The sequence below is a fragment of the Vibrio sp. 1727 genome (assembly GCF_033344415.1).
Classification (GTDB): Bacteria; Pseudomonadota; Gammaproteobacteria; order Enterobacterales; family Vibrionaceae; genus Vibrio; species Vibrio alginolyticus.
Genome location: NZ_JAWPOT010000021.1, coordinates 57672 through 106797, shown reverse-complemented (window position 1 = coordinate 106797; position 49126 = coordinate 57672). Strand labels below are relative to the sequence as shown.

The window sequence follows — 49126 nt, the reverse complement described above, 5'->3', positions numbered from 1 at the left end:
AAACTCGGTATGTTGTTTAAGAACTGATCAACATGGGGCTACCATGTCTTCTCACCGAATTAAGCAACAAAGCCCATGTTGCTCACCATTACTTGTGCGCTCGTGCTTGGCGGCTGTAGCTCACCTAACCCGTACGGAGATGCATACGGCTCATCCGACACTCGCAAAGTTCAGCAGGTTTACTACGGCACAGTAGAAAAAGTAGAACCCGTAACCATTGATGCCTCTACCCAATCCAATGCCATTGGCACCATCGCTGGTGCTGCCGTGGGCGGGATCTTAGGCTCAAAAGTTGGGGGCGGTTCTGGCTCGGATATCGCTGCCATTGGTGGTGGTCTATTGGGTGGCTATGCAGGCAGCAAAGCGGCTGAAGCAACCGCGAAAAGAAATGGCGTGAATCTGACCATTCGTTTAGAGGACGGAAAGATTATCTCTATTGTTCAAGAAGCAAATCCAAACATGATTTTCCAACCAGGCCAAGCGGTCCAAATCAATGTTTCTGGTAATGACGCCAGAGTCGTTCCTCGTTAATTCGGACGAACCAAACCTTTGGCCTGCTTTAATTCAAACACCTAACCCGCGCAAGCTTACATCACTGGCTTGTTAACTTGCGCGTTTCTTTTCGTATCAAACTTGATCGTCGTCAATGGAACATCAATCTCCCACACCTTTCGATGTTCAAATGACATCAAGTTGCTAGCATGAGCCCATTCCAGATAACTTTGGGCTTGTTATGACTCCGACTGTTGACCACGTACTCCTTAATATCGCGCTAAACCTCAGCTCAAATCGCTCTCACGAGCAGCAATATCAAAATCTCATTGATGGGGTCGCGCAAGTATTCCCATGTGATGCGAGCTGCCTGTTTATCTTCGATGAGGATGGGTTTCTAACTCCTGTCGCGGTAAAAGGCTTATCCAGCTCGGTCTTAGGTCGTCGCTATTTCCCCAAAGCGCACCCTCGCTTAGATGCCATTATTCATAGCCGAGAACCGGTGCGTTTCGATGCCGATTGTTCACTGCCGGATCCTTTTGACGGCACACTATTAACCGAAGACCAGTGCATTGATGTTCATGATTGCATGGGCTTTAGCTTGTATGTCCAAGGCCAACTTGTTGGTGCACTAACGATGGATGCCCTAACGGTGGGCGCGTTTGATGACATCGATCCTGTCGCTATCGAAACCTTTGCAGCTTTGACCGCTGCGACATTGCGTAACATTGCGCAATTAAAAGCACTCAAAACACAAAACCAGAAGCAAAAAAGTGTCACTCAAACCCTTATCCAGCAAGCCCGTTCTCAACATGGCGAAATGGTGGGTTTGAGTCCGCAGATCAACCAGTTACGAAACAACATTGCGACCGTTTCTCAATCAGATTACGCGGTACTTATCTTAGGAGAAACCGGAACTGGTAAAGAACTGGTCGCGCACTCGGTACACGCGCAATCTCATCGTAGCGATAAGCCGATGATTTACGTCAACTGTGCGGCCCTGCCTGAAGGTCTGGCTGAGAGTGAACTATTTGGCCATGTCAAAGGCGCATTTACAGGTGCTAATAGCCACCGTGCCGGTAAGTTTGAACTGGCAGACGGTGGAACGATTTTCCTTGATGAAGTGGGCGAACTGCCTATGATTTTGCAAGCAAAATTGCTGCGCGTAATTCAGCAAGGCGAGCTGCAACGTGTGGGTAGCGATCAGCATTTGATGGTCAATGTGCGCATCATCGCCGCGACCAATCGACAACTAGAAAAAGAGGTCGAATCTGGCACGTTTCGAGCAGACCTTTTCCACCGTTTGAACGTGTTCCCAATCCAAGTCCCCCCACTGCGTGCCCGTGACGGGGATATTCCCGTTTTAGCAGGATATTTGTTGGAAAAAGTACGCCAACAATTCAATGCTCCCAATCTGCACGTTCACCCTAAAGTGTTGACTCAATTGGAATTTTTACCTTGGTACGGAAACGTGCGCGAGCTCGAACACACTTTAACTCGCGCGGCTTTACACGCCATTCAACAAGGCGCAAGCACGATCATGCTTAACCATTTCGACACCTCATTGGCTCTCGATGATGTAAAAAACACATCGCATTATCTGCCTAAAGAAAGCCAACCAATGCGAGAGCTAATAGAAAGTTATCAGCGTGATTTAATTGAACATGCTTTGAGCCAAACTGGTGGCGTTTGGGCAAAAGCAGCGGAGTTTTTACAAATGGATCGCGGGAACTTATATCGGATGGGTAAAAAGCTCGGGATCAATAAATAACCAACCACAAGAAGCCGATGTAATTAAGACATCACCCCCGTTGTCTTAATTACATCAATCATTCGCCTAAAAACAATAAAATCCTATATAAATCAACAAAATAAAAATTGGCACACATTCTGCTCTCTAGCGGTCAACATCACGACTATTAAAACAATCACTGGAGAACCCAATATGTTCTGTATTCAATGTGAACAGACAATTCAAACCCCTGCTGTTAAAGGTTGTTCTTTTGCACAAGGTATGTGTGGTAAAACTTCTGAAGTATCTGACCTGCAAGACGTGTTGGTTTACACACTGCAAGGGGTTTCTTTTTGGGCATCAAAAGCACTTGAATTCAACATCATTAACGATGAAATCAACCAATGGGCACCAAAAGCATTTTTCTCTACATTGACGAACGTAAACTTTGACCCTGAACGTGTCCTAGAGCTAACTTCTCAAGCAGCAACGTACAAAGCATTGCTAAAAGAGCAAGTGATATCGGCAGCAACGCTTACTGATACCGAAGTTGCAGACATCCCTGTTGTTGCTCACTTTGAGCTACCAAATAGCGCAGAAGCGATCTTAGCTTTTGCTCCTCAAGTTGCCGTTAACCGTGGTAAAGACCAAGTACATGAAGATGTGATTGGCCTGCGTCTACTTTGCCTATACGGCCTTAAAGGTGCAGCCGCGTACATGGAGCACGCACGTGTTCTTGAGCAAACCAACAACGATATCTATGCCGAATACCATGAAATCATGGCGTGGTTGGGCACAGACCCTGAAGATCTCGGCGAACTACTTGATTGCTCAATGCGCATCGGCCTGATGAACTACAAAGTGATGGAAATGCTCGACCAAGGTGAAACAATGACCTTCGGCCATCCAGAACCAACCTCGGTGAACGTCAAGCCAGTAAAAGGCAAATGTATTCTTGTTTCTGGGCATGATTTGCATGACCTAGAAAAAATCCTGCAACAGACTGAAGGCAAAGGCATTAACGTTTATACCAACGGTGAAATGCTGCCTGCACACGGCTACCCTGAGCTGAAGAAATACTCTCATCTTGTCGGTAACTACGGCAGCGCATGGCAAAACCAGCAGAAAGAATTCGCCAACTTCCCTGGTGCAATCGTAATGACGTCAAACTGCTTGTTGAATCCAAATGTGGGTCAATACGCAGACCGTTTATTCACTCGTAGTATTGTTGGCTGGCCTGGTGTGGCTCACATCGAAGGCGATGATTTTAGCCAAGTGATTGAATGTGCTCTAGCGCAAGACGGTTTCCAACACGATGAAATCGAACACCACATCACGGTTGGTTTTGGTCGCAATGCACTGATGAACGCCGCCCCTGCGGTTATCGACCAAGTGAAGCAAGGCAACATCAAACACTTCTTCCTAGTCGGCGGTTGTGATGGTGATAAAGCGGAACGTAGCTACTACACCGATTTTACGGCTGAAGCACCAGAAGACACGCTAATCCTGACCTTGGCGTGTGGTAAGTTCCGCTTCAACAAGAATACGTTTGGCGATATCAACGGCATTCCTCGCCTATTGGATGTGGGCCAATGTAACGATGCTTACTCTGCAATCCAGCTTGCACTTGCACTGGCGAAAGAGTTTGACTGTGACATCAATGAACTGCCACTCACGCTTGTGCTTTCTTGGTTCGAGCAAAAAGCGATCGTTATCTTGCTAACGCTATTTGCATTGGGCGTGAAAGGCATTTACACAGGCCCTACTGCACCAGCATTCCTAACGCCAAACCTAATCGCCATCATCCAAGAGAAGTTCGATATGCGCAGTATTGGCAATGTTCAGGATGATCTAAAAGCCATCCTAGCAGCTTAATAAACTTGCTTGTTACGCGCCTCCTTACGCGGAGGCGCTATCTATTTCGAACCAAAAATAGCCACAACCAAAGAGATTGTTATGTTTTTTGAATGGCAAGGTAACCAACCCGTCACACTCCGTTGCATCGACAAATACTTCGAAACACACGACACCGTCAGCATCAAATTGGCCGAACTAACCGAATCACTTCTGTTTCAGTTTAAGCCTGGCCAGTTTATTAACTTGGGCGTCGAAATTGATGGAAAAATGGAGTTTCGTGCCTATTCAATCAGCTCGATCAATGAAGACGATCACCTTCAACTCACCATCAAACGAGTATCTGGCGGTAAAGTATCGAACTACATCGTTGACTCGCTGCTGCTCGGTGATACTGTTCAAGCATTACCACCAGCAGGCGAATTTAACTGTATCGACCATCCACCCGTGTTACGTGATGGCGAAACAAAAGCCTTGCTTATCAGTGCAGGTTGCGGCGTCACGCCCGTATTTTCGATGGCAAAGCACTGGCTGAGTAATCAAGATGAAAACGACAACGATGTGGACATCGCATTTCTTCATATTGCACGCAGCCCAGAAGAGACGATTTACTACGATCAGCTAGAAACGTTAGACGCTGTGTATCCCAACTTCAATTTAAAGTTGTTGCTGAAAAACCGCGAAGGAACATCGCATCCACAAGGTCGTTTGAATGCCGACTGGATTAAAGAGCTTGTTCCTGATTTCAAGCAACGCACCGTTTACCTGTGTGGTCCAAGCCAGTTTATGCAAGATGTTCACGGCTATTTGAATGATCTTGGTTTTGACATGACGAACTTCTACCAAGAGAGTTTTACGCCAGCGACTGGCGCAGAATCATCGGTCTCCGATGAGACGGTTAACGTTTCTGTTCCTGATTTTGCTCAAAGCATCGATGCGCAAAAAGGTCAGGTACTGGCCGATGTGCTCGAAGGCGCAGGTTTACCATTAATCGTCGCTTGTCGAAGCGGGATTTGTGGCTCGTGTAAATGCAAGGTTCGTAAAGGCAACGTCTCTTCCACCAGCCTAGAAACATTGACGCCAGAAGAAATTGAACAAGGCTATGTGCTCGCCTGCTCATCAACCATCGAAGCGGATCTTGAAGTGCAGATCGGTTAATGCTGCTGGTGTCGATCTTTTATTGTTTCCCGTCATTCCGGCGAGCCTAGGCGAGATCAGGAACCTAATATCAGCGTGTTAGGAATAACTCATTCTGATAATAGACTCTGAATCACACTCGCGTCTCGCTATTCAGATTGACGGGGTATCGCGGAAATGCCAGCCGTACTCAAACGGCTGGTATTATAGATAGGTACAACTTTCGTTTCGTCGTCATTGCTTCTCGCTAAACAACAACACTTTCAATGCTGCTTCGCTGTCTACGTCCATAAACTCTGGCGGGTTATCCAGACGCTCACGGAATGTCAACTCTGGCGCCTCTTCTTTCATGCTTTCAATCAAGAAGTCGCTTGTCACAGATGGCGAGTTCACACATGCCATCACTTGACCACCGTCTGCCAACAAATCCGGCAACCGACGTAAAATCTTTTTGTAATCTTTAGTCAGCGCAAAGCTGCCTTTCTGGAATGAAGGCGGATCGATGATAATCAAGTCATACTGACCAGATTTCTTAATCTTACCCCATGATTTAAAGATATCATGCCCCATAAAGCTTACCTGGTTGATGTTATGACCATTTAGCTTGTGGTTTTCACGGCCTTTAGACAACGACGCTTTCGCCATGTCGACGTTAATCACTTTATCTGCACCACCCGCAATGGCAGCGACAGAAAAGCCACACGTGTAAGCAAACAAGTTGAGCACGTTTTTATGCTTCGCATTTTCCCGTACCCAATCACGACCGTAGCGCATGTCCAAAAACAGACCGAAGTTTTGGTTGCGGCCAATATCCAATTGGTATTTCAAACCGCTTTCTTCAACGACAGGGCGAGCATCTAATTCACCGACAAGCACTTCTGAAGGCGCACCATCGGCATAACGGTGCTGAATAACCATAGTACGACCTTGCTTGTCTGCCCACAGTGGTGATTGTACCAACGCATTGAGGCCGCTTTTCAGCTCAGCGAGAAACACGTCGTCGACTTCTTTAAACAAGTTGATGATCAACTGACCTTGTAACCAGTCACAGGTGATTTGCTCTAGGCCCTCAAAACGACGACCACGACCATGAAACAGTCGACGAATTTCATTCGGAGCTTGCGCTAGCTCGGTTTCTAGATGCTGAAAAAACAGCGGAAGTTGTGATGCTTGCATCGAGTTCTCTTATTAGTTTTCTTTGTGACGGTTATTTGATCGTAGGCCAGTTCAGTTCCCAGGGGGAAAGCCAAGTATCCAAACCCTGAGAGACGATTTCACTGTGCCATTTGTTACCAAGCACTTTGTATTCTCGTGGATCGCAAACAAAGCGATATTGCTCATCTCGGTATTGGAAGCAAAGTGAAAATGCATGCAGATAACCGCGATCAGCCTCATTGCCTGCATTGTAAATCGGGTCGCCAACAATACCTGAGCCAACCGATTTTAATGCCACGCGGATTTGATGCGTTTTACCAGTGTGCGGCTTACATAAAAATAAACGCTCTCCGGGCTCTGCCGCAAGAGAGAAAAACTGGGTAACGGCTGGGTTATTTTTGCTGTTGACCAGCTTCCATGATGAACGGCGCGAACGCTCCATATCACCAACGACCAAACCTTGTTTCTTTTTCGGCTTTTTAGAGCCAATCGCCAGATAGAACTTTTCCACTTGGCGGTCAGCAAAAGCTTGCGATAACGCACTGCCCGCTTTGGCGTTGCGTCCGAGGAGCAGAATACCCGATGTCATTTTATCCAAGCGATGGATAAGATAGAGATGCTCATCACCACTCTGCTTAGCCACTTCTTGCAGCAGCATTGTGTCGCCATCGTCTTTATGAACAGAGACGTTAGGATGCTTATTGATGATCAGAAAATCGGGATGGGTATGTAGAATATCGAACATAAAAAACTGGCTCCACGTTTGGAGCCAGCAGTATACATAAGTTATCGGACAAAGCTATCGAGGCTTGCCCCCAAGGTCTTTGCTAAAGCTTCTTCGAGAAAATGCCAGCAAGACCAATGATTGCGATACCCAGCAGCATGATTTCACCTTTGCCACTGTCAAAGCCAGACTTAATCCCCATGAAGGCAACAATAGCAATCGCAACAGGAATCAGGTATTTAACTAGGTTGTACCACAATCCAAATAGCGGGAAGGATACTTCGCCGTCATTAGTGATCTCTTTTTCTAGCTCAGCACGGCTTAGGCGCCATCCAGCAAAGATACAAACCAACATACCACCAACCGCTAGGAAGATTTTGTCCGTTAGCAAGTCAAAGATATCAAAGGCACCGGTACCAAACAGCGTTGGTCCCATTCCACCCAACGATAGTGACGCAAAAATACATAATGCCGCCATAACTGCGCTTGCAGACAGAACTGCGTTAGAGCGCTTCATGCCTTTCTCGTCGATTAGGTAAGACACGACAACTTCCAATAGTGATACTGAAGAAGTTAATGCCGCCACCGTCAAACCGATGAAAAATAGCAACGCGAATAGCAACCCAATCACACCGCCCATTTCAGCAAATAGCTGAGGAACGACAACGAATACAAGACCAGGGCCTGCTGCAGGCTCCATGCCAAAGGCAAACATTGCTGGGAACATAGCAACACCAGCAAGAATCGCGACACCTGTATCCATCGCAGTAACCATACCGGTTGTTTGAACTAGGTTCTCTTTCTTCTTCAGGTAAGAACCGTACGTCATCATACAACCCATACCTAAGCTAAGTGAGAAGAACGCCTGCCCTAGTGCAGCAAGAACTACGTTGCTGTCGACTTTAGAAAAGTCCGGCATGAATAAGAACTCAAGGCCAGCCATTGCACCTGGCAGCATCAAGCCTTTAACAGAAACAACGATTAGGATTAAGAACAGAAGCGGCATCAGAACCTTACCGGCTTTCTCAATACCACCCGAAATCCCTTTCATCACGATCATGACATTAAGGAACAGGTAAACACCCATCCACATCAAAGGTTGAATCGGATCTGAGATGAAACCGCCAAAGCTGTCGCCAATTGCTTCTGGCGCGCTGAGTAGACCACCGCCCACTTTAAAGATGTAGGCCAATGCCCAACCACCAACCACTGGGTAGAAGCCCATGATCAAAAGACCACTGAAGACTCCCATAACGCCAGTGAACGTCCAGCGTCGGTCAGTTGTCTTGAATGCACCTACGGCAGAAAGACCTGTCTTACGACCAATAGCGAACTCTGTCAGCATCACGCTAAAGCCGATAAAAATTACAAAGATAAGATAGATAGCAACGAATGCACCACCGCCGCTCTCACCTGCTGTGTAAGGGAATTTCCATATATTGCCTAAACCGACAGCGGAACCCGCTGCTGCCATTACGAAGCCTAGTTTAGACCCCCACGTATCACGTGGTGCTGCTGTATTAGTTGTAGCCACGCTTTTTCTCCAAAATTAGTTTGTTGTGTATGCATAGAGATAGGCGTCTAAAAAGTTTATGTAAAAATTATTGTACACTTATAAAATAAGCGTTCGACGCACTATGTCTAGAAAGTAAAGCAGCTCCCCTTTAAAATTGGAACCCCAAAAAAGTACATTTATCGCACAAGTGTCGAGTTACGCAGGTTAAATGCTGCTTTTTTGTTCAAAAGTTAAAGAATGACCTTATTTTTCACATTAAAATAACAGAATCAGCTGTTATGAAATTCGTTCCTCATATAAGGTCAATCCCACGTCTAAATGGGAAATCTATTCCCCCAACCCACTTTTATGCTTAATATCCTAGAAGGGCATATTACTCTGAGCGTATATGGACAAGTTTTATCACTTTCTTACTTTAGCTGGCATCGGGCTATATTGGTTACTGGTCGCAGGTGTGACCATTCGTGTCGTTTTAAAGCGCCGTGCAGTGAGCGTGTCTTTAGCTTGGCTAATGATCATTTATATCCTTCCCGTTCTGGGTGTCGCATGTTATTTCCTCTTCGGTGAACTGAACTTAGGCAGAAAACGAGCCGAACGTGCGAAAGAGATGTTTACACCATTCGAGAAGTGGTTCAGTCAGCTTAACGACTGTAACGCGCACAACCCAGAAACGATGGGAAGGCACATCTACCGAATTGATGAACTTTGTAACAACCGCCTTGGTCTTCCCGCATTGAGCGGTAATACATTGTCGCTGCAACAGTCACCTAATGAGATTTTGCATTCCATTATTGAAGACATCGAAAACGCGCAGAGCAGTATTCGAATGGTATTCTACATTTGGCATCCGGGTGGTTTGGCTGACTCTGTCGCTTCTGCGCTTATTCAAGCGGCTAAACGCGGCGTAGATGTCAAGCTATTGCTCGATTCAGCAGGTAGTCCACGTTTTTTCAGAAGTCCTTGGTATCGAATGATGCAGGATGCTGGAATTGAAGTTATTCAAGCGTTAGAAGTGAAGATGTGGCGTATTTTCTTACGTCGTCTTGATCTTCGCCAACATCGCAAGATCATCGTAATTGATGATGAAATTGCTTATACCGGTTCAATGAACCTGGTTGACCCGGCTTACTTCAAGCAAAACAGTGGCGTCGGGCATTGGGTGGACATCATGGTTCGCATTACGGGACCAACGGTAAACGTATTGAGTGCCATCCACTGTTGGGATTGGGAAGTCGAAACTGGCGAACGTCATTTACCAAGACTACCTGAATGCAAGATCGATGAGAGTGAATTCCAACACCCTATTCAGGTTGTGCCTTCTGGCCCAGGTATGCCGGAATATCTGATCTATCAAGTATTAACATTGGCAATAAACCAAGCCAATCGCTCGGTACGAATCACAACACCATATTTCGTGCCCAATGCTGATTTACTCGAAACGTTAAAGATGACAGCACAACGAGGCATTGACGTTGAACTCATTATTCCCCATAAAAATGACTCTATGATGGTGCAATGGGCGTCACGCGCTTTTTATAGTGAGCTCTTGAGTGCAGGGGTCAAGATTTATGAGTTTTATGGTGGTTTGCTGCATACAAAATCTGTCGTAATTGACGACCAATTCTGTTTAGTTGGCACCGTAAACATGGATATGCGCAGCTTGTGGCTGAACTTCGAAGTGACCCTCGCCGTTGATGACGAAGAGTTCACCAAGCAAATGTCTTGGCTACAAGATAGCTATATTAAGCAATCTCACACTGTTGTATTGGAAGAATGGGAGAAAAGGAGCCTATTTTCTCGGTTCTTAGAGCGAGTGTTCTATCTCTTCAATCCACTCCTTTAATACCTCAAATACACCGACTAAAAAACCTCCAGCGCTATATGCATCCTGCTGGAGGTTTGTTCTTTTAGCTCCCTATCTACACGATACCTCTCGACATCATTACCTGTTCATCTTGGCTGTTATTGGCTGATAGTTGACTTTTCCCTTGCATAACCTACGTCGTCCATGTTTTAAATATTTCAAACCGCAATATTTAAGACAGGGAACTTTTATGTCAGAGGGAAAAAAAACCAAACTCATTACCGCTGGCCGCGATAAAAAGTGGACAAATGGTGTTGTAAACCCACCCGTTCAACGCGCTTCAACTGTGGTATTCAATACCGTTGCAGAAAAGAACCAAGCCACCATTAATCGTGCAAACAAAACGTTGTTTTATGGTCGCCGAGGCACCAACACGCACTTTGCTTTCCAAGACGCAATGGTTGAGATTGAAGGTGGAGCTGGTTGCGCGCTTTACCCTTGTGGAACGGCAGCAATTTCAAACGCCATCCTCTCTTTCGTTGAAACTGGCGATCACATTCTAATGGTGGACACTTGTTACGAACCAACTCGTGACTTTTGTAACACCATCATGAAAAAGATGGGCATCGAAACAACCTATTATGACCCAATGATCGGTGAAGGTATCCGAGACTTGATTCAGCCGAATACCAAAGTCCTTTTCTTGGAATCTCCTGGTTCAATAACCATGGAAGTCCAAGATGTACCTACATTAGCGCGCATTGCCCACGAGCAAGATATCATTGTGATGCTTGACAACACATGGGGAGCTGGCGTGAACTTCTCTCCTTTCGAGCATGGCGTAGACATTTCCATTCAAGCGGCGACTAAGTATATCGTTGGACATTCAGATGTCATGCTAGGTACTGCTGTGGCTTCTGAAAAGTATTGGGATCAGCTTCGTGAACAAAGCTACCTGATGGGTCAGTGCGTTTCTCCTGACGACGCATACCTAGGTCTTCGAGGTATTCGCACGTTGGATGTTCGCCTAAGACAGCACGCAGAAAGCAGTTTAAAAGTCGCTCAGTGGCTCGCTTCTCGCCCAGAAGTTGATCATGTCCGCCATCCAGCTTTAGAAACAAGCCCTGGCCATGAGTTTTTCAAACGAGACTTCACAGGGGGAAACGGCTTGTTTTCATTTGTTCTCAAAACGTCTTATCCAAAAGCGACGACGGCTCTGCTTGATGGCATGAAACACTTCAGTATGGGTTACTCTTGGGGCGGTTATGAAAGCCTCATTCTAGCTAACGAACCTAAGAGCTTTAACAGTCTGAGAACCGTAGCTCACCCACACTTTGAAGGTACTTTGGTTCGTATTCATATTGGCTTAGAAGACGTAAATGACTTGATCGCTGATTTAGAGGCTGGTTTTGCGCGTTATAATGCCTTAATGCTTGAAAAAGAAGTCTCCCTATAACAATGATTGAATCGCCCTGCATTGCGGGGCGTTTTTATAACTCCCTGACTTAATTAGAATTAACTAACATTCACCAGAACTATTAATTAATGTTAATCATTTGTGTTGTTTTTCAATTGAGCAGTCACAGAATGAAATAATGTGCCACAAATAGGCTTTCCAAATTTAGAGTTTCTCTCCTACTTTTTATCATTCATAAGAGGTCATACCACAAGGAGATAGTTTTGAAACTCAAATTTATAGCGCTAATGCTTTTTACCTTAGTTACCGTCCCAATAACCTCCGTATACGCTGCAACAGGTTATACCCAAACCAAGTATCCGATTGTTCTGGTTCACGGTTTGTTTGGTTTTGATACCCTGGCAGGCGTTGATTACTTTTTCGGAATACCACATTCCTTAACAAAAGATGGCGCTACGGTTTATGTTGCACAGGTATCCGCGACCAATAGCAGCGAAGTTCGAGGGGAGCAACTGCTTGCTCAAGTCAAAACCTTACTTGCAGCAACAGGCGCAGAGAAAGTCAATCTCATTGGTCACAGTCATGGTGGTCCAACAACGCGCTATGTTGCCTCTGTCCGTCCTGACCTAGTCGCATCAGTTACGAGTATAGGAGGCGTTAATAAAGGGTCTAAAGTGGCAGATCTAGTTCGTGGCACCGTATCCGAGGGTTCGGGTAGTGAGCAGCTCGCGGTAAAACTGGCGCAAGGCTTAACTACTCTTATTAATCTTCTATCAGGTGGTTCTGATCTCGACCAAGACCCTTTAGCCTCACTAGCAGCATTAACCACGGAAGGATCATTAGCGTTTAACCAACACTACCCGGAGGGAGTCCCTACCAGTGAGTGTGGTAATGGTGACTTGCTGGCTTCAAATGGCGTTTATTACTACTCATGGACCGGATCATCCACTTTTACAAACGTTTTCGATCCGACCGACGCTGCCATGATGGTACTTGGCTTAGCCTTTGATGGGCCAAATGATGGCTTAGTTGGTGCGTGCAGCACACATTTGGGCAAAGTCATACGTGATGATTATCAAATGAACCATTTGGATGAAATTAACGGCCTACTCGGTATTCATCATCTTTTTGAAACCGATCCAGTCACGCTTTATCGCCAACATGCAAATCGTCTCAAACTTCAAGGTTTATAAGAGGTCATCACAATGAAGAAAGTCGCTCTCACCACTTTTATCCTGCTCTCGATATTTGGCGTGGGAGCGCTTTCTCTGTTGCAAAGCGACAAACAACAAGAGATAACCTCTAACCATTCGCAATCTCAGCAAGATATAGCCGCCGATGTCTCTTCTCCAAAAGATTTCTTCGAATATTCTCTTAGCCGGCTGGGCGAAGAAGATCTCGATACGATCAAAGCGGAAGTCAATGATGACACTTTAGCAAAGCAAACTCTGAATATTGATGCCACACTTTTTCAAGCCTACCTTTCCTACAAGCAAGCACTCACTGCATTAGAGCCTTTTGAGCACAACCACCTAACGCTTGAACAGTTAACCATGCTGAATGAAGCAATACTGAACTTACAGCTTCAATACTTTAACGAGGTGCAGATAACCCAATTGTTTGACGAAGAAAACCGACTTCGCCAACTTGCTTTAGAAAAGCTGACGATTAAAACACAGGCATCGGATATCGAGAGTCAAGCACACCTTCTCAATCAAGCGCTATCAGAACAACCGGATTACATACGAGAAAGTGAACGCAATAACGCATTAGCAGAGCAGCTCGAGCAAGCTTCTCAGCTTGATTCACAAGACAAGTACATCGCCCGTGTTGCTCTGGTAGGAGATGCCGGAGCGCAGAGGCTGCAAAAGCTTGATGAGCAAAGAGCATCATTTGAGACTCAACTCGCCACTTACTTAAAGCAGCGTCAAAATATTCTGAATAGGGATTTTCTAGGGCAAGACGAAAAACAGGCAGAAATCATTGCTTTAAGAAAACAAAGCTTCGATGCCACTCAATGGCGTCGAATCGAAGCTTTGGAACGTATTCATGATAGCCAGAACTAACAACATTAGCTTAATCGCCAAACGTTACTTATTCTGCTTTTTAGGACATCCCACGATATGGTCATCCACCATGCCGACGGCTTGCATGAAAGCATAACAGATGGTTTCACCGACAAACTTGAAGCCTTTCTTTTTTAGAAATTTACTCATGGCTTTGGATTGCTCTGTCGAAGCTGGTACGTCACTCATATGTTGCCATTGATTGACGATTGGTTCACCGTCCACGAACTGCCACAACGCGTCTGATAAACTCCCGTATTCAGCAATTAACGCTTTGGCCGCTTTGGCATTACTGAATACCGAGTTAATCTTTCCGCGATGTCTCACAACATCGAAGTTTTCCACGATGTATTCAGCGCGTTCTTCATTTCTTTGTTCCAACGCATCTAGATCGTAATTCTCGAACGCTTCTCTGTAACCTTCGCGCTTTTTAAGGATGGTGATCCAACTAAGACCAGCTTGCGCACCTTCCAAAGTAATAAATTCAAACAGGACTTGGTCGTCATATACTGGCACGCCCCATTCGGAATCATGATATTCGCGCTCTAATGGGTGATTCATCGCCCACGCACACGTTTTTTGTTCTGTCATTATTCTGCCTTAAAAAGCGCCTCTAACTGATGAGCTAGAGGCGCAATACTTTTCATCTTTATATCAGTAGCACTAAGCCTGTTTCGGTACTGCCACTTTATGGAACAAACGATACAACACTGGCACGACAATCAGTGTCAGGACTGTCGCAAAACCCAAACCAAACATAATCGTAACCGCCATTGGTTTGAAGAAGATATCTGGCAACAGTGGGATCATACCAAGGATCGTCGTGATAGCAGCCATACAAACGGGACGGACGCGACTTACCGCAGCATCAACGACCGCGTCATAAGCCTCTTTACCGGACTTCATTTCAATTTCAATTTGGTCCAGTAATACGATGCCATTTTTGAGCACCATTCCCGATAAGCTTAAGAAGCCGAGCAATGCCATAAAACCAAACGGCGTGTTGAGTGCCAACAAACCGGTGGTGACACCAATTAACGCCAGTGGCACGGTAAGCCAAACAATGAGTGGCTCTTTGATAGAGTTAAATAGGAATACAGTGATCAAGAACATGAACAAGTACCCCATTGGCATAGTAGTAAACAGTGACTCTTGAGCATCACCAGAAGATTCGTATTCACCACCCCACTCTAGTGAATAGCCAGGAGGCATTTGAATCGCTTCGATTTGGGGCTGTAAACGTTTTTGCAACGTCGATGCGGTTTCTTCACCTAGAATATCAGGGTCTGCCATCACAGTGAGCATACGCTTACGGTTCTTACGTACGATGATAGGATCCTCCCAACGCATGTCGTAACCCATTGTGACTTGTTGAAGTGGGATAAACTCACTCTGTGCTGGACTCCATATTTTCATGCCTTCGATGTTACGAATATCAATGCGCTCATCTTCTGGTAAACGAGCCACGATAGGCATGAGCGTCGTGCCGTCTCGGTATAAGCCTATCGTCATTCCAGAGAATGACATGGACAAGAAATCATCGACGTCCGATTTGGTAATGCCATAGCGACGTGCCTGACTCTCGTTAAACTGAGGTTCAAGAACTTGGGTTCGTTCACGCCAATCATGCCTGATATTTGTTGCCTGAGGATCGGCGTACATGATGTCCTTGACCTGAGCGGCTATCGTACGAAGGACGGTTGGATCAGAGCCAATAATGCGCGCTTCAATTTTTGCACCACCACCAGGGCCTAACTCAATCTGTTTGAGCTTGTAATTGATTTCTGGATAGTTGGCTTTTAAATACTCTCGAAACTTCGCCATTAATGGTTTCAACGCTTCGTAATTTTCCATACGAGTGGTTATCTCACCATAAGCCGCATAACTTTTCTCTGGCGCGTACGTTAACATGAAGCGCTGTAAGCCTTTACCCGCGGTCGTCGTGATATGGTCAACATGCTCTTGCTTAGCTAACCAACTTTCTAACTCTTTAAGCGTTGTGTTGGTTGCTCGAATATCAGTTCCTTCTGGCATCCATACATCTAACTGAAAAATCGGCGTTGTCGAAGATGGGAAAAACGCTTGCTTCACAAAGGTGAACCCGTAAACACTTGCCGCTAATCCCACAATCAGCACCACAACGGTAAACCAAGCACGACGCATACAAAACTGAAGAAACTTTTTATAAATAACGAAAATAACCCCGTTATATGGATCATTTTCTTCCCCTTCACCTTGTTTAATCTTCTGGCCTTTAAAGAAGATGTCAGCAAAGAATGGTGTCAACGAGATAGCGGTAAACCAGCTCAACATTAAAGAGATCAGCAGAACCGTAAATAAAGTGCCACAGTATTCGCCCGTCGAGTCTTCAGACAGTCCAATTGGCGCAAATGCAGTTACCGCAATCACAGTTGCCCCAAGTAATGGCCACTTTGTTTGGGTAACAATGTCGGTCGCTGCTTGGAGTCGAGTTCGCCCTTTTTGAGTACCAATCAAAATCCCCTCAACCACAACGATTGCATTGTCCACCAGCATACCTAACGCGATAACCAAGGCACCTAATGAAATCCGCTGCAAATCTATCGCGAGATACTTCATGAAAATGAACGTACCCAATACCGTCAGCAGCAAGATTAAACCGATAAGTAGCCCCGAACGTAGCCCCATAAAGAACAGAAGTACGATAATAACGATACCGACTGCTTGAGCTAAGCTCACAACAAAACCGCTAACCGATTTATCCACCTCTTTAGGCTGACTGTAAATTTCCGAGATTTCGATACCGACAGGTTGTTGGTACTTTAGCTCGGCAAGGCGATGATCAAACGCTTTTCCGACTTCAACCACATTGACGCCTTCAGCAAAAGAAACGCCGACGTTTAGTGCAAGACTTCCGTTAAAATTAATAATATTACTCGGTACTTCTACATACCCGCGTTTTATTTCCGCCACATCTTTCAAGAAAATGAGCCCCTGAGCGCCCGACTCAGTAATCAACAAATCACCCAGCTCCTCCACACTCTGGAACTCGCCAGTCGGCTGAATTCTGATGTACTCGTCACCAATTCTGATCGCTCCTGCGTCAGAAACCACGTTTTGCGTCGAAAGAAGATTAAACACGGTATCCGGAGCAAGACCTATACTGCTCAGCTTTTTCATCGATACTTCGATGAAAACTTGTTCTTGCTGTTGCCCGGATACCGAAACTTTACTCACGCCATCAACCAGTTCGAGCTCTCGGCGTAAGTAATCGACGTAATCCAGTAGCTCTTTATAGCTATAACCGTCGCCAGTCACCGCTAACAAAATCCCGTAAACATCACCAAAATCATCGATCACTTGAGGTTCATTCACACCTGGAGGCAACGTCCCTTTAAGGTCGTTCACTTTACGGCGCAACTCATCCCAAATTTGTGGTAGATCATCAGGGCCATAATTGTTCTTCATCGTGACCGTGATTTGAGATAATCCCCGGCTAGAAATCGAATTTACTTCATCAACATAAGTAAGCTGCTGAATCGCTTTTTCGATTGGGTACGTCACTTCTTCTTCGACTTGTTGCGGTGTCGCACCAGGGTAAGAGGTCACTACCATCGCATCTTTAATAGTAAAAGCAGGGTCCTCAAGACGCCCTAAACCAAAGAATGCGGCGATACCACCAATCAAAAATATCAGTGCGACCATCCAACTGATGACGCGATTTCGGATGAAGTACGCAGCAATACCGGTCACATCATCATCACTTTGAGGCACTGATTTATTAAGATCGCTCATAGACCGACCTCCTGCGTAGCCATTTCCTGTATCACTTCCACTTTCATGCCATCCCTTAATCGAGAAACACCGGCAATCACGACTTTGTCTTTGAGCATGAGACCATCAAGGATTTGAATGGACGTTTTAGATGCCTTACCTGCTCGCACCTGTTTGCGCGATACCGTATTGTCGTCATTCAGTACCCAAACAAATTTGTTTTCGCGCCCCAGCTCGTCACCATCCGCATTAAAAATGGCTTCGATAGGGACATTAATTCCTAGGTTGAGATCAAGCCCAACATTCTCGTCTTTAGACGTTACTTCAACAGCCATCCCATCTAGGATGTACTCTTCTTCCGGCATAGGAAGCGACAGTGTGACAGTAAACGTACCTGTTGTTGGATCGGGCTCCGTCGTAAACTCTTTTACCGTCGCGTTGTATTCGTTACCGCTGGGCACGCGCACCAATGCTTTGATCGCGGTGAGCCTCTCTTCCGTTGGCGGTTGGTTCACATAGAGGCGGTCTGGAAGCTGAATCAACACTTCGACTCGCTCCAAGCTGTGAATATTAACGATATGCTGTCCGACTTGAACATTTTCGAATTGGTCGATATTAACTCGCGAAATAATCCCATCCACGGGCGCTTTTAAGGCAGTAAATGATAGACGAAGTTTGGCTAACTGAAGCTCTGCTAAGGCGATTTGTCGTTGTGCTGCAATTTCATCAAACTGAGACTTAGCTAATAGGCCTTTATCAACCAAAGGGCGTGAGCGGCGATACTGACTGTCGACAACAGAAAAACGCGCACTCGCATTATCTACATCCAACTCATAGTCAGTGGGATCTAGCGTTGCAATAACATCACCCTTCGTGACTTTGTCGCCCTCTTTTACCATGATGCGGCTGACTTCTCCTGTTACTCTGAAGCTCAAATGAGAGCGATCCGCTGCATTCGCAACCGCAGGGAAGTACAAGTTGTCATCCACCTTGTTTCCCGCTAATGACGTAACTCTAACTCGTGGCGTTTCGAGCTCTTTTTCTGGCGCCTTATCCCCACAGCCAACGAGAAAAAGCGTTGAAAGTAAAGTCGCTAGAGAGATGATTCCTTTCATATTACAACCCTCTTTCCTTAATCCACGCTCTTACCTTAATTCCGGGTTCAATTACACTGACACCCGAGATAATGATTTGGTCGCCATCGTTAAGCCCAGCTAACACTTGATTTTTGTCATTCATCTCAATTGCGGCTTTAGACACAATGCCTTGCTCATCGACACGCCAAACGTACGTTTTGCCGTTCTCTTCTAGCAACGCGGAGTTAGGAATCTTTGTCGCTCCTGCACTTTTGGACAGGAGGTAAGCATTGCCAGACATTCCCGGCAAAAGGCCTATTTCTGCTGGTCGCTCCATGACCATCGTGACTTTGTAACTGCCCGTTTTAGGATCGGCTTCTGTATCGATTTCCTGAAAGGTTAAGTCAAAGGCTCGCTCGGGGAACGCATCAAATATCATTCTGGCAGAGACATCGCTCCCCTGCGTGTAACGATTTAGAAGATAGTCTGGGATTTGGAATATCACTTTGAGGAGTTGGTTGGACTGAATATTCATCACCCCTTCTTTCGCGGCAACATATTCATGGTTTTCTGCTGGAATGTACGAAATAGTGCCATCATATGGCGCGACAAGTTTGGTATATCTTAAGTTTGCCTTTGCTTGATTCCATTGAGCTTTTGCTGAGTTGTGATTCGCTTTTGCCTCATCAAAATCTTGCTCAGATACTACTTGGTCTTTACGTAGCTTTTGGTATCGCTTGTATTGCACATCTGCGAGCAAAAAATTTGCCCGAGCTTGCTGTTCGAGCAGAGAATATTCATCTGGTTTTAATGACGCCAAAACATCACCTTTACTAACGACTTGACCTTCATTCACTTCTATCGTTTGAAGAAGCCCAGGAACTCGAAATGTCAGTACTGCTCTATCGCCAGCTTCCGTCGTGGCAGGAAAATGTCGCTCAAACTGGGCATTGCCAACAGATACTGTAAATAGCTTCGCAGGGCGCGATTCAGGTTCAGGAACAGGAGGAAGTTCTTTACCGCACCCCGACAAGACAGCCGAGATGGCAATAGGAATGAGCAATTTTCTCATTACATTCATCCATAAAAATTGGGGGATTATTTTTAAAGTAGATGAATTTTGAACGAACTTCCAGAGCAGAAAAGATTAATAGTGCTTTAAAATTAGTAATTTGTGATAAAAAAGCAGGCTTTATGCCTGCTTCAGTTAAATCTTCTTTGGATACAAAATGCCTAAAGCTTACTGAATTCTCTGTTCACCCTATATGTATCAGACGTAACATAAGCTTCCATGTTACGAATTTTGCCATCAAGACGGTCAAAATCCCTTTCCAACACACTGAGCAGTTGATCAGGGCTTTGCCCTTTTTGCCAAGGCTTACTTTTGAGCGTATGCTCTTGCTGCGCTCTGATATTTTCAGAATACGTTACTGGTTGCTTTTCTAACATAAACGCCATCGCGATGTACGCTAACAATACCAAAAACGTACCACCTAACAGCGCTGCAGAAATCACTACAATACGAATCAACCAAACTTCTGCACCAAAGTAGTTGGCAATTCCGGCGCAAACACCGGAGATTTTGCCATTTACTGGATCACGATACAGTTCTCGATTATTCATACTTGCGTCTCCATGTTGGTGACTCAGCATCCAAGATGCGCTCCAATGTATCAACTCGGGACTGCATCGCTTCCGCTTTTTCAGATAGTACCTGAAGGCGCTCTAAATCTTGGCTCGACAGTGCACTATCTGTTTTGCGTTTGCTGCGATAGTGTAAGAAGAGCCATAGTGGAGCGACAAAGATTAAAAAGACAATCACTGGTCCTGCTATAAAAAATGCCGACATAAATGGCTCCTTTCTTATTTATCTTTCGATGACATCTGTTCTTTCAGCTTTGCCAACTCTTTTTCAATTTCGTCTTGTGCCTGCAACTCTGCAAACTCTTGTTCTAGCGATTTAGCATTACCAGTTTGAGCATACAGGTCTGCTTCCGCTTCCATTTCATCCACTTTACGTGAGTACTGCTCAAATTTCGCCATCGCTTCATTAGTACGGCTAGTGTGCAGGTGTTTTTGCACATCACGACGGTTAGATGCAGTTTGGTTACGAATTGCTAGTGCTTGCTGTTTTGCGCGCGTTTCAGCAATTTTGCTTTCCAACTTACCAATCTCGCCAGTAAGCTTATCGATCGTTTCTTCCACTAAGGTTTGCTCAGTGTGGAGGCCTTTAATTACTTGCTCTAGCTTTTGCTTTTCAATTAATGCTGCACGAGCTAGATCTTCGCGCTCTTTAACTAATGCTAAGCTCGCTTTTTGGCCCCATTCGCCAATTTGCTCTTCTAACGTTTCAACCTTACGAGCCAACTCTTTCTTGTCTGCAATCGCTTTAGCTGAGTTAGTACGCACTTCAACAAGTGTGTCTTCCATTTCTTGAATGATAAGACGGATCATTTTTTCAGGATCTTCCGCCTTGTCCAGTAATGCACTGATGTTTGAGTTAACGATATCTGCAAATCGAGAAAAAATACCCATAACGGAACTCCTCTTTTTTCCTATTAAAACTCGACAAGGTGGTGATTAACCTTGTGTCTCCCTGAATATATAACAAGTAACGTGCCAACTTATAATTTTCTTTTAAATCAGAGTGTTATTCATTTTGTTGTCGTTACACACTATTGTGCTATGATGTTTTTCACCAACTGTTGGTGAAATTTACCAACTCTATCCCTGAATCATGGCTCGGCTGTTAAATAAGAAGGACTTTATGAAGCAAAACCTGATTGGTGAATCACCTGCTTTTCTCGCTGTACTAGATAAAGTATCACAACTTGCACCCATTGAGCGCCCTGTCCTCATCATTGGTGAACGAGGTACGGGTAAAGAACTCATCGCTCAACGTTTGCATTATTTATCAAGACGTTGGGATAAACCACTACTATCACTCAACTGTGCGACATTAAGCGAAGGGCTAATAGATTCCGAATTGTTTGGACATGAATCCGGCTCCTTCACGGGCTCTAAAGGTAAGCATAAAGGGCGTTTCGAGCGCGCCGAGGGCGGTACTTTGTTTCTTGACGAACTGGCAACCGCACCACTTTTAGTTCAAGAAAAGCTATTACGTGTCATTGAATATGGTGAATATGAACGAGTTGGCGGTCATACCGCTCTCAATGCTGATGTTCGACTTGTTTGTGCAACCAATGCCGACCTACCAAAGTTGGCAGAGCAAGGTGATTTTCGTGCAGATCTGCTCGACAGGCTAGCCTTCGATGTCATTATGTTACCCCCTCTTCGCGAGCGCAAAGAAGACATTCTCTCTTTAGCAGAGCACTACGCGATGAAAATGTGTCGTGAACTGCAACTGGAATACTTTGTCGGTTTTACCCCAAAAGCGCAGCAGTCGCTTATTGAATATGAATGGCCCGGTAACGTCCGCGAACTAAAAAACGTGATTGAACGTGCGATTTACCAACATGGTCTGAATGCTCACCCAATTGATGAACTGGTTTTCAATCCTTTTGAAACGGTTTGGCACAGCGCGCTTGGCCATAGTGCAAAACAAGCAGAACAACAAGAAGAGGAAGCATCAAGCAACACCATCCAATTCCCTCTAGACTATAAACAATGGCAAGAGGAACAAGATATCCATTTACTCAATCGTGCATTGGAAGAAGCCAAGTTTAATCAACGACAAGCAGCCGAGCTACTTGGCTTGAGCTATCACCAATTACGAGGGATGGTTAGAAAATATGGTTTGGTCGGACAAAGCTAACTTGACCGAGAGTACTCAATCAATACACGAGCTCGTGACTGCGCTCTAATTCGCATGCATTTATGGCATAACACCTTACAGTGTATGGATTTTATGTTTGGAGCGAGTTCACAAAGGTGATAAATTAGCGAGATCATTTTCGCTTGTTAGCTTTGAAAGAGTAAGATCAAACGAAACGAGCAAGATCCAATGAACATTTCATATTATGAATGCTTTTATAAGATTATCGCTGAGCCTTATTGGGATTAGCCTACTGACCGCTTGTGGCGATGAAATTGACCACAATGATATTCGCAAAGCTGGCTTTGTGTTTTGCGGACAAGGTAAGCCGACCACGTTTAACCCTCAGCTTATTGATAGCGGTATTACCGCAGAGGCTCTTAGCCCGCAGCTGTACGATACGCTGCTCACGCTCGATCCTAAATCACATCAGCCCGTGGCAAGCATCGCCGAGAGTTGGTCAGTAAATGAATCAGGGACGGAATACACGTTTAAGCTTAAACGTGGTGTTAAATTCCAAACCACGCCTTGGTTCACACCCACTCGCCCATTGAATGCAAAAGATGTGGTATTTAGCTTCAAGCGAATCATCGATGTAGACCATCCTTTTCACCAAGTAGGTGGTGGTTTTTATCCATGGTTTGCAGGGTTAGATTTTCAAAACCTACTCCAAGACGTGGTTGCAATAGATGAGCATACGGTAAGGTTTACGTTATCTCAGCCAAACTTTTCTTTCTTGGCCAATATTGCCACCAGCCATGCGGTTATCTTGTCTGCGGAGTATGGACAGCAATTGGCAGCAAAAGATCATAAAGAAGAAATCGACCAACTTCCTATCGGTACCGGCCCTTATCAATTAAAAGAGTACCAAGTGAACGATTTGATTCGATTAGAGCGTCATTCTAATTACTGGAAGTCACCAGCAAAAATGGAACAAGTGGTGTTCGATATCTCTCACAGAGGCACGGGTACATTAGCTAAACTTTTAAGAAACGAGTGTGACGTACTCTCTTCACCTATTTCGAGCCAAATACCTGTCATTCAAGAAAATGACAACCTTGAGCTGACGGCTACACCAGCTAACAACGTTTCCTTTATTGCGATAAACACAGAAACCACCGCGCTGAGTGATGCTCGAGTTCGCCAAGCTCTTAACTTAGCGATCAACCGTCAAAATATTTTAGATTCGGTTTACTACGGAACTGGCTCCCAAGCTTATACCTTGCTACCACCAAATTCATGGGCTTATCAAAAAGACAGCGTAAAAATTCGTTATGACCGGAATTATGCATTGGCACTACTTCGAGATGCAGGCTACGAAGACGGCCTAGAATTGACCATGTGGGTACCACTTGAACCACGTGCTTTTAACCCAAGCCCTCGCAAGACTGCGGAGTTAATCCAAGCGAATTTTGCCGATATTGGGGTTAAATTAACGCTACTGACCGATGATAGGTTTGAACGTGTGGATTTGGAGAACATCAACGATATCGATTTACTTTTAACAGGTTGGATTGGTGATACCGGGGATCCTGACAACTTTTTCCGCCCTTTATTATCTTGCGAGTCTGACCGCGTTGGCCTTAACGTGTCCATGTGGTGTAACGATGACTTCGATTTCTTGCTCGATTTGGCGTTAGAAACTCAAGAACCGCGTTACCGTTTGAACCTATATCGCCAAGCACAGAACATTTTGAATCAAGAGTTCCCGGTTATTCCTCTGGCGCATGGCGTGCAGTTCCGTGTGCACGACAAATCGCTGACAGGCTTCAAATCAAGCCCTTTCAATGCCCAACCGTTTGATAGAGTTGAGAGAATTCACTGATGTTTTGGTATACCGTTCGACGCTTTAACCTATTTATCATCACTTTGATGATCCTTACATTAGTGGGCTTTTCTCTGCTACGCCTTGACCCTCTCTCGCACTGGGCAAACGTTGATTTTTGGTCTGGTTGGCAAACTTACTTAATCAACCTTTCTCAGCTTGATTTTGGCATAAGTAAAAACGGCAACGCGATTTATGACGAGCTCGCCGTTGTATTCCCAGCCACTTTGGAATTGTGTTTCTTTGCCTTTTTGGTGTCCCTTTTGATCGGTATTCCACTTGGAACCGTGGCTGGGATGAAGCAAGGTAAATGGCTCGATACCAGCATTTCATTCATGTCAATGTCTGGTTATTCCGCCCCAATCTTTTGGGTAGCTCTGCTACTTATCATGGTCTTTTCATTAGAGTACCAACTCTTTCCCGTGGCAGGACGATATGACCTGCTTTACGAAATTGATCATGTAACCGGGTTTGCCATTATCGACGCATTCATGGCGAAAGGCGAATACCGCGCTCACGCACTGCAAAGCGTTATTGAGCATATGGTGCTGCCATGTTTGGTGCTCGCTTTGGCTCCAACCACCCAGGTTGTCGGACTAATGCGTTCCTCGGTAGCGGAAGTGATGAGCCAAAACTACATCCGTGCAGCGAGAATCAAAGGTCTTTCTAACCGCGAAATCGTAACTCAACATGTATTGCGGAATGCGATACCGCCTATCATTCCCAAAGTTGGTGTTCAACTTTCGAGTATGATTACCTTAGCTATCATCACGGAGTCTATTTTTAACTGGCCAGGTATTGGTCGTTGGCTTTTAGATGCGCTAGCAAGCCAAGACTATGCATCTATCCAAGCTGGCGTGATGGTACTTGCGACTTTGGTTCTTACCGCTAACATACTCTCGGATTTGATTGGCGCGATGATTAACCCTTTAGTTCGAAAGGAATGGTATGCTAACAAATAACGTTTATCAGGAAGAGCGCATTCCAACACAGTTTGAGCGTTTTTGGCGAAGCTACCGCGCCAACGGACTAGCCATGTTTGGCTTGTGGTGCTTGGTGTTTATCGTCCTTATTACCATTTTTGCGCCCCTACTTGCACCATTTGACGCCCAAGCACAGTCAGGTGAGTTGCTTGTGCCGCCATCATGGGCCCCAGCAGGAACGGTTGATTACTTTTTGGGGACCGATGACTTAGGTAGAGATATTCTTTCGCGCCTGATTATGGGCTCTCAGCTAACATTTGGCGCTGCTGTCGCCATCACCGCAATTGCTGCCGTTGTAGGCTGTTTAATTGGCGTATTGGCAGGTATGACGAAAGGCTTACTGTCGAGTACTCTCAACCACTTGCTCGATACCGTCATGTCGACCCCGTCGCTCTTATTAGCAATCATTTTTGTGGCATTTCTCGGCTTTGGTGGGTTCAATATTTTACTCGCAATCTGCTTAGCTTTGATTCCGCGTTTTATTCGCTCTGTTTATATCGCAGTCCACACCGAAGTTGAAAAAGACTACATAATGGCAGCACGCCTTGATGGCGCTAATGATTTCTACTTACTGTGGAGTTCAATTCTTCCTAACATTCTGACGGTCATTGCCGCTGAAATCACACTCGCGCTGTCTGCTGCGATTTTAGATATTACGGCACTGGGTTTTCTTGGCCTAGGCGCACAGGCCCCAAGCACCGAGTGGGGAGCAATATTAGGTGATTCTGTCGAGCTTATTTATATTGCACCTTGGACAGTGACCCTACCCGGCCTGACCATCATGTTTACTGTTATTACCCTAAACTTAGTAGGTGAAGGTGTACGTCAAGCGCTTAATGCGGGGATCGAATAATGCCGTTGTTAGATATTCGACATTTGACCATTGAGATCGAAACACCTCAAGGGTTGGTCAAAGCCGTTGACCGAATGAGCCTAACTTTGAACGAAGGCGAAATTCGTGGTCTTGTAGGTGAGTCTGGTTCAGGAAAAAGCTTAGTTGCAAAAGCGATTGTCGGGGTAAGTAAAGATAACTGGCGCATCACCGCAGACCGTATGCGCCTTGGCAATATTGACTTGCTTCAGCTTACACCAAAAGAGCGTCGGCGCGTCATTGCTCGTGATATTGCGATGATTTTCCAAGAACCTTCAACTTGTCTTGACCCTTCAGAGGAAGTCGGGCGTCAATTGATTGAATCCATTCCATCTCGCGCATTTGAAGGGAAATGGTGGGAGCGATTTAAATGGCGTAAAAAACAGGCCATCGCGCTTTTGCATAAAGTGGGTATTAAAGATCACAAGCGTTTAATGGGTAGCTACCCTTATGAACTGACTGATGGTGAGTGTCAAAAGGTCATGATTGCCATGGCGATTGCGACCAAACCTAAATTGCTGATCGCAGATGAACCAACCAACGACTTAGACCCGATTACCCAATCGCAAATTTTGCGTCTGTTGAGCCGCATGAACCAACTTAATAACACAACCATTCTGCTTATCGGCCACGACTTAGCGACCATAACACAGTGGGCAGGGCGTATTACGGTAATGTATTGTGGTCAGTCGGTGGAGTCTGCCGATACCAGTAAAATCATTGCGGCACCCAAGCACCCGTACACCGATGCGTTGCTTAAAGCGATGCCTGACTTTAATGATTGGGTACCACACAAGCAAAAACTCCAATCCCTACCGGGCTCGATTCCGCCATTGCAGCATCTACCTATCGGTTGTCGCCTCGGACCACGTTGCCCATATGCGCAGAAACAATGTGTAGAAATTCCACACACCAGACGAATTAAGAATCATAAATTTAACTGCCACTTTCCATTGAACACGGAGAAAAAGTCATGAGTGCGTTACTTGAAGTCGATAATTTATCGAAGCAATTTGTTACACGCTCCCGTCTGTTCAAACGTCAGGTTAATGAGGCAGTTAAACCGGTAAGCTTTACTTTAGAGCCAGGACAAACTATTGGTTTTATTGGTCAAAACGGGTCAGGAAAATCCACACTAGCTCGTATGCTTGCTGGCGTTGTTGAACCAAGCTCCGGAGAGATTCGTGTGAATGGCGAACGATTGGAGCACAAAGATTACGCGACACGCTGCAAGCTCATCCGCATGATTTTCCAAGATCCAAACACATCGTTAAACCCACGTATCCAGATTGGTCGTATTTTAGAAGGTCCGCTAAAGCGAAATACCAACATGCCGCCAGATGCGCGCATGCAGCGTGTAAAGAACACCCTGCTCCGCGTAGGATTGCTGCCTGAGCACGCCTATTTTTATCCACAAATGCTAGCTGCCGGTCAAAAACAGCGCGTATGTTTGGCTCGTGCACTTATTCTTCAACCTTCCATCATTGTCGCTGATGAGGCGTTAAACGGTTTGGATATGGCAATGCGCTCGCAGATCATTAACTTATTCCTCGAGTTGCAAGAAGAGATGGGATTGTCATTTGTGTACGTGTCTCAGCATATTGGCATTGTTAAGCATATTACTGATAAAGTGATGGTGATGCATGAAGGTGAAGTGGTCGAGTTTGGCGAGACCAACCAAGTACTGACTCATCCCGAGCATCCTATTACTCAACGACTAGTCGAAAGCCACTTTTATAAAGCGCCAAGCCATCAAACAAAATAGCTTATCAAAGATGTAATCGTGCAAATGTAAAGAAGCCTGCTTTAACGCAGGCTTCTTTATTGCATGGGTACTAATCAAAAAACTAACGGCGGCTCGCTTGTTTGCGCAGTTCAAAATCAAACTCGTCAGGAAACAATACGACCCCTTCTTCATTTTGATTTGGGAATACAACAATCGATAGCTCGTCATCCTCTAGACCAGAGGTCCAACGGCTGTGCCACTTGTTTAAAGAGATCGCCTCAGGCTCGCAATCTTCCCAATCACCATTCGCCCATTGCAAAGCGAACTCTTCGTTTGGCCATACTGGTACACAATCATCATCTTCTGTATTTAACATGACACAGCCATGTTCGTCTTTCAGAATCCAAACCTTACGATTCGCCACAATCTCTTTTACGCAGTACTTTAAACGTTGCTCTTCGTTGTAGCGATTAATGGTATCCATCTGCTCTTGGGTCAGTTGCTCAGACATATTCGTCTCCTATTTCCCATAGAAAAATGCCCGCAGCTAAGCGGGCATTTAAAGTATATGCTAGAAAATTAAGCTAGCTCAGTTTGAAGCCAAGGCCAACCTTGCTTCTTACGGCTTAGCGTGTTTTCCATCATTAGCATGCCGTCTTTTTCGTGCTTAACAAGCTTCTCAGCCCACTCACCTTTGTATAGAAGACGAGTTTGAGCAGTCGTGATGTCTGTTAGCATTACAGCAGCGAACGCTAGGTTATCTTTCTCACAACGAGATTCTAGGTCTGCTTCTAGTGCTTCGATCATACCGTCAACTTGCTCAAGAGTTGCAAGTTCAACCTGACCAACCACTACGTCACGACCGTTGAATGGGTAACCTTTAAGGTCTTTCTCAACAAGCTCAGCCGCTGATAGACCTTCGATGTTTGTTTTAGCAATTAGAAGATCTTTAGTGAACGCGTCAACATCTTGTACGTCTGCGATTGCCGCTAGTTCAGCAACGGCATCTTTGTCTTTTTGTGTACAAGTTGGAGAAGCAAAACCTACTGTGTCAGATAGAATTGCTGACATCATTAGCTTAGCAATTTGTGGAGTAATCGCGTGACCTTCAATCTTGAACATGTTGAATAGAACAGTGTTGGTACAACCAACAGGCCAGATCCATGCTTCCATTGGGTTTACTGTCATCACGTCACCTAGACGGTGGTGGTCAACAATACCCGCAATTTCAGCTTCTGCGATATCGTCTGGTGCTTGTGCTAGATCTGAGTAATCTACTAGCCAAACGGTCTCACCCGCAACTGATGTGCGAAGCTCAGGAACTTCAGCGCCAGCAACTTCTAGGATGTGCTGAGTTTCACGGTTGATTTCGCCTTGGCGAATTGGCATAGCTTCAACGCCACGCGCTTTTAGAAGTTCAGTTGCAACGAGTGCACTACAAATACTGTCACTGTCTGGGTTCTTATGACCTACAACTAGAATCATGTTTCTTCCTATTCAAGTCAATTTTATACGCCGCCTAATACAGTTAATTAGGGCGTGTTTGCTCACAAAGGCCGATACTTTACCTGATTTCAGAGAGTTTGACACGAAGAAAAGTTCACAATGCTATTGCGAATAAATCTCATTTACATATAATGATAATTATTCCTATTTGCATTTGAGTAAACGATGAACGCGACCCAATTATTACACTCTGCACAACAGTTGTTTCAGCCTACTCAGTTTCGTTTAGCTTATAAGCGATTGCTGATCCCTATCGTCATGCTCATTTTGCTAGGCAATGAAAATACACGTGACGTAGCCGTACAGACGCTATCCGACTCATTCTGGGCAGTGTCATGCTATGTTGCTGCCACATTGGCTATTTATCATTATCTTTCAAACTTTATGTCGAAAACCAATCGAATTACCGAGCTCTACCATCGCTCGCGTAATCATCAGGTTTTCTTTGCTTCTTTATTGGGTGCTTTGCCTGGCTGTGGTGGCGCTATTGTTGTGACAACGCAATTTATTAGTGGCCGAGTGGGATTTGGTGCGATTGTCGCGGTACTTACTTCAACAATGGGTGACGCTGCCTTTTTACTTCTGGCCGCCAAACCAAGTGTTGGATTAGGCGTGGTTGGATTAGGCATTATCGTGGGTACTCTTTCAGGGTTAGTCGTTAATGCTTTTCATGCTGATAACTTTCTGCGACCAGAACCAAAAGAAGCACCTCAGACACATGCTTGTTGCCAACACCAGACAGACCGACACACGCCTCTTGAACAACGTGCAATCAATCTACAAGGTGCATTTTGGAAATGGCTTATTGTGCCTGCTAGTGTCGTTGCTGTGTTAATGTCTTTCCAAATAGATATTAATCAGTTGCTATCTTTGAAAGCCAACACCATTGAATGGCTGGGCGCTATCTTCGCGGTGATCACAATGTCGTTGTGGGCTATGACAAAAGAGCTCGGCGATTATCAGTCAACGGTCTCTGAAGATGAAAAAATTGTGGACTCGCATCCAATTCAAAAAGCGGCTCAAGACACAAACTTCGTCAGTGCTTGGGTGATCGTCGCTTTTCTGGCGTTTGAACTGACGACCTATTTTTCTGGAATCGACCTCGTAGAAACCTTTTCTCATTGGGGGATATGGATGCCATTAGCTGGCTTAGCCATTGGTATGCTACCTGGTTGTGGTCCGCAAATTTTAGTCACTAGCCTGTACATCTCTGGTGCAGCGCCACTTTCGGCGCAATTGGCAAATGCGATTTCCAATGATGGTGACGCCCTATTCCCCGCCATTGCTATGGCACCGAAAGCTGCTTTGGTCGCGACAATTTATTCGTCCATTCCTGCGTTTATTGTTGGATACGGGTATTACTTTTTATTCGAGTTCTAACGCCCAGAGCATCAAAACGAGAAAGGAGCCGCAATAGGCTCCTTTCTTGATCTCGGTATTGGGCGATTTACTTCACGTTATGCTGTAACGATCGCTTTCGCATTGAGCCCTTTATCAACGCTCACCATTAACAACTGGCAAGGTTCTTGGTTTAGCTTTTCGCCTGTCCAGTAATCATACCAGTCCACCGGTTGATCAGACGTCAGCGTAAATTCCATCGCTCCGTAACTCGCATAATTAAACAAACAATGGAGGTCATTCTTCGTCGTTAGTTTTAAAAACGCGTGATTTAAACTCAAAGCGGTAAACTTTGCAGATTGCTGGTTACGTTGTTGACGTAACATGAGCTTAGACAATGTCGTCTTAGCAAACGGCGTAATCTCAGGGAGTGGGTCGCCAGACAGCAGCAAACCACCACTCGCTAATAACACCGTGCGATGAAATTCATACTCTTCTCTGGATGCAGATTGATTAGCTAATGAAGTGAATGTCGCGCAATCCGGGTCAATTTGCCACAGTTTTCGGTGCTGCCAACTACGGTAAAAGGTTTCTCTGGCTATCTGCTCGAATCGACGACTATGACGCTCTACATCGTCAGAAACACGCATTGCATCCACAAGTCCCAGAGATGGCCACATTGGCGCGTTACAGCCTAACAGCCATGCATCCCCTGCCCCTTTAGCGATCGCTTCCATACCCATGCGGTAGGCTTCTACACCGGTGACACCCGATTGGCTTCGTTTACCTTTTAACGTGCCCCAGTAGTTTGCGTCTAATTTGAATAGCTCAACGCCCCACTCTTGACGCATAACAGAGACCACATGAGTTAGGTGATCTTGCACTTCAGGGTTTGAAGTATCGAGAATGTACCAAGGCGTGCATCGCCAACCACCGTATGTGACATCTTCTGCTTTAAGTAAGCCACCATCCTTGTGGCGAACAAACCAATCTGGATGCTGTTTGAAGATCTCCGACTCAGGTTGAGCAATAAAGGGCGCCATCCAAATCGCCGGCTTTTTACCTTTTGCACGGATACCATGAATGAGCTCTTTCACACCACCAGAAAACTTATCTGATGGGGTTAACCAATCGCCCATAAAGGCTTGATAGCCATCATCCAGAAGTACCCACTCTAGGTCTTCGAGCTTAGCTTGCATACAATCTACGTTCTGCATGATGTTTTGCTCTGTCACTTCTGCGTAGTACGCGTACCACGAACACCAACCAACAGGCGCATCTTGTGTCACACCTTGGCGAACAGGATGATGCTCTGCAATCATCTCGCCATAGGTTTGATAAAGCTCGGACAGTGATTGACCGCAGAGTACCGCCACGGACTCAAGTTGATTACTTTCCCAATCCGCCACTTGAGTCAACTCACCATCAATTGCGGCTGATAAAACCCAATGCCCATCACGCAGTACAACATCAAAATAGCCTGCAAAGCGATGACATGATGTGAAGCCAAATAATGTGTAGCCCGCTGAACCTTCCACCACTAAATAGTTGTAATAACGCTTAGGGGCATCTTTAGGGTAGATTCGATAAGAAGGATTATTGTCTGGGCAGCGACCAATATCAACGGGGTGATTGATCGTTCCCGCCGTTTGCGCCAACATTTGAAAACCATCCCCAATTACGTTGGCCTCGTGCTCGTACAAAAACGGCATTTCGAACAACACTTCACGGTCGGTAAAGGTTTTATTGTGAAGACCAGCAAAAGAAAAATGTAATTGATTACCCTCGACTTCAACTTGGAAGTCATTGTTATTCACAGTGATCTCAGTGTGATTTGCTAATTGAATGCTCTGAGCCATAAAGAGTCTACTCACTTAATTATTATTGTTTAGCTTGGCGCATTATCTCCTGCTTGTCTCACCCAATTCGTTACCATCATCACGAATACCAGTCTCGTTTAACGTTATGAAGTTACTATTGAGACAACGCTCACTGAAATTTTGATAAAAAAATACCAGCCCTGAGGCTGGTATTTGGATTTATGCAAACTGCACTAATTAAGCAACTTCGATCGGACCACCAAATGAAGTGACTGGCGGCACTTTACCTGTGAACTTCTCGAAGTCTACGATACATGTGTTCGCAGAAGTCGCCTGTGCAAGCTCAGAAGAACCGATGTCTTGCGTTAGCGTGTTAGGATCACCGTAGGTACAGATTGCGCCTTCTTTCTCGTTTAGAGGACCGTACCATGCACCTTCTTCGATACGAATAACGCCACGTGGGTAGCTGTCAGTCAAAACAGCACCAGCTAATAGCTGACCACGACCGTTGAATACACGTACCAAATCACCATCTTTGATGCCTTTTGCTTTGGCATCCGCTGGGTTGATGTAAACCGGCTCACGACCTTGTACCGCGTAAGTCGCGCGGAACTCTTCAGACTCACACATCTGAGAGTGCAGACGCTTATCAGGGTGGCAAGACTGCAACCAGAATGGGTATTTATCTGAACCAGGACCACCGTGTGAACGCTCTGATTTTTCGAACCACATTGGGTGCTCTTGACAGTGTTCGTAACCGTAACGGCCGATCTTGCGTGATGTAATCTCGATGAAGCCAGACGGTGTACCTAATGGGTTAAGCTCAGGGTCTTTACGGAAGTCCGCATGACGAACCCAAGGTTTACCTTCACCGAAGTCTAGTACGCTCTTCTCCCAGAACTCGTTGAATTCTGGCATTTCAAACTTACCTTCGTTCGCTTTTTTACAATCGTTGTAAAGGCTTTCGATCCATTCCATCTCGCTCATACCACGAGTGTATTCTTCGCGGCGACCAAAACGCTGAGTGAGTTCACTCATGATTTGGAAGTCAGGCTTAGATTGGAACAATGGATCAACGAGACGATGCATCGCAATCAGACCTTTGTTCGAGTATGAACCGTATACGTCGATGTCGTTACGTTCCCATTGCGTACACGCCGGTAGAACGATATCTGAGAAACGACATGTCGCAGTCCAAGCAAACTCGATCGTTACAACCGTTTGAAGTTTGCGGAACGCTTTCTTCATGCGGTTACGATCTTGATGGTGGTGCCATGGGTTACAACCCGAGATCACCATCATCTTGAAGTCTGGCAGTTTCACTTTACCGCCGTTGTAGTTGATCTCTTTGCCAGGTTCTAGCAGACAGTCGATCCAACGTGCAACTGGGATAGTACGACTGTAGCCGTTAAAGTCGTTGTTGTCCCACTTCGGTTTCATACCTTGGTCAAGGTTACGAGGGAAACCACCAGGGCCCGCGAAACCAGTAGAAGGCACACCGATACTTGAGTAATGGTGACCGTAAGAGATACCACCGCCAGGTAGACCGATTTGACCAACCATTGCAGCAACCACAGCCGCTGCCCAGTATGGCTGCTCACCGTGCTCTTGACGCTGGATACACCAACCCATCAGGATCTGTGTACGACCGCTGACTAGCATGCGTGCGAATTCACGGATCTTGTCCGCTTTCACGCCACAAATCGCTGCTGCCCATTCAGGCGTCTTCTCTACTTTGTCTTTTGTCTTACCTTGAACGTATTGAATGAACTCTTCAAAGCCTAGACAGTAAGTATCAATGAATTTCTTATCGTACAGGTTTTCGTTGTACAACACGTGTGCCACAGCGAGCATGAACGCTACGTCTGTCAGCGGGTTGATGTACAAGTGATCGTTCTCTAAGTAGCGCTGAGTTTTGTTCTTCACTGGGTCTACAGATAGAACGTTGATCTCACCTTTCGCCACTTTTTCTTTTAGTTGTGCAAGGTACTTAAACGACTCATGCGTTTCACAGTTCCAACCTACTTGAAGGTTTTTCACTGGGTCGTTAGCCCAAAGAACGATGTTGTCAGAGTTTTCTAGGATCTCAGACCAAGACGTACCTTGTGCGTACACTTCGGTTGAACCTAGCACGTACGGCATAATGGTTTGACCTGCACCCGTCGAGTAGTCACCTACTTTAGTGATGAAGTTGCCGTGCATACCTACTGCACGTTGCATGTGCGCTGTACAGTTGTTAAATGAACCCGTTTGGTTCCAACCTGTTTGACCTGCATGCAGCGCCCATGGGCCGTAGTCTTTTTGAATACGTTCTAGCTCACGGTAGAACAAGTCTAGCGCTTCATCCCAAGTTACTCGGATGAAACGGTTGTTACCGCGAGTATCTGCGCTGTATTTATGTTTCTTCAACCAATCTAGACGAACCATTGGGTAACGAACACGTGAAGGGCTGTAGATAATACCCTTAATGCCGTTCAACATTTCTGTTGGGTTTTTGTCTAGCTCTAGCGGCTTGATCTCTTGAACTTTACCCGCGTAGATGTGGGCGCGGAACGCGCCCCAATGAGAACCGGTTACTTTCCAAGTACCTGTCGTCTCAACGGCATTTGCAGAGGCGGATGCCAATAAGCTAGGACCAATTACTGACGCTGCACTTGTGGTTGCTACACCTTTAAGAAAACTTCTTCGTGTAATAGCCATTTAAAATTACTCCAATCCGACGCTTATTAATGGTGACCTTCAGCATAATCTGAAGAGTGTTTCTGTAGATACTTCAAGATCAGTGCTTCACTGTCTGTATCTAGGTTAACGAACGCCAACATACCGTCGAACATACCTGGCCAGGTGTTCGCGTCGAAGTGCGCTTCCGCAGGTTGAGTGTGACATACAGAACAATTGGTCTTGTAGGCTTCACGAGATTTTTCCCAAACAGGATTGATGTCGTTCAGCATAGACTCTTTCTTAATCCATACTTTCGCCGCTACTTTTTCCCAAGGAAGGCCTGTTAGCTCATCCACTTTTTTCTCACCAGTCGTCACAATGTTGCTGTCTGTTGCTGCTTCTTTCATCAGAGACGCAGTCGCAATGTTCTTACCGAAGTCTTCTTGAATTACACGACCAAAACCTTTTGCTTTGCGCCAACCGTCAATTTCGATCTCAACAAACTCGCCTTTGTCTTCAAGAACTTTAACGGTCGATGCAGGATTAAGAAGACCAGCTTCTTTACTGCCTTGCGCATCAAAGTAAATTGGTAGGTGACGAACGCTCACGAGTTGCTGACCAACGCCGTAATCCGTGTTAGAAGTCATACCCTCTAGATCACCCACGATACCGCCAATGCTGTCCATGCCTGCTGGTAGGTTGTGCGCAATACCCTTGTGACAGTCAACACAGCTTTGATCTTTCTCAGCGGCTTGCTTCATTTGGATACGAGCCGTAGGAGACATTTGCTCGAAATCCATCGATTCGTAGTTGTGACAGTTTTTACACTCCAGAGATTTGTTTGCCGAGAAACGATCCCATTCGTGTTTAGCAAGTTCGATACGACGCTCTTCGAACACACCCGGTTCGTCGTAGTTGCCAAATACTTGTGCAAATACTTCTTTAGAAGCTTGCATCTTACGAGCGATCTTATCTGTCCAGTTATGTGGAACGTGACAATCAGGGCAGGTAGCACGAACACCAGAGTGGTTTTTCCAGTGCACCGTTTCTTGTAGCTCAACGTACACGTTGTCACGCATTGTGTGACAACTAATACAGAATTCTTCTGTGTTGGTTGCTTCTAGAGCGGTGTTAAAGCCACCCCAAAAGATAACACCAGCAATAAAGCCGCCCATAGTCAGCACACCTAGGCTGATATGTACAGCTGGGCGCGTCATAGTACGCCACAGTTTAATGATTAATGATTTCATTATTTGCTCTCTTAAAATCTTTTCAAAAGTGTGGTTATGAGCTCACTGGCTTACATGCCGTGCGCGCCTGGAGGTCCAAAGAAGAAGACTTGCAACATCCAAACGATGAACCCGTAGCCGCCAACAAAGGCCACACTCAGAATTGGGAAGAGAACAACTGCAATGAAGAGGAACGACTTCCACTCCAGGGAGCGTTTTTCACCACTCTCAATTTTATTAACATCACTCATACATTTGCCTATTTTGTATCTAGTGTTATTGAAAAGCCCGCGTAACCAAGCTTAAGTTTTTTACAATCTCTAATGGAAAATGTTAGACCATACTAATAGTAGGGTTCAATCAAATAAGCGACCTCAGGCCTTGTAATTCAACACTTTTTTGAGCTCATCCAGAGATATGATGGATTGATGTTATTTATTAAAAAACATGAACAGATGTGACAAAATAAGTCTTTTAAGGAGTTGTTAAATAACCAACATTTAAGAAACATCGATCACATTTAAATCGTAATTACCATGCCATAAATCGACTTAAAAACTCCGAAAAAGATAACCGTTTGTAAACAAAATGCTGCGTATTAATGTCGAAAATAGCACTCAAGATTTACTTTAAGAACAGCAAAAAGTGCACGTAGTGGTTCATATAAAGGAGAGGCTTAGATACAATTATTCGCGTACTTTCAAGGAGCGATTATGGATAACGTGGTGGATATAAGCTGGGTCAAACTGGCACTGTTTGGTTTGATTTTATTGGTCCCCTTTTTTATCAATGCCCGCTACAAATTAGGGATAGCAAAAGACACGATAATCAGTGTTATCCGAATGACATTTCAGCTCATATTGATTGGCGTGTATTTAGAATATCTTTTTCAATTAAACAGCTTACTTGTCAATATACTTTGGCTTGCCATCATGCTACTGATTGGTGCCAGCTCAATTGCGGGAAAAGCTCGCTTACCTAAAAAGCCACTTATGCTTCCGCTACTAACGGGCCTTACCTGTGGTCTAATACCACTTCTGATAGCAATTACGGCAGGCTTAGTGCAACCATCCCCTATTTACAATGCGCAGTACATGATCCCACTTGCTGGTATGTTATTGGGTAACAGCTTGAGTAGTAATATCATCGCTCTTCAGAATTTATTTACGGCTTTTGAACAGAGACAATCAGAATACGAGGCTGCAATCTCACTTGGAGCCTCTCCTCGCTATGCATCCTTCCCCTTCATTCAGGAGGCTCTTAGAAAGTCCCTTGCCCCGACTTTAGCTTCTATGGCCACTACAGGGCTGGTTACCTTACCCGGTATGATGACCGGTCAAATTCTAGGTGGCGCGAGCCCGATGGTTGCGATTAAATACCAGTTAGTAATTATGCTGGCTATTTTCGTCATGTTGAGTGCCTCCGTAACCATAACGTTAGAAATGACATTGCGCTGGGTACAAACCAAAGAAGGCCGAATCAAGATAAAAATCGAGCAACCCGAATCGACCAAAACTCACGGTTAGTTGGCGCTTGTGGGTAAAGCCCGTTAAACAACTCATGTTGCCAAGTCGAACGTACTTATAACTGAATAACTCAACTATTCTTCGAGCACTCATCAAGACGCTTTCAGATGAAAAGTCAGGCAGAATTCTTTTTGATATAAGCCTCTAATTTTATGAAATTTTCTTTGCAAGTTTAGATACGCACGACCTTTGATACAGGTTATCCACAGAAAATGTGGATAAGCCCCCAAAACCCATACGCAACCAGAAACATAGCAACATAAGTGATCAATCGAATCGTCATGCATTGATCACGTGACTGACATGTTCTAATTTTAAAGTAAAGGCAGTGACCACAAACTTGGAGAGACGTACATGGATGTCTTAATGATCAAAGAAAATTACGATGAACTCCTGTCCGATGCACCTCTGGATTGGCTCGTTCAAGAACCAAAGGAAGTAACTTCTCATTGGCTCCCAACCGATTTTGGCATCAACGAAGAGTTGATTTAGCATGACTCGACTTATTTGACATTTGCAGAGACAAATAAAAAGAAAGGCGAACCATCTGGTTCGCCTTTCTTGTGATCTTCTAAACTTATCGCAAATGGTTATCTTCATCGCGTAGATAAATCATCCAATACCACATGCCAACAAATACGCCACCACCAATAATGTTTCCTATCGTAACAGGAATTAGGTTGTTTACGATGAACCCCATCATGTTTAAGTCCGCATAGTTTGCAATATCTGCCCCTGTCATTTGCCAAAACGCTTCTGGCGCAAAGTACTTAATACCAATCGCCATAGGTACTTGGAACATGTTCGCAATACAGTGCTCAAAACCTGCCGACACGAACATAGCCACAGGCAAAATCATGACCGCTATTTTATCTGTCAATGTTCGCCCACTAAACGTCATCCAAACTGCAATACAAACTAATACGTTACACATAATGCCAAGCGCAACAGCGGCAAAGAAACCATGATGTAATTTGTGTTGGGAGATCGCCATCGCGTTGAGACCAACTTGGCCATGATCAAACATATATTGCTTGGTAACTAGCATACAGGCCACGAGCAAAATGGCCCCAACCATATTGCCAAAGTAAACCACCAACCAGTTTTTGATAAGTGCTTGCCAAGAGATTTTTCCACTCGCACGCGCAACTAGTGTCAGCACAGAGCTAGTGAAAAGCTCGCCGCCAGTAACCACCACCAAAATCAAACCAAGGCTAAATGCCAGACCACCAATGAGTCGTGTAATGCCCCAAGGCAACTCGCCTGCGCCTGTCGTTACTGTGGTATAGAAGATGAAAGCAATACCAATATGAAGCCCCGCAGAAATGGCGAGCAGAAAAGATTTGATTGGAGCTTTCGTTGCTTTGCCTACCCCCACTTCAGCCGCGCGTTCCGCAGCTTGTGGCGGTAATAGTGAGTCAAACTGATTAAAGTTCATTCTGGTGTAACATTTAGAAACATTTAAAGAGGCGCGGATAATCGCTCTATTTCCCTATTTTTTCAAGTGCTATTTGGCGTGTTTACTAAAATCGTTGTTATTGGGAGATCAAGCAATAAATGGCGCCTATCATTCGCTACCGTAAGTATCATTGATACTTAACAAGTATTCGGCCTTTCGAACAAAGATCCTGCGTTATATCAGCCTGATAGCGCCATACTTAACACTTCTTGTCGTTGAATGTTGCCCAACACTACTTTTCAGACTAGCTTGGTAAAAAAAGCGCAAAGGAATCATTTATGAAATATTCAGCTGAACATATCGCCGAATTGAATCTACTTCTTCAGTTCGACCTAAGTAGTGCTGCAACTGGTATTAAAGTTCATACAGACGCGTCAGAAGAAATGCAGGCAGCCGTTGCTCGTCTATATAAGAAGCAACTTTGTACACAGCCTGACGGTGGTTATCTAACAGACGAAGGCATTGAAGTTGCAGAACATGCAGATAAGATTTTGAGAGTTCTGTCTGTGTAATTTGAACAAAAAACGCCACCGAACTCGGTGGCGTTTTTTAGTCCTATATTTTTCCTGTCGATGCCTGTGGCAATAATCGCTTTTTCATTTTGCTAAATGGTTGAACCTTGTCATACAACCAGTTAAAACCAGTGGCATAAAATAGGAAGAAAACGAGGAAGCCGGCTTCCAGCATTAGAGCTTGAAGAAGCGTAATTTCTAAGAACCAGGCAATCACAGGTAGAGAGATAAAGATCAATCCTCCCTCGAAACCAATAGTGTGTCCAAGCCGCATAGCTAAACTTCGCTCAGCTCGATTGTCACCAAACCACTTATCAAAGTACAAGTTGTAGATGTAGTTCCATATCACGGTATACATGCTCAACCCGACCCCAACCAACGCGAGATCACTAGAGCCCTTTCCAGTGATCAATGAAGCCGCTGGTACAACAATCGCGAGTGCGATTAACTCAAAAAGTACTGCATGAAAAATTCGTTCGTTACGAGTCATATTTCTCTATCCAAATAGTTCTACTCAATGCTTAGAATTTTATCTATTATTTAGATAATCAAAAGTTAGATAACATCGGTTTAAGCGATATGTTTACCATCGAACAACTGCAAGCTTTCATTGCTACATCAGAAGCAGGATCATTTTCAGGAGCAGCTAGAAAACTGGGGCGAGCTCAATCTGTAGTGAGCCAGCACATCATGAATATGGAGATCGACTGTGGCGTTGAGCTTTTCGATCGATCAGGCAGGTACCCTAAATTAACTGAGAATGGCCTCGCTCTCGTACCCTATGCACAAGCAACAATCAGCCAACTCGACCGCCTAAACAATAGGGCATCGCAGCTCTTTTCCACGCCAACGAACAAATTAGTCTTAGCTATTGATGAAGGGATTCCTCTGACTCGCTTGCCGGATGTGCTAAAGAAGTTAGAGCAACGCTTTCCACACTTACAAGTTGAATGCTTAACGGCATCAAGCCCTGATATCATTGAATTGGTTAAGTCGGAACGCGCCACGACTGGGATTATTTTGAGTGATTTACAAATGCCAAGGCACATCGATTTCACCAATCTTGGCAATATTGCATTTGATGTCTATGTCTCTTCAACACACCCTTTAGCAAAGCAGCAAATCACTCACATTGATCAACTAAAACAACATCGTCAATTGGTCATACGATCCAAAAGTGCAGAGCCATGTGGTCTCAATCAAGCATTTAGCCCAGATATCTGGTACGCTGATAACTACTATATTTTGTTGGAATTGGCGAATAAAGGGTTTGGTTGGTGCTTTCTACCACAGCATTTAGTCGCGTATTCACCTAATACATTAAAAAAAGTTGGGGATGATTTCACAAAACTGGCTTGGCAAGTCAATGTTGACCTTATTCAGCACCAGAAATGGCATTCAGATCCCCTCCATCAACAAGCCAAAGCAGAACTGCTCAACCTATTCGGGCAGACATAAGTAAGTAGGAAGACCCAAATGGCAAATACATTGATCGTAGGTGCAGGCTGGCTCGGAACTCCGCTAGCAGAAACATTGATGAAAGATGGACACTATGTTGTTGTCACTCGTCGTAGCCAAACTCGATTAAAAGAGTTACCCACCTCATTAACTCACTCCGCATTGTTCGATTTCAATCAATTGAACGCCACAGCACGGCTAGATGAGCTGCTCAAACAGCATCAAATTACGCACGTTATCGGTGCTTTTCCTCCAGGATTTCGTAAAGGACGCGGTCAAGAATATGCACAGCAATGGCAAATACTTGCCAACGCAGCTAAGCAAAACAACGTTGAAAAACTTCTCATGATCAGCTCTACAACGGTTTACCCTAACCTTGCTTCCGATATGGAAGAAGCTGACGCGTCAATCTCTTTAGCAGCCGAAAGCCCTTATTTCTCTGACAATGCACGTATTATGCTTCAAGCAGAGCAGCATGTTATCGACTCGAATATTCGCTTTGTTATTCTACGTTGTAGCGGATTAATCGGGCCAGATAGACACCCATCTCGCTTTGCAGCAAGGCTTCAACAAGTTAGTCGTAAAGCACCAGCTAATATGCTTCATCAAGATGATGCTGTCTCGGCTGCGAAATTTGCCTTAGGCAATTTAAGCAACCAAGTCATTAATGTTACGACACCTCATACTGTCAGCAAGGCTGAGTTCTACCAAGCTGCCATAAACAAAATCGGAAGTGAGATACCTCTTCCACCCGTCACAGAGCAAGCTGACAAGCGTATTCTTGCTGACAAACTACTCTCACTTGGTTATCGATTTCACTTCAATTCAACTTTGGATGCGCTATGAGACTCTATAGACATATAGAAACGCTTTGGGATTACATGCAACTTAAACATGAACTGAAGCCTGCGGACTGTTTGTTTGTGATGTGCAGTAATGATGTGCGTGTAGCGGAGCACGCTGCCAAGCTCTACCACCAAAAGTTGGCACCTTTGATTGTATTTTCAGGGGGTCAAGGTCGCTTCACAGAAGGACTGTTTGAAAAAAGCGAGGCAGAAACCTTTGCCGAGATTGCAAAGTTGTCGGGCGTTCCAAGCGAAGCAATTTTGCTCGAGACTAAATCCACAAACAGCGGAGAAAACGTCCGCTTTACTGAGCAACGATTAAAAGAGGAAGGAAAACAGTGTTCCTCGTTTATTCTGGTACAAAAACCGTTTATGGAGCGTAGAGCAATCGCGACATTTGAAAAACAGTGGCAGTCACCCTACACTCAGCTCCAAGTAAGCTCTGCGGCTCTTCCATTTTTTGAATACATTAATGAAGACATGCCATTAATGATGGTGCTAGAAGCACTAATGGAAGATTTCTCTCGCGTAAAAAGCTATCCAGAGAAAGGATTTCAAACCAAGCAGAACATCCCTCATCAAGTTGAATCTTCTTACCAGGTTTTACTCGAGCGGTTTGGTTTTGACTTAGGCTAGCTTTTTCTAACCGACAACAAAAAGCCACCAAGTACGGTGGCTTTTCTGTATCAATACGGCTTATTTACCGAGCGCTTCTTTGTAATGTTGGCGGCATACGGAGACATACTTATCGTTACCGCCGATCGCAACTTGATCGCCTTCTTTAATTGCCACGCCGTGTTCATCGGTACGAATAACCATATTCGCTTTGCGGCCGCAATGGCAGATTGTTTTGAGCTCAACCAGTTTGTCCGCCCAAGATAATAGATACTTACTGCCTTCAAAAAGTTCGCCTAGAAAATCGGTGCGAAGGCCGTAACACAATACTGGAATATGCAACTTATCAACGACTTCAGTAAGTTGATAAACTTGTTCTTTCGACAAGAACTGACACTCATCAACAAGAATACAGTGACGTTTTTCAACCTCATTCAGAGCTGCGATCTCCTGATACAAATTGGTATCCTGACGAAATAAATGTGCGTCAGATTGAAGACCAATACGAGAGCTCACTTTACCGACACCAAAACGATCATCTAGCGCAGCCGTAAAAATAACTGGCGTCATGCCGCGTTCTTGATAGTTGAAAGAGGATTGAAGAAGCGTTGTTGATTTACCCGCATTCATTGCTGAGTAATAGAAATACATCTGAGCCACAGAGCATTACCTAAAGTTAAAGTTTTAATTTATGGAAATGGAAAATAAAAGGGCTGAATTATCAGCCCTTTAAAAATGAAAATTCAATTACTTACGACGCCACGTTGTGCCTTCTGGACCATCTTCCAGAACAATGCCCATTTCGGTCAGCTTGTCACGAGCCATATCTGCATTCGCCCAATCTTTCGCAGCACGAGAGTCGTTACGCAGCTTGATCAGAGCTTCGATTTCAGCCACTTCATCATCGTTACCCGCATCACCTTTTAGGAAGGCTTCAGGATCTTGGTGAAGAATACCGATCACGTCAGCTAGTTCACGCATTAGCGCACCTAGCTCGCTCGCTTTCTCTAGGTTTTCTGTCTTCAGGCGGTTAACTTCGCGCGCCATGTCGAACAGAACTGAGTACGCTTCTGGTGTATTGAAGTCATCGTTCATCGCTGCAGTAAAGCGAGATACGTACTCTTCACCACCAGCAGGAGCAGCATTTAGATCCAAACCACGTAGAGATGTGTACAGGCGCTCAAGCGAAGCACGTGCTTGGTTTAGGTTATCTTCGCTGTAGTTTAACTGGCTACGGTAGTGACCAGACATTAGGAAGTAACGCACTGTTTCAGCATCGTAGTGACCAAGAACGTCACGGATAGTAAAGAAGTTACCTAGAGATTTAGACATCTTCTCACGGTCTACCATTACCATGCCGCTGTGCATCCATGTGTTCACGTATTGTGTATCGTGTGCACAGCATGATTGTGCGATTTCATTTTCATGGTGTGGGAACTGAAGGTCAGAACCACCGCCGTGAATGTCGAAGTGGTTACCTAGGATTGAAGAGTTCATTGCTGAACACTCAATGTGCCAACCTGGACGACCAGGCCCCCATGGTGACTCCCACGTTGGTTCACCCGGCTTAGACATCTTCCAAAGTACAAAGTCTAGAGGGCTGCGTTTTGCTGTTTCGATATCAACGCGCGCGCCAGCTTGAAGCTGATCAAGGTCTTGCTTAGAAAGCTTGCCGTATTCGTTGAACTTACCCACTTCAAACATTACGTCACCGTTATCTGCAACGTATGCAAAACCGCGCTCGATTAGCTTCTCAACCAATTCGATGATTTCAGCAATAAACTGTGTCGCACGAGGTTCAACGTCCGGACGTTTCATGTTCAGCGCATCAAAATCAGCGTGCATTTCACCAATCAAACGCTCAGTCAATGAATCGCAAGACTCACCATTTTCTGCGGCACGTTTGATGATCTTATCGTCGATATCTGTGATGTTACGTACAAACGTCAGATCATAGCCCAAATAGCGAAGGTAACGTGATACAACGTCAAAAGAGACGAAAGTACGACCGTGACCAATGTGACAGAGATCGTAGATGGTAACTCCACAGACATACATACCGACTTTGCCAGCTGTAATTGGTTTGAATTCCTCTTTCTGTCTTGTGAGTGTGTTATATATCTTTAACATGATCTCTATCTATGATTGTGAATGAATAAAAGAAGATGAGTATATCAACTCCAACCTAGTTAGGTAATAGCAATTAACCGATAAAACGATAATCGGCTAAACTTCAAGCACAAAACGAAGAATTTCCTCTTCCTGAGTTTTTAAAGCACTAGAACTTAGGCTAGAATCTCGGGCTCAACACAACACAGTAAAGGAAAGTAGCATGATCACCCTTCACACTAATTTTGGTGACATCAAGATTCAACTAAACGAAGAGAAAGCTCCAGAGACAAGCGCAAACTTCCTTCAGTACTGCCGCGACGGTTTCTACGACAACACGCTTTTCCACCGTGTTATTGACGGCTTCATGATCCAAGGTGGTGGTATGGAGTCTGGTCTACGTGAAAAAGCGACTCGTGCACCTATCAAGAACGAAGCAAACAACGGCCTTAGCAACAAAGTGGGTACACTTGCTATGGCACGTACTATGGAGCCGCATTCAGCAAGCTCTCAGTTCTTCATCAACGTAAACAACAACACGTTCCTAGACTTCCGTAGCGAAAGCCTAGACGGTTGGGGTTACTGTGTGTTCGGTGAAGTAATCGAAGGCATGGACATCGTAAATAAGATCAAAGGCGTTAGCACTGGTTCTTACGGCATGCACCAAGACGTACCTCTAGAAGACGTAGTAATCACTGGTACAACAATTGAAGAGTAATTCTTAGTAATTATTTTTAAAAGATAAGTTAATGGGGAGGCATAGCTTCCCCTTATTTCTATGACGACATTATTTATTTCCGATCTTCACCTTACCCCATCACGTCCTGATATCACGGAATGTTTTGTGACGTTCATGCGAACAGAAGCAACAAAAGCTGATGCACTTTATGTACTCGGCGATCTGTTTGAATTCTGGATTGGTGACGATGACAACACCCCTTTTGCAGACCAAATCCGTGCAGAATTTAAAGCACTGACGGATGCGGGTGTGCCAACTTTTTTCATCCAAGGCAATCGAGATTTTTTACTCGGCAAACGCTTTTGCAAAGAAACCGGTATGACATTACTCGACGATGTCTGCACGATTGATCTTTATGGTCAAAAAGCCGTAATCCTACATGGCGATACGCTCTGCATTGACGATGTGAAATACCAAGAGTTTAGAAAAACCGTTCACAAGCCATGGCTACAATGGTTGTTTAACCGTATTCCTTGGTTCATTAAGAAGAAAATTGTCTCAAAAGTTCAATCCGATATTCGTGATGATAAAATGAGCAAGTCATTAGATATCATGGACGTCAACCAAAATGAGGTCGAGAAAGTTATGTCTCAGAACTGCGTCAACTTAATGATTCATGGTCACACACATCGCCCGAACACACATTTTTTTGACGTCGATGGCGTTAAAAAGACCCGAATTGTTTTAGGGGATTGGTATACGCAAGGCTCAGTTTTAAAAGTAAATTCTGATAGTTTTGACCTACAAACGAGACCGTTCATACAGAATTTGCGTTAAGCATGTAGAGCGTGTAGAAGATTCACGCTCAAGTCGTAGATATTTTGTAAAAAATCGCTATTATCATAATACTAAGTTAAACAGAACGAAGTACCTAATTGAAGTATTCTTACGTAGCTCGCCAACCGATTCTGGATAGAGAAAAACGAACCATAGGTTACGAACTCCTCTTTCGAGACGGCCCTAAAAATACCTTCCCTGAAGTAGAACCAGAGCTGGCTACTAGTCGACTGCTATCCGATCATTTTTTATCGACGCATTACAACACATTAGGAAACAAACTTGGCTTTGTTAACTTTCCGCATCAAAGCTTGGTGAACTTGGTCCCAACTTTGTTCCCTAAAGAATCTCTCGTCATTGAAGTCCTTGAAGACTGCGAACCGACAGAAGAACTGTTAGAAGCCATCAAGCACCTTCATGAGTGCGGATACAAAATTGCTCTGGATGATTTTGTTCCGACGAAAGCTTGGAAGCGTTTTCTTCCATACGTTTCCATGATCAAGTTTGATATTAGACTTGTGCCGATCAAGAAAGCTGCCATTTTTATTCAGGCGTTGAGCCCATTTAAAATCGACTTTCTTGCGGAAAAGGTAGAGACCTATGAAGAGTTTGAGCAAGCTCTAGAAGCCGGTTTTAACTATTTTCAAGGGTATTTTTTTAGCAAACCTGAGATGATCCAGAAAAAACGGTTGAACCCCGCGTTTCTTACCGTCATCCAACTTTGTAAAGAGATTGCTGATAAGCCCATCGACTTCAATGAGGTTGAACGTCTGTTTTCGATAGATGTGACGCTGTCATACAAGCTGCTTACTTACGTAAATTCAGGATATACATTAACGACTAAGATCAAATCGTTCAGACAGGCGCTTATTTATCTGGGTGAAGAGCGACTACGACGCTTTATTTCCTTAGTTGCAATTGCGTCCGTTCAAGAAGATAAACCTGACTCTCTATACTCTTTAGCGATTCAGCGTGCACGAATGTGTGAACTGTTACTTAGTCAAATGAACACTAGGTATGACCCTGGGCAGGCTTTTTTGACAGGCATGTTTTCTTTACTCGGCTCTTTGCTCGATCAACCGCTCTCGGATGTCATTGAAGATATCCCCGTTGACGAAGATATAAAACTCGCATTAACCAGTCGAAAAGGCGTACTTGGTCACTTACTTTCGATGACGATCGCCTATGAACAAGCGGACTGGGAGTTAGCCGAGCGATATTGCACCGTTCTTAAATTAACCGAACCTCAATTAGCGGACGCTTTTAATCAATCTACCGAGTGGGCTCAAGAACTGCTGTCTCAAACGCCCTAAATCGCTATAATGCCTCACCTCCGGCCTCGCAATTGTGAGGTTGTTTGTTTTTACCGCTTAATTAATCGAGATTTCATTTTATGGCTTCTTCTTGCCCTTGCGGATCTAACCGCACCTACCAACAGTGTTGTGAAATTGCCCACAACAACCATGCTGACGTCACCACTCCAGAGCAGTTAATGCGCTCTCGTTACAGTGCGCATGTGTTAGGTCTAGTCGATTACGTGGTCAACACTTATCATCCAAGCTGTAATGCAGAAGAGCAACGTGAAGGCATTGCCCAATCTATCGACAGCGATTGGTGCAAACTTGAAGTTGTAAAAACAGAAGCTGGCAGTAATGACAATGAAGGCTTTGTAGAGTTTAGCGCTTATTTTGATGAAGACGGCAAACGCTACTGTATGAAAGAACGTTCTCGCTTTGTAAAAGAAAATGGGCTTTGGTACTACATTGACGGCACATTTCCTGAAGAAGAGCTAGAAGAAGAACCAGAACAAGATCCTCGCCTAAACCAACCTGTGAGTAGCCTAAAAGTAGGTCGCAACGACCCATGTATCTGTGGAAGCGGTAAGAAATTTAAGAAGTGTTGTGGGTAAGATCATCCACTCCTAGCTTATTGAGCTCGATTTAATTGGATTCTTGACTTCGCCTAGGTTCGTTGGAGTGACGTGAATATATGTACCTATTTGAAGTAAATAACTCTACTGCAAGTACCATTAGAAAATATACCGTCATTCTGAACAGCGAGGGACGAGCGTGATTCAGAATCTAATCGCCACCAGCACTGTTGCCGGTTTTTGCCCCGAATCAAGAACACTAAAGTAAAAAGCCCCTAGGCTCGAGAGCATAGGGGCTTTCACTTATCGCAAGCTTACTTATGACGCTCTTTCAGTTTGTTCACTACGTCATTCATCGATAAGCCTTGGTCTTGAAGCAATACCATTAAGTGATAAATCAAATCTGCAGATTCACACACTAACTCCGCCTTATCGCCCGACGTCGCCGCAAGCGCGACTTCAACGCCTTCTTCGCCCACTTTTTGCGAAATACGCTTGGTGCCACGGGCATAAAGACTGGCAGTATAAGAGGAATCTGGGTCGGCACTCTTGCGGGCAGCCAATAGCTGCTCAAGTTGATGAAGCCACACCATTTGTGACTCCTCTTGAGGGTCCACATCCCAGCAAGTTGTGTTACCCAAGTGACACGTAGGACCAATGGGATTCACTTTCACCAGTAGCGTATCGTTGTCACAATCGAGCTGAATGTTCACCAACTGCAATACGTTGCCAGAAGTCTCACCTTTCGTCCAAAGA

At 44.8% G+C, this 49126-nt stretch carries 46 protein-coding genes (1 of these 46 running past the window's edge); 25 read left to right on the top strand and 21 right to left on the bottom strand.

Features of this window, described 5'->3' with window-relative positions; all coding sequences use genetic code 11:
- The first annotated feature begins 75 nt into the window (after nt 1-75).
- From R8O10_RS19030 to R8O10_RS19015, 4 genes are all read left to right on the top strand, one after another.
- The gene (locus tag R8O10_RS19030; protein ID WP_318191653.1) at nt 76-531 is read left to right on the top strand and encodes a glycine zipper 2TM domain-containing protein; all 456 of its coding nucleotides are present in this window, start codon (nt 76-78) and stop codon (nt 529-531) included.
- 202 nt (nt 532-733) lie between these two features.
- Nucleotides 734-2263, top strand: coding sequence for a nitric oxide reductase transcriptional regulator NorR (gene norR, locus R8O10_RS19025; protein ID WP_158156179.1), 1530 nt, complete (start codon nt 734-736; stop codon nt 2261-2263).
- A gap of 174 nt (nt 2264-2437) precedes the next feature.
- Nucleotides 2438-4099 (top strand): hydroxylamine reductase, encoded by a 1662-nt coding sequence (gene hcp / locus R8O10_RS19020; RefSeq protein ID WP_258492756.1) that lies wholly within the window; start codon nt 2438-2440, stop codon nt 4097-4099.
- 81 nt (nt 4100-4180) lie between these two features.
- Nucleotides 4181-5236: a hybrid-cluster NAD(P)-dependent oxidoreductase gene (locus R8O10_RS19015; RefSeq protein WP_158156176.1), complete on the top strand. Its 1056-nt coding sequence runs from the start codon at nt 4181-4183 to the stop codon at nt 5234-5236.
- A gap of 213 nt (nt 5237-5449) precedes the next feature.
- On the opposite strand, the gene R8O10_RS19010 is transcribed toward R8O10_RS19015, so the two are convergent.
- The 3 genes from R8O10_RS19010 to R8O10_RS19000 form a co-directional block, all read right to left on the bottom strand.
- Nucleotides 5450-6391, bottom strand: a complete 942-nt coding sequence (locus tag R8O10_RS19010) for a class I SAM-dependent methyltransferase (RefSeq protein WP_033905108.1) — start codon at nt 6389-6391, stop codon at nt 5450-5452.
- A 31-nt stretch (nt 6392-6422) separates the two neighbouring features.
- Entirely contained in the window at nt 6423-7115 is a 693-nt protein-coding gene (locus tag R8O10_RS19005; RefSeq protein WP_033905107.1) for a TIGR01621 family pseudouridine synthase, read from the bottom strand.
- Between the two features lie 82 nt (nt 7116-7197).
- Entirely contained in the window at nt 7198-8568 is a 1371-nt protein-coding gene (locus R8O10_RS19000; RefSeq protein ID WP_042522154.1) for a sodium-dependent transporter, read from the bottom strand.
- Nucleotides 8569-8998: 430 nt separating this feature from the next.
- On the opposite strand from R8O10_RS19000, the gene cls reads away from it, so the two are divergent.
- From cls to R8O10_RS18980, 4 genes are all read left to right on the top strand, one after another.
- Nucleotides 8999-10453 carry a cardiolipin synthase gene (gene cls, locus R8O10_RS18995; RefSeq protein ID WP_005378105.1) on the top strand — a complete coding sequence of 485 codons (1455 nt, stop codon included), beginning with the start codon at nt 8999-9001 and terminating at the stop codon, nt 10451-10453.
- A 211-nt stretch (nt 10454-10664) separates the two neighbouring features.
- Nucleotides 10665-11870 carry a cystathionine beta-lyase gene (locus R8O10_RS18990; RefSeq protein ID WP_017820862.1) on the top strand — a complete coding sequence of 402 codons (1206 nt, stop codon included), beginning with the start codon at nt 10665-10667 and terminating at the stop codon, nt 11868-11870.
- Between the two features lie 248 nt (nt 11871-12118).
- The gene (locus R8O10_RS18985) at nt 12119-13024 is read left to right on the top strand and encodes an esterase/lipase family protein (protein WP_258488663.1); all 906 of its coding nucleotides are present in this window, start codon (nt 12119-12121) and stop codon (nt 13022-13024) included.
- Between the two features lie 12 nt (nt 13025-13036).
- The gene (locus tag R8O10_RS18980) at nt 13037-13897 is read left to right on the top strand and encodes a lipase secretion chaperone (protein ID WP_213893744.1); all 861 of its coding nucleotides are present in this window, start codon (nt 13037-13039) and stop codon (nt 13895-13897) included.
- Nucleotides 13898-13921: 24 nt separating this feature from the next.
- Here the strand turns inward: R8O10_RS18980 and R8O10_RS18975 are convergent, their stop codons facing one another.
- From R8O10_RS18975 to pspA, 7 genes are all read right to left on the bottom strand, one after another.
- Nucleotides 13922-14488 carry a DNA-3-methyladenine glycosylase I gene (locus R8O10_RS18975; protein ID WP_005378109.1) on the bottom strand — a complete coding sequence of 189 codons (567 nt, stop codon included), beginning with the start codon at nt 14486-14488 and terminating at the stop codon, nt 13922-13924.
- A 72-nt stretch (nt 14489-14560) separates the two neighbouring features.
- Nucleotides 14561-17671, bottom strand: coding sequence for an efflux RND transporter permease subunit VmeI (gene vmeI / locus R8O10_RS18970; protein ID WP_053307437.1), 3111 nt, complete (start codon nt 17669-17671; stop codon nt 14561-14563).
- Nucleotides 17668-18765, bottom strand: coding sequence for an efflux RND transporter periplasmic adaptor subunit (locus R8O10_RS18965; RefSeq protein ID WP_315956955.1), 1098 nt, complete (start codon nt 18763-18765; stop codon nt 17668-17670). The genes vmeI and R8O10_RS18965 overlap by 4 nt, the downstream gene beginning before the upstream one ends.
- A gap of 1 nt (nt 18766) precedes the next feature.
- Entirely contained in the window at nt 18767-19798 is a 1032-nt protein-coding gene (locus R8O10_RS18960; RefSeq protein WP_205460896.1) for an efflux RND transporter periplasmic adaptor subunit, read from the bottom strand.
- Nucleotides 19799-19959: 161 nt separating this feature from the next.
- Nucleotides 19960-20349 (bottom strand): envelope stress response membrane protein PspC, encoded by a 390-nt coding sequence (pspC, locus tag R8O10_RS18955; protein WP_025766867.1) that lies wholly within the window; start codon nt 20347-20349, stop codon nt 19960-19962.
- Entirely contained in the window at nt 20342-20575 is a 234-nt protein-coding gene (gene pspB / locus R8O10_RS18950; protein ID WP_005378117.1) for an envelope stress response membrane protein PspB, read from the bottom strand. The genes pspC and pspB overlap by 8 nt, the downstream gene beginning before the upstream one ends.
- A gap of 14 nt (nt 20576-20589) precedes the next feature.
- Entirely contained in the window at nt 20590-21261 is a 672-nt protein-coding gene (pspA, locus tag R8O10_RS18945) for a phage shock protein PspA (RefSeq protein WP_005378119.1), read from the bottom strand.
- Between the two features lie 232 nt (nt 21262-21493).
- On the opposite strand from pspA, the gene pspF reads away from it, so the two are divergent.
- The 6 genes from pspF (at nt 21494) to R8O10_RS18915 (ending at nt 27945) form a co-directional block, all read left to right on the top strand.
- Nucleotides 21494-22501, top strand: coding sequence for a phage shock protein operon transcriptional activator (pspF, locus tag R8O10_RS18940; protein WP_017820869.1), 1008 nt, complete (start codon nt 21494-21496; stop codon nt 22499-22501).
- Nucleotides 22502-22706: 205 nt separating this feature from the next.
- Entirely contained in the window at nt 22707-24326 is a 1620-nt protein-coding gene (sapA, locus tag R8O10_RS18935; protein WP_017820870.1) for an ABC transporter substrate-binding protein SapA, read from the top strand.
- Nucleotides 24326-25288, top strand: a complete 963-nt coding sequence (locus R8O10_RS18930; RefSeq protein WP_005378122.1) for an ABC transporter permease — start codon at nt 24326-24328, stop codon at nt 25286-25288. Before sapA ends, R8O10_RS18930 begins: the two co-directional genes overlap by 1 nt.
- Complete coding sequence (locus R8O10_RS18925; RefSeq protein WP_318191652.1) at nt 25275-26162, top strand: ABC transporter permease subunit; 888 nt, start codon at nt 25275-25277, stop codon at nt 26160-26162. The genes R8O10_RS18930 and R8O10_RS18925 overlap by 14 nt, the downstream gene beginning before the upstream one ends.
- Nucleotides 26162-27157, top strand: a complete 996-nt coding sequence (locus R8O10_RS18920) for an oligopeptide/dipeptide ABC transporter ATP-binding protein (protein WP_005378126.1) — start codon at nt 26162-26164, stop codon at nt 27155-27157. The genes R8O10_RS18925 and R8O10_RS18920 overlap by 1 nt, the downstream gene beginning before the upstream one ends.
- The gene (locus tag R8O10_RS18915) at nt 27154-27945 is read left to right on the top strand and encodes an ATP-binding cassette domain-containing protein (RefSeq protein WP_005393308.1); all 792 of its coding nucleotides are present in this window, start codon (nt 27154-27156) and stop codon (nt 27943-27945) included. Before R8O10_RS18920 ends, R8O10_RS18915 begins: the two co-directional genes overlap by 4 nt.
- Nucleotides 27946-28027: 82 nt before the next feature.
- Here the strand turns inward: R8O10_RS18915 and R8O10_RS18910 are convergent, their stop codons facing one another.
- A complete protein-coding gene (locus tag R8O10_RS18910) occupies nt 28028-28417 on the bottom strand; it encodes a DUF2750 domain-containing protein (protein WP_005378129.1) in 390 nt (129 codons plus the stop codon).
- Nucleotides 28418-28485: 68 nt separating this feature from the next.
- The gene (locus R8O10_RS18905; protein ID WP_017634678.1) at nt 28486-29391 is read right to left on the bottom strand and encodes a manganese-dependent inorganic pyrophosphatase; all 906 of its coding nucleotides are present in this window, start codon (nt 29389-29391) and stop codon (nt 28486-28488) included.
- A 186-nt stretch (nt 29392-29577) separates the two neighbouring features.
- Here R8O10_RS18905 and R8O10_RS18900 point away from each other — a divergent pair, with 186 nt between their 5' ends.
- The gene (locus R8O10_RS18900) at nt 29578-30792 is read left to right on the top strand and encodes a putative manganese transporter (RefSeq protein ID WP_025766868.1); all 1215 of its coding nucleotides are present in this window, start codon (nt 29578-29580) and stop codon (nt 30790-30792) included.
- 77 nt (nt 30793-30869) lie between these two features.
- Here the strand turns inward: R8O10_RS18900 and R8O10_RS18895 are convergent, their stop codons facing one another.
- The 4 genes from R8O10_RS18895 to torE all read right to left on the bottom strand — a co-directional run bounded on the left by R8O10_RS18895 (nt 30870) and on the right by torE (nt 36711).
- Nucleotides 30870-32609 (bottom strand): glycoside hydrolase family 36 protein, encoded by a 1740-nt coding sequence (locus R8O10_RS18895; protein WP_318191651.1) that lies wholly within the window; start codon nt 32607-32609, stop codon nt 30870-30872.
- A gap of 198 nt (nt 32610-32807) precedes the next feature.
- A complete protein-coding gene (gene torA / locus R8O10_RS18890; protein ID WP_005378138.1) occupies nt 32808-35270 on the bottom strand; it encodes a trimethylamine-N-oxide reductase TorA in 2463 nt (820 codons plus the stop codon).
- Between the two features lie 26 nt (nt 35271-35296).
- Nucleotides 35297-36481 carry a pentaheme c-type cytochrome TorC gene (gene torC / locus R8O10_RS18885; RefSeq protein WP_005378139.1) on the bottom strand — a complete coding sequence of 395 codons (1185 nt, stop codon included), beginning with the start codon at nt 36479-36481 and terminating at the stop codon, nt 35297-35299.
- A 50-nt stretch (nt 36482-36531) separates the two neighbouring features.
- On the bottom strand, nt 36532-36711 hold the full coding sequence (gene torE, locus R8O10_RS18880; protein ID WP_005378141.1) for a trimethylamine N-oxide reductase system protein TorE: 180 nt from the start codon (nt 36709-36711) through the stop codon (nt 36532-36534).
- Between the two features lie 462 nt (nt 36712-37173).
- Between torE and R8O10_RS18875 the strand changes: the two genes are divergently transcribed.
- Both R8O10_RS18875 and R8O10_RS18870 read left to right on the top strand, forming a co-directional pair.
- Nucleotides 37174-37986 carry an ABC transporter permease gene (locus tag R8O10_RS18875; protein ID WP_318112990.1) on the top strand — a complete coding sequence of 271 codons (813 nt, stop codon included), beginning with the start codon at nt 37174-37176 and terminating at the stop codon, nt 37984-37986.
- 354 nt (nt 37987-38340) lie between these two features.
- Nucleotides 38341-38478: a hypothetical protein gene (locus R8O10_RS18870; protein ID WP_005378145.1), complete on the top strand. Its 138-nt coding sequence runs from the start codon at nt 38341-38343 to the stop codon at nt 38476-38478.
- Between the two features lie 85 nt (nt 38479-38563).
- On the opposite strand, the gene focA is transcribed toward R8O10_RS18870, so the two are convergent.
- Nucleotides 38564-39424, bottom strand: a complete 861-nt coding sequence (gene focA / locus R8O10_RS18865; RefSeq protein ID WP_005378146.1) for a formate transporter FocA — start codon at nt 39422-39424, stop codon at nt 38564-38566.
- A 299-nt stretch (nt 39425-39723) separates the two neighbouring features.
- Here focA and R8O10_RS18860 point away from each other — a divergent pair, with 299 nt between their 5' ends.
- Nucleotides 39724-39957, top strand: a complete 234-nt coding sequence (locus tag R8O10_RS18860; RefSeq protein ID WP_005387662.1) for a TIGR02647 family protein — start codon at nt 39724-39726, stop codon at nt 39955-39957.
- Between the two features lie 43 nt (nt 39958-40000).
- On the opposite strand, the gene R8O10_RS18855 is transcribed toward R8O10_RS18860, so the two are convergent.
- Nucleotides 40001-40447: a PACE efflux transporter gene (locus R8O10_RS18855; protein WP_182038174.1), complete on the bottom strand. Its 447-nt coding sequence runs from the start codon at nt 40445-40447 to the stop codon at nt 40001-40003.
- 89 nt (nt 40448-40536) lie between these two features.
- On the opposite strand from R8O10_RS18855, the gene R8O10_RS18850 reads away from it, so the two are divergent.
- From R8O10_RS18850 to R8O10_RS18840, 3 genes are read left to right on the top strand one after another with little or no spacing between them, the layout of a single operon-like run.
- Nucleotides 40537-41415, top strand: a complete 879-nt coding sequence (locus tag R8O10_RS18850; protein ID WP_005378151.1) for a LysR family transcriptional regulator — start codon at nt 40537-40539, stop codon at nt 41413-41415.
- An 18-nt stretch (nt 41416-41433) separates the two neighbouring features.
- Nucleotides 41434-42261: an NAD-dependent epimerase/dehydratase family protein gene (locus R8O10_RS18845; protein WP_318191650.1), complete on the top strand. Its 828-nt coding sequence runs from the start codon at nt 41434-41436 to the stop codon at nt 42259-42261.
- Nucleotides 42258-42896: a YdcF family protein gene (locus R8O10_RS18840; protein WP_318191649.1), complete on the top strand. Its 639-nt coding sequence runs from the start codon at nt 42258-42260 to the stop codon at nt 42894-42896. The genes R8O10_RS18845 and R8O10_RS18840 overlap by 4 nt, the downstream gene beginning before the upstream one ends.
- Before the next feature lie 60 nt (nt 42897-42956).
- Here R8O10_RS18840 and R8O10_RS18835 read toward each other — a convergent pair whose 3' ends face one another.
- Together R8O10_RS18835 and cysS are read right to left on the bottom strand one after the other, a co-directional pair.
- Complete coding sequence (locus tag R8O10_RS18835) at nt 42957-43535, bottom strand: thymidine kinase (protein WP_005378154.1); 579 nt, start codon at nt 43533-43535, stop codon at nt 42957-42959.
- An 87-nt stretch (nt 43536-43622) separates the two neighbouring features.
- Nucleotides 43623-45005 (bottom strand): cysteine--tRNA ligase, encoded by a 1383-nt coding sequence (gene cysS / locus R8O10_RS18830; RefSeq protein WP_005378155.1) that lies wholly within the window; start codon nt 45003-45005, stop codon nt 43623-43625.
- Nucleotides 45006-45207: 202 nt separating this feature from the next.
- Between cysS and R8O10_RS18825 the strand changes: the two genes are divergently transcribed.
- From R8O10_RS18825 to R8O10_RS18810, 4 genes are all read left to right on the top strand, one after another.
- A complete protein-coding gene (locus tag R8O10_RS18825) occupies nt 45208-45702 on the top strand; it encodes a peptidylprolyl isomerase (RefSeq protein ID WP_005378156.1) in 495 nt (164 codons plus the stop codon).
- Between the two features lie 60 nt (nt 45703-45762).
- Nucleotides 45763-46500: a UDP-2,3-diacylglucosamine diphosphatase gene (lpxH, locus tag R8O10_RS18820; protein WP_005389817.1), complete on the top strand. Its 738-nt coding sequence runs from the start codon at nt 45763-45765 to the stop codon at nt 46498-46500.
- A gap of 98 nt (nt 46501-46598) precedes the next feature.
- On the top strand, nt 46599-47813 hold the full coding sequence (locus R8O10_RS18815; RefSeq protein WP_005378158.1) for an EAL and HDOD domain-containing protein: 1215 nt from the start codon (nt 46599-46601) through the stop codon (nt 47811-47813).
- 80 nt (nt 47814-47893) lie between these two features.
- A complete protein-coding gene (locus R8O10_RS18810) occupies nt 47894-48409 on the top strand; it encodes a YchJ family protein (protein WP_318191648.1) in 516 nt (171 codons plus the stop codon).
- 275 nt (nt 48410-48684) lie between these two features.
- On the opposite strand, the gene hisIE is transcribed toward R8O10_RS18810, so the two are convergent.
- On the bottom strand, nt 48685-49126 hold the 3' portion of the coding sequence (hisIE, locus tag R8O10_RS18805) for a bifunctional phosphoribosyl-AMP cyclohydrolase/phosphoribosyl-ATP diphosphatase HisIE (RefSeq protein WP_038882807.1). The gene runs 194 nt beyond the window's last position; the window shows 442 of its 636 coding nt (coding positions 195-636); its start codon lies beyond the right edge, outside the window — the gene reads right to left on this strand; it ends in the stop codon at nt 48685-48687.

Bases quoted from the DNA above. Each gene is read 5' to 3' on its own strand.
- R8O10_RS18960 (WP_205460896.1), bottom strand. From the start codon at position 19,798: ATGAGAAAATTGCTCATTCCTATTGCCATCTCGGCTGTCTTGTCGGGG.
- R8O10_RS18860 (WP_005387662.1), top strand. From the start codon at position 39,724: ATGAAATATTCAGCTGAACATATCGCCGAATTGAATCTACTTCTTCAG.
- R8O10_RS18810 (WP_318191648.1), top strand. From the start codon at position 47,894: ATGGCTTCTTCTTGCCCTTGCGGATCTAACCGCACCTACCAACAGTGT.
- cls (WP_005378105.1), top strand. From the start codon at position 8,999: ATGGACAAGTTTTATCACTTTCTTACTTTAGCTGGCATCGGGCTATAT.
- R8O10_RS18855 (WP_182038174.1), bottom strand. From the start codon at position 40,447: ATGACTCGTAACGAACGAATTTTTCATGCAGTACTTTTTGAGTTAATC.
- R8O10_RS19005 (WP_033905107.1), bottom strand. From the start codon at position 7,115: ATGTTCGATATTCTACATACCCATCCCGATTTTCTGATCATCAATAAG.
- torE (WP_005378141.1), bottom strand. From the start codon at position 36,711: ATGAGTGATGTTAATAAAATTGAGAGTGGTGAAAAACGCTCCCTGGAG.
- R8O10_RS18985 (WP_258488663.1), top strand. From the start codon at position 12,119: ATGCTTTTTACCTTAGTTACCGTCCCAATAACCTCCGTATACGCTGCA.
- R8O10_RS18930 (WP_005378122.1), top strand. From the start codon at position 24,326: ATGTTTTGGTATACCGTTCGACGCTTTAACCTATTTATCATCACTTTG.
- pspF (WP_017820869.1), top strand. From the start codon at position 21,494: ATGAAGCAAAACCTGATTGGTGAATCACCTGCTTTTCTCGCTGTACTA.
- R8O10_RS18895 (WP_318191651.1), bottom strand. From the start codon at position 32,609: ATGGCTCAGAGCATTCAATTAGCAAATCACACTGAGATCACTGTGAAT.
- R8O10_RS18915 (WP_005393308.1), top strand. From the start codon at position 27,154: ATGAGTGCGTTACTTGAAGTCGATAATTTATCGAAGCAATTTGTTACA.
- hcp (WP_258492756.1), top strand. From the start codon at position 2,438: ATGTTCTGTATTCAATGTGAACAGACAATTCAAACCCCTGCTGTTAAA.
- R8O10_RS19030 (WP_318191653.1), top strand. From the start codon at position 76: ATGTTGCTCACCATTACTTGTGCGCTCGTGCTTGGCGGCTGTAGCTCA.
- torC (WP_005378139.1), bottom strand. From the start codon at position 36,481: ATGAAATCATTAATCATTAAACTGTGGCGTACTATGACGCGCCCAGCT.
- cysS (WP_005378155.1), bottom strand. From the start codon at position 45,005: ATGTTAAAGATATATAACACACTCACAAGACAGAAAGAGGAATTCAAA.
- vmeI (WP_053307437.1), bottom strand. From the start codon at position 17,671: ATGAGCGATCTTAATAAATCAGTGCCTCAAAGTGATGATGATGTGACC.
- R8O10_RS19010 (WP_033905108.1), bottom strand. From the start codon at position 6,391: ATGCAAGCATCACAACTTCCGCTGTTTTTTCAGCATCTAGAAACCGAG.
- pspC (WP_025766867.1), bottom strand. From the start codon at position 20,349: ATGAATAATCGAGAACTGTATCGTGATCCAGTAAATGGCAAAATCTCC.
- R8O10_RS18965 (WP_315956955.1), bottom strand. From the start codon at position 18,765: ATGAAAGGAATCATCTCTCTAGCGACTTTACTTTCAACGCTTTTTCTC.
- R8O10_RS18990 (WP_017820862.1), top strand. From the start codon at position 10,665: ATGTCAGAGGGAAAAAAAACCAAACTCATTACCGCTGGCCGCGATAAA.
- R8O10_RS18825 (WP_005378156.1), top strand. From the start codon at position 45,208: ATGATCACCCTTCACACTAATTTTGGTGACATCAAGATTCAACTAAAC.
- focA (WP_005378146.1), bottom strand. From the start codon at position 39,424: ATGAACTTTAATCAGTTTGACTCACTATTACCGCCACAAGCTGCGGAA.
- R8O10_RS18905 (WP_017634678.1), bottom strand. From the start codon at position 29,391: ATGATTCTAGTTGTAGGTCATAAGAACCCAGACAGTGACAGTATTTGT.
- R8O10_RS18840 (WP_318191649.1), top strand. From the start codon at position 42,258: ATGAGACTCTATAGACATATAGAAACGCTTTGGGATTACATGCAACTT.
- R8O10_RS18875 (WP_318112990.1), top strand. From the start codon at position 37,174: ATGGATAACGTGGTGGATATAAGCTGGGTCAAACTGGCACTGTTTGGT.
- R8O10_RS18980 (WP_213893744.1), top strand. From the start codon at position 13,037: ATGAAGAAAGTCGCTCTCACCACTTTTATCCTGCTCTCGATATTTGGC.
- pspA (WP_005378119.1), bottom strand. From the start codon at position 21,261: ATGGGTATTTTTTCTCGATTTGCAGATATCGTTAACTCAAACATCAGT.
- R8O10_RS18975 (WP_005378109.1), bottom strand. From the start codon at position 14,488: ATGACAGAACAAAAAACGTGTGCGTGGGCGATGAATCACCCATTAGAG.
- R8O10_RS18900 (WP_025766868.1), top strand. From the start codon at position 29,578: ATGAACGCGACCCAATTATTACACTCTGCACAACAGTTGTTTCAGCCT.
- lpxH (WP_005389817.1), top strand. From the start codon at position 45,763: ATGACGACATTATTTATTTCCGATCTTCACCTTACCCCATCACGTCCT.
- R8O10_RS18850 (WP_005378151.1), top strand. From the start codon at position 40,537: ATGTTTACCATCGAACAACTGCAAGCTTTCATTGCTACATCAGAAGCA.
- norR (WP_158156179.1), top strand. From the start codon at position 734: ATGACTCCGACTGTTGACCACGTACTCCTTAATATCGCGCTAAACCTC.
- R8O10_RS18870 (WP_005378145.1), top strand. From the start codon at position 38,341: ATGGATGTCTTAATGATCAAAGAAAATTACGATGAACTCCTGTCCGAT.
- R8O10_RS19015 (WP_158156176.1), top strand. From the start codon at position 4,181: ATGTTTTTTGAATGGCAAGGTAACCAACCCGTCACACTCCGTTGCATC.
- pspB (WP_005378117.1), bottom strand. From the start codon at position 20,575: ATGTCGGCATTTTTTATAGCAGGACCAGTGATTGTCTTTTTAATCTTT.
- R8O10_RS18910 (WP_005378129.1), bottom strand. From the start codon at position 28,417: ATGTCTGAGCAACTGACCCAAGAGCAGATGGATACCATTAATCGCTAC.
- torA (WP_005378138.1), bottom strand. From the start codon at position 35,270: ATGGCTATTACACGAAGAAGTTTTCTTAAAGGTGTAGCAACCACAAGT.
- R8O10_RS18920 (WP_005378126.1), top strand. From the start codon at position 26,162: ATGCCGTTGTTAGATATTCGACATTTGACCATTGAGATCGAAACACCT.
- sapA (WP_017820870.1), top strand. From the start codon at position 22,707: ATGAATGCTTTTATAAGATTATCGCTGAGCCTTATTGGGATTAGCCTA.
- R8O10_RS19000 (WP_042522154.1), bottom strand. From the start codon at position 8,568: ATGGCAGCAGCGGGTTCCGCTGTCGGTTTAGGCAATATATGGAAATTC.
- R8O10_RS18925 (WP_318191652.1), top strand. From the start codon at position 25,275: ATGCTAACAAATAACGTTTATCAGGAAGAGCGCATTCCAACACAGTTT.
- R8O10_RS18845 (WP_318191650.1), top strand. From the start codon at position 41,434: ATGGCAAATACATTGATCGTAGGTGCAGGCTGGCTCGGAACTCCGCTA.